Origin of the sequence: Lutimaribacter degradans (assembly GCF_023703375.1) — a bacterium.
Classification (GTDB): domain Bacteria; phylum Pseudomonadota; class Alphaproteobacteria; order Rhodobacterales; family Rhodobacteraceae; genus Lutimaribacter; species Lutimaribacter degradans.
Genome location: NZ_JAMQGO010000017.1, coordinates 1 through 42259, shown reverse-complemented (window position 1 = coordinate 42259; position 42259 = coordinate 1). Strand labels below are relative to the sequence as shown.

48 protein-coding genes and 1 pseudogene are annotated in these 42259 nt (G+C 65.8%); 27 read left to right on the top strand and 22 right to left on the bottom strand.

Annotation, left to right across the window (positions count from 1 at the left end; translation table 11 throughout):
• Positions 1–86, top strand: a pseudogene (locus M8744_RS16805) (IS5/IS1182 family transposase); the annotation flags it as partial.
• A gap of 295 nt (positions 87–381) precedes the next feature.
• On the opposite strand, the gene M8744_RS16800 reads toward M8744_RS16805, so the two are convergent.
• The 3 genes from M8744_RS16800 to M8744_RS16790 all read right to left on the bottom strand — a co-directional run bounded on the left by M8744_RS16800 (position 382) and on the right by M8744_RS16790 (position 1564).
• Positions 382–963, bottom strand: a complete 582-nt coding sequence (locus M8744_RS16800) for a DUF3489 domain-containing protein (protein ID WP_251419905.1) — start codon at positions 961–963, stop codon at positions 382–384.
• Between the two features lie 95 nt (positions 964–1058).
• On the bottom strand, positions 1059–1277 hold the full coding sequence (locus tag M8744_RS16795; RefSeq protein ID WP_251419904.1) for a hypothetical protein: 219 nt from the start codon (positions 1275–1277) through the stop codon (positions 1059–1061).
• A 14-nt stretch (positions 1278–1291) separates the two neighbouring features.
• Positions 1292–1564 carry a hypothetical protein gene (locus M8744_RS16790; RefSeq protein ID WP_251419902.1) on the bottom strand — a complete coding sequence of 91 codons (273 nt, stop codon included), beginning with the start codon at positions 1562–1564 and terminating at the stop codon, positions 1292–1294.
• Between the two features lie 113 nt (positions 1565–1677).
• Between M8744_RS16790 and M8744_RS16785 the strand changes: the two genes are divergently transcribed.
• The 3 genes from M8744_RS16785 to M8744_RS16775 all read left to right on the top strand — a co-directional run bounded on the left by M8744_RS16785 (position 1678) and on the right by M8744_RS16775 (position 4918).
• Complete coding sequence (locus M8744_RS16785) at positions 1678–2274, top strand: hypothetical protein (protein WP_251419900.1); 597 nt, start codon at positions 1678–1680, stop codon at positions 2272–2274.
• A complete protein-coding gene (locus tag M8744_RS16780) occupies positions 2222–4213 on the top strand; it encodes a phage terminase large subunit family protein (protein WP_251419898.1) in 1992 nt (663 codons plus the stop codon). Before M8744_RS16785 ends, M8744_RS16780 begins: the two co-directional genes overlap by 53 nt.
• 87 nt (positions 4214–4300) lie before the next feature.
• The gene (locus M8744_RS16775) at positions 4301–4918 is read left to right on the top strand and encodes a DUF1989 domain-containing protein (protein ID WP_251419896.1); all 618 of its coding nucleotides are present in this window, start codon (positions 4301–4303) and stop codon (positions 4916–4918) included.
• A 40-nt stretch (positions 4919–4958) separates the two neighbouring features.
• Here the strand turns inward: M8744_RS16775 and M8744_RS16770 are convergent, their stop codons facing one another.
• On the bottom strand, positions 4959–5573 hold the full coding sequence (locus tag M8744_RS16770) for a plasmid pRiA4b ORF-3 family protein (RefSeq protein ID WP_251419894.1): 615 nt from the start codon (positions 5571–5573) through the stop codon (positions 4959–4961).
• Between the two features lie 47 nt (positions 5574–5620).
• Between M8744_RS16770 and M8744_RS16765 the strand changes: the two genes are divergently transcribed.
• The 8 genes from M8744_RS16765 to M8744_RS16730 all read left to right on the top strand — a co-directional run bounded on the left by M8744_RS16765 (position 5621) and on the right by M8744_RS16730 (position 12122).
• A complete protein-coding gene (locus tag M8744_RS16765) occupies positions 5621–5836 on the top strand; it encodes a phage head-tail joining protein (RefSeq protein ID WP_251419892.1) in 216 nt (71 codons plus the stop codon).
• A gap of 3 nt (positions 5837–5839) precedes the next feature.
• On the top strand, positions 5840–7363 hold the full coding sequence (locus M8744_RS16760; protein ID WP_251419891.1) for a phage portal protein: 1524 nt from the start codon (positions 5840–5842) through the stop codon (positions 7361–7363).
• Between the two features lie 4 nt (positions 7364–7367).
• The gene (locus M8744_RS16755; protein ID WP_251419889.1) at positions 7368–8381 is read left to right on the top strand and encodes a head maturation protease, ClpP-related; all 1014 of its coding nucleotides are present in this window, start codon (positions 7368–7370) and stop codon (positions 8379–8381) included.
• Positions 8382–8387: 6 nt separating this feature from the next.
• Positions 8388–8753, top strand: a complete 366-nt coding sequence (locus M8744_RS16750) for a head decoration protein (protein ID WP_251419887.1) — start codon at positions 8388–8390, stop codon at positions 8751–8753.
• Positions 8754–8882: 129 nt separating this feature from the next.
• Positions 8883–9905 (top strand): IS110 family RNA-guided transposase, encoded by a 1023-nt coding sequence (locus tag M8744_RS16745; RefSeq protein ID WP_251419886.1) that lies wholly within the window; start codon positions 8883–8885, stop codon positions 9903–9905.
• A 263-nt stretch (positions 9906–10168) separates the two neighbouring features.
• Positions 10169–11182, top strand: a complete 1014-nt coding sequence (locus M8744_RS16740; RefSeq protein WP_251419884.1) for a major capsid protein — start codon at positions 10169–10171, stop codon at positions 11180–11182.
• Positions 11182–11493, top strand: a complete 312-nt coding sequence (locus M8744_RS16735; RefSeq protein ID WP_251419882.1) for a head-tail joining protein — start codon at positions 11182–11184, stop codon at positions 11491–11493. The genes M8744_RS16740 and M8744_RS16735 overlap by 1 nt, the downstream gene beginning before the upstream one ends.
• Positions 11490–12122, top strand: coding sequence for a DUF6441 family protein (locus M8744_RS16730; protein ID WP_251419880.1), 633 nt, complete (start codon positions 11490–11492; stop codon positions 12120–12122). The genes M8744_RS16735 and M8744_RS16730 overlap by 4 nt, the downstream gene beginning before the upstream one ends.
• 110 nt (positions 12123–12232) lie before the next feature.
• Here the strand turns inward: M8744_RS16730 and M8744_RS16725 are convergent, their stop codons facing one another.
• The 3 genes from M8744_RS16725 to M8744_RS16715 form a co-directional block, all read right to left on the bottom strand.
• Positions 12233–12514, bottom strand: a complete 282-nt coding sequence (locus tag M8744_RS16725) for a hypothetical protein (protein ID WP_251419879.1) — start codon at positions 12512–12514, stop codon at positions 12233–12235.
• Positions 12515–12783: 269 nt separating this feature from the next.
• Complete coding sequence (locus tag M8744_RS16720) at positions 12784–13329, bottom strand: GNAT family N-acetyltransferase (protein ID WP_251419878.1); 546 nt, start codon at positions 13327–13329, stop codon at positions 12784–12786.
• A complete protein-coding gene (locus M8744_RS16715) occupies positions 13319–13627 on the bottom strand; it encodes a type II toxin -antitoxin system TacA 1-like antitoxin (RefSeq protein ID WP_132602432.1) in 309 nt (102 codons plus the stop codon). The genes M8744_RS16720 and M8744_RS16715 overlap by 11 nt, the downstream gene beginning before the upstream one ends.
• Before the next feature lie 163 nt (positions 13628–13790).
• Between M8744_RS16715 and M8744_RS16710 the strand changes: the two genes are divergently transcribed.
• Positions 13791–14213 (top strand): acyl-CoA transferase, encoded by a 423-nt coding sequence (locus M8744_RS16710; protein WP_251419875.1) that lies wholly within the window; start codon positions 13791–13793, stop codon positions 14211–14213.
• A gap of 1 nt (position 14214) precedes the next feature.
• Here the strand turns inward: M8744_RS16710 and M8744_RS16705 are convergent, their stop codons facing one another.
• Positions 14215–15102: a GIY-YIG nuclease family protein gene (locus M8744_RS16705; RefSeq protein WP_251419873.1), complete on the bottom strand. Its 888-nt coding sequence runs from the start codon at positions 15100–15102 to the stop codon at positions 14215–14217.
• 105 nt (positions 15103–15207) lie between these two features.
• Here M8744_RS16705 and M8744_RS16700 point away from each other — a divergent pair, with 105 nt between their 5' ends.
• The 4 genes from M8744_RS16700 to M8744_RS16685 all read left to right on the top strand — a co-directional run bounded on the left by M8744_RS16700 (position 15208) and on the right by M8744_RS16685 (position 19250).
• Complete coding sequence (locus M8744_RS16700) at positions 15208–16149, top strand: phage tail tube protein (protein WP_251419872.1); 942 nt, start codon at positions 15208–15210, stop codon at positions 16147–16149.
• A complete protein-coding gene (locus M8744_RS16695) occupies positions 16149–16586 on the top strand; it encodes a phage-derived protein YdaY family protein (protein ID WP_251419870.1) in 438 nt (145 codons plus the stop codon). The genes M8744_RS16700 and M8744_RS16695 overlap by 1 nt, the downstream gene beginning before the upstream one ends.
• An 83-nt stretch (positions 16587–16669) precedes the next feature.
• A complete protein-coding gene (locus tag M8744_RS16690; protein WP_251419869.1) occupies positions 16670–16813 on the top strand; it encodes a DUF7697 family protein in 144 nt (47 codons plus the stop codon).
• A complete protein-coding gene (locus M8744_RS16685; protein ID WP_251419867.1) occupies positions 16806–19250 on the top strand; it encodes a phage tail tape measure C-terminal domain-containing protein in 2445 nt (814 codons plus the stop codon). The genes M8744_RS16690 and M8744_RS16685 overlap by 8 nt, the downstream gene beginning before the upstream one ends.
• A 33-nt stretch (positions 19251–19283) precedes the next feature.
• On the opposite strand, the gene M8744_RS16680 is transcribed toward M8744_RS16685, so the two are convergent.
• Positions 19284–19526 (bottom strand): hypothetical protein, encoded by a 243-nt coding sequence (locus M8744_RS16680; RefSeq protein ID WP_251419865.1) that lies wholly within the window; start codon positions 19524–19526, stop codon positions 19284–19286.
• 144 nt (positions 19527–19670) lie between these two features.
• Between M8744_RS16680 and M8744_RS16675 the strand changes: the two genes are divergently transcribed.
• The 9 genes from M8744_RS16675 to M8744_RS16630 all read left to right on the top strand — a co-directional run bounded on the left by M8744_RS16675 (position 19671) and on the right by M8744_RS16630 (position 28261).
• Positions 19671–20273, top strand: coding sequence for a DUF2460 domain-containing protein (locus tag M8744_RS16675; protein ID WP_251419864.1), 603 nt, complete (start codon positions 19671–19673; stop codon positions 20271–20273).
• The gene (locus tag M8744_RS16670; RefSeq protein WP_251419862.1) at positions 20270–21130 is read left to right on the top strand and encodes a phage/gene transfer agent baseplate hub protein; all 861 of its coding nucleotides are present in this window, start codon (positions 20270–20272) and stop codon (positions 21128–21130) included. Before M8744_RS16675 ends, M8744_RS16670 begins: the two co-directional genes overlap by 4 nt.
• A gap of 43 nt (positions 21131–21173) precedes the next feature.
• The gene (locus M8744_RS16665; RefSeq protein WP_251419860.1) at positions 21174–21701 is read left to right on the top strand and encodes a C40 family peptidase; all 528 of its coding nucleotides are present in this window, start codon (positions 21174–21176) and stop codon (positions 21699–21701) included.
• On the top strand, positions 21701–25162 hold the full coding sequence (locus M8744_RS16660; protein ID WP_251419858.1) for a phage tail protein: 3462 nt from the start codon (positions 21701–21703) through the stop codon (positions 25160–25162). The genes M8744_RS16665 and M8744_RS16660 overlap by 1 nt, the downstream gene beginning before the upstream one ends.
• An 11-nt stretch (positions 25163–25173) precedes the next feature.
• The gene (locus M8744_RS16655; protein ID WP_251419856.1) at positions 25174–25893 is read left to right on the top strand and encodes a hypothetical protein; all 720 of its coding nucleotides are present in this window, start codon (positions 25174–25176) and stop codon (positions 25891–25893) included.
• Positions 25893–26696, top strand: coding sequence for a hypothetical protein (locus tag M8744_RS16650; RefSeq protein ID WP_251419854.1), 804 nt, complete (start codon positions 25893–25895; stop codon positions 26694–26696). The genes M8744_RS16655 and M8744_RS16650 overlap by 1 nt, the downstream gene beginning before the upstream one ends.
• 59 nt (positions 26697–26755) lie before the next feature.
• A complete protein-coding gene (locus M8744_RS16645; RefSeq protein ID WP_251419853.1) occupies positions 26756–27052 on the top strand; it encodes a hypothetical protein in 297 nt (98 codons plus the stop codon).
• 105 nt (positions 27053–27157) lie between these two features.
• Entirely contained in the window at positions 27158–27838 is a 681-nt protein-coding gene (locus M8744_RS16640) for a YcbK family protein (RefSeq protein WP_251419852.1), read from the top strand.
• 162 nt (positions 27839–28000) lie between these two features.
• Positions 28001–28261, top strand: a complete 261-nt coding sequence (locus M8744_RS16630; RefSeq protein ID WP_251419849.1) for a hypothetical protein — start codon at positions 28001–28003, stop codon at positions 28259–28261.
• A gap of 85 nt (positions 28262–28346) precedes the next feature.
• Here the strand turns inward: M8744_RS16630 and M8744_RS16625 are convergent, their stop codons facing one another.
• From M8744_RS16625 to M8744_RS16565, 13 genes are all read right to left on the bottom strand, one after another.
• Positions 28347–28856 (bottom strand): TIGR00645 family protein, encoded by a 510-nt coding sequence (locus M8744_RS16625; protein WP_251419847.1) that lies wholly within the window; start codon positions 28854–28856, stop codon positions 28347–28349.
• Between the two features lie 176 nt (positions 28857–29032).
• Positions 29033–30310, bottom strand: a complete 1278-nt coding sequence (locus tag M8744_RS16620; protein WP_251419845.1) for a hemolysin family protein — start codon at positions 30308–30310, stop codon at positions 29033–29035.
• A 98-nt stretch (positions 30311–30408) separates the two neighbouring features.
• A complete protein-coding gene (locus tag M8744_RS16615; protein WP_251419844.1) occupies positions 30409–30831 on the bottom strand; it encodes a DUF6635 family protein in 423 nt (140 codons plus the stop codon).
• Positions 30832–31006: 175 nt separating this feature from the next.
• Complete coding sequence (locus M8744_RS16610) at positions 31007–31735, bottom strand: class I SAM-dependent methyltransferase (RefSeq protein ID WP_251419842.1); 729 nt, start codon at positions 31733–31735, stop codon at positions 31007–31009.
• A 12-nt stretch (positions 31736–31747) separates the two neighbouring features.
• Entirely contained in the window at positions 31748–32686 is a 939-nt protein-coding gene (locus tag M8744_RS16605) for an NAD-dependent epimerase/dehydratase family protein (protein ID WP_251419841.1), read from the bottom strand.
• A complete protein-coding gene (locus M8744_RS16600) occupies positions 32673–33206 on the bottom strand; it encodes a dTDP-4-dehydrorhamnose 3,5-epimerase family protein (RefSeq protein WP_251419840.1) in 534 nt (177 codons plus the stop codon). Before M8744_RS16600 ends, M8744_RS16605 begins: the two co-directional genes overlap by 14 nt.
• Positions 33206–34438: a class I SAM-dependent methyltransferase gene (locus M8744_RS16595; RefSeq protein ID WP_251419839.1), complete on the bottom strand. Its 1233-nt coding sequence runs from the start codon at positions 34436–34438 to the stop codon at positions 33206–33208. The genes M8744_RS16600 and M8744_RS16595 overlap by 1 nt, the downstream gene beginning before the upstream one ends.
• Positions 34435–35487, bottom strand: coding sequence for a CDP-glucose 4,6-dehydratase (rfbG, locus tag M8744_RS16590; protein ID WP_251419837.1), 1053 nt, complete (start codon positions 35485–35487; stop codon positions 34435–34437). Before rfbG ends, M8744_RS16595 begins: the two co-directional genes overlap by 4 nt.
• Positions 35484–36254 (bottom strand): glucose-1-phosphate cytidylyltransferase, encoded by a 771-nt coding sequence (gene rfbF / locus M8744_RS16585; RefSeq protein ID WP_251419834.1) that lies wholly within the window; start codon positions 36252–36254, stop codon positions 35484–35486. The genes rfbG and rfbF overlap by 4 nt, the downstream gene beginning before the upstream one ends.
• Positions 36251–38545 carry an O-linked N-acetylglucosamine transferase family protein gene (locus M8744_RS16580; protein WP_251419833.1) on the bottom strand — a complete coding sequence of 765 codons (2295 nt, stop codon included), beginning with the start codon at positions 38543–38545 and terminating at the stop codon, positions 36251–36253. Before M8744_RS16580 ends, rfbF begins: the two co-directional genes overlap by 4 nt.
• A gap of 2 nt (positions 38546–38547) precedes the next feature.
• Positions 38548–39315, bottom strand: a complete 768-nt coding sequence (locus M8744_RS16575) for an anti-sigma factor family protein (protein WP_251419831.1) — start codon at positions 39313–39315, stop codon at positions 38548–38550.
• Entirely contained in the window at positions 39299–39841 is a 543-nt protein-coding gene (locus tag M8744_RS16570) for a sigma-70 family RNA polymerase sigma factor (protein WP_251419829.1), read from the bottom strand. Before M8744_RS16570 ends, M8744_RS16575 begins: the two co-directional genes overlap by 17 nt.
• A 29-nt stretch (positions 39842–39870) precedes the next feature.
• Positions 39871–41040, bottom strand: coding sequence for a 2OG-Fe(II) oxygenase (locus M8744_RS16565; RefSeq protein WP_251419827.1), 1170 nt, complete (start codon positions 41038–41040; stop codon positions 39871–39873).
• Positions 41041–41222: 182 nt separating this feature from the next.
• Between M8744_RS16565 and M8744_RS16560 the strand changes: the two genes are divergently transcribed.
• Positions 41223–41873 carry an exopolysaccharide biosynthesis protein gene (locus M8744_RS16560; protein ID WP_251419825.1) on the top strand — a complete coding sequence of 217 codons (651 nt, stop codon included), beginning with the start codon at positions 41223–41225 and terminating at the stop codon, positions 41871–41873.
• Positions 41874–42259 lie beyond the last annotated feature (386 nt).

Genomic DNA, 42259 nt, shown 5'->3' with positions numbered 1-42259 from the left:
GACGTGTGGCGACCCGATACGACAGATGCCCAAAGGTCTTCCTCTCCGCCATCGCACTCGCGGCGCTCGTCATTTATTGGCTATGAGTCCTGAGCCTAAATATGCTAGCCCCCAGCAAACCAAGGCTTTTCCCACTCCCTCAGCGTATGGGCTTTCCAACGGGCCTGGGAAAACAATCGCATTGAGAACCGCAGCGATAACGGCAAACCCCACAAAGAGTAGCGAATTCTTCAGAAGTGGCGACAATCAAAAACCTCATTTCAACAGGTCTTGGGAGCGAGATACGTGAGCAGGTAGCCATCGGCAGTTGTTCGACGTAAACGCATTGCCCAGATCGATTTCACACAGTTGGCTTGGGGTCAAGCAGCCAACCAGTTAACCCTACGCCAGTTTGTAAGTCCTGCCGCGCCCCTCGATCTTCTCGAAGGTGATCGTCAGGCCCAACTTCTTCTTGAGCGCGCCGGACATGGCGCCTCTCACCGTGTGAGCTTGCCATCCCGTGGCTTCGACGATCTCGTCGATGGTCGCGCCGCCCTCGGCGCGGAGCATCTCGATCAGTTTCGCCTGCTTCGTGCCCTCGCGCGGTGTGCGCGCCTTGGGGGCGGGATCGGCCTCGGCGGGAGCGTCCTGCGGGGCCTCCGCACTCGGCGCCTCATCGGCGCCCGTGGACGCGCTGTCGCCGGCTTCTGGCTGGACGCCGATGGCGGCGAGGCCCGCGTCGGTGATGTGCAGGAGGATGGCGCAGCCGTCCTCGTCGTTGCGCCAGATGCGGTTGTAGGCCGCGTCCGCCTTGGTCTGGCTGTCGGTCGTGGTTTCGGCGATCAGCCCGCGCTTCAGCAGCGCGCCAACCACCTTGGCGGCGGCGCCGCCGCGGAGCGAACCGGGAAGCGGCAGGACGTTGTGATCGCCGCGCTGCGCAGCGGCGCTGAGGATGATCGCTTGCGTGTCGGAAGGCTTGGTCATGGGGTCGTCTCCGTGTTCGAACCGCGACCGTCGCGATCTTCTACGACCCCAAGCCGCGCAGGGCGCGCGGCCGGAGTTCGGGCGGTGGCTCGAGGTCAGATCAACCCGAGGTCGCGCAGCGCCGTGGCGGCGGCGGGCAGTCGATCCGTCGCCACGTCGATGGCGATGGTCATGCTGTCGGCGGTAAGGCGCGCGGGAATGTCCGCCTCCTCGCGGAGTGCGGTCTCGATGTCGTCGAGAACGGCGGGGATGCGGCTGACATCCCAAGGGTCGTTCAGGTCGCGGATGGTGATGCGGATGGTGCTGGTTTCCATGATGTGCGCTCCTGTCACTCTGCGTATTCGCCCTCGCCGAAGGCGCTGTCGGTGATGCGCTTCAGCAGGTTGGCGTAGTGCTCGAGGGTGCCGACATGGCCCCAGTTCACTTCGTCGGGGTGGGCGTTGAAGTGGTCGTCGCTGAGCGCCTGCAGGCGGGCGAGCCTCTCGTCGATCTCGGCCTTCTTGCTGATGAAGGCGTTCAGGGCCGCCTCCCGGTTGCGCCGCGCCTTCTCGGCGCGCAGTTGGTGGCGGGGCGTGGTGATCGTGTTCAAGCGACTGGTCATCGCGGTGGCTCCGTATGCTGAGTTGCATCGTTTTCTTGAGACCAGGTTCGCTCTGGCGCGGAGGCTTATCAACAACATAAGCACATGATTTGTAATGATAATCGGAGCGTGTCGTGGAGGGTCTGAGCGAGCGCCAGTATGCCGCCCGCGTCGGGCTATCGCGCGGGGCGGTCCAGAAGGCCAAGGGCACAGGGCGGCTGGTTCTGCATCCCGATGGCAGCATCGACGCGGTGGCCAGCGATGCGCTGCGTGCTGAAGCGACCGACCCGTCGAAAACCCGCAAGGCACCAAAGCCGAAGCTCAAGTCTGTCCCGGAGGCGGCGGTCTCGGCCGTGGGCGACACGTTGAAGGAACAGGGCCTGGCCGCGCCGGCCACGGGCGGCGGCACTACCTTCCTGCAGGCCAAGACCGCGAACGAGGTGCTGAAAGCGCAGGAGCGGCGCATCCGGCTGCAAAAGCTCAAGGGCGAGCTGATCGACCGCGGCCGCACGCTGGCGCTGGTGTTCCGGCTCGCGCGGCAGGAGCGCGATGTCTGGGTGAACTGGCCCGCCCGGGTGGCGGCGCTCATGGCGGCCGATCTCTCGGCCTCATGCAGCGAAGCTTCAGGCCAGGAAATCGTCGTCGAGCCCGCCGCGATGCAAAAGGCTCTGGAGAAGCATGTCCGATCCCAGCTCGACGACCTCGCCGAGATCCAGCCCGATCTCCGCTGAGAACGCGGACGCGCTGGCCTTCGACGGGGCGCAGGATGTTCTGCGGGCGTGGCTCGCCGGGCTGCGGCCCGACCCGGACCTGACGGTGTCGGAATGGGCCGACCGGCACCGCAAGCTGTCGTCGCGCGCCTCGGCCGAACCCGGGCAGTATCGCACGCTGCGCACACCCTACATGGGCGAGATCATGGACCGGCTCTCGCCCGGCGATCCGACCCAGCGGATCGTGTTCATGAAGGCCGCACAGGTCGGCGCGACCGAGGCCGGGAACAACTGGATCGGGTTCGTCATCCATCAGGCGCCGGGGCCGATGCTCGCGGTCCAGCCGACGGTGGAACTGGCCAAGCGCAATTCGCGCCAGCGGATCGACCCGCTGATCGAGGAAAGCCCGGAGCTGCGGGAGCGGATCAAGCCGGCGCGCTCGCGCGATGCCGGCAACACGATGCTGTCCAAGGAGTTCGCGGGCGGCATCCTGATCATGACCGGCGCGAACTCGGCGGTCGGGCTGCGGTCCACCCCGGCGCGGTACATCTTCCTCGACGAGGTCGACGCCTATCCGGCCTCGGCCGACGAGGAAGGCGATCCGGTCACGCTGGCCGAAGCCCGGTCGCTGACCTTCGCGCACCGGCGCAAGGTGTTCCTCGTCTCGACCCCGACGATCCGCGGGCTCAGCCGGATCGAGCGGGAGTTCGAGGCCTCCGACCAGCGGCGCTTCTTCGTGCCGTGCCCGCATTGCGGCGCCATGCAGTGGCTGAAGTTCGACCGGCTGCGCTGGGAAAAGGGCCGCCCCGAGACGGCCGAGTATCTCTGCGAGGGCTGCGAAAAGCCCATCGCGGAGCATCACAAGACGGCGATGCTGGAGACTGGCGAATGGCGCGCGACCGCCACGGCGGCTGATCCCAATACCGTCGGTTATCACCTTTCGGCGTTCTATTCGCCGATCGGCTGGTTCAGTTGGGAGCGGATTGTGCGGGCTTGGGAGGCCGCCCAAGGATCGGACGAGGCGATCAAGGCGTTTCGCAACACGATCCTTGGCGAGACCTGGGTTGAAAGTGGCGACGCGCCGGACTGGCAGCATTTGGCCGACCGGCGCGAGGACTGGCCGGCCGGGACCGTTGCCGCGGGCGGGTTGTTCCTGACCGCCGGGGCCGATGTCCAAAAGGATCGGATCGAGGTCGATGTCTGGGCCTGGGGCCGAGGTCTGGAAAGCTGGCTGGTCGATCATGTCGTCATCGAAGGCGGGCCCGGCGATCCGGCTTGCTGGCAGCAGTTGACCAATTTGCTTGGCCAGACATGGGAGCACGCTTCCGGTCAGCCGATGACATTGGCACGGCTGGCGATCGATACCGGCTATGAGACCAGCGCTGTCTATGCCTGGTCGCGACAGGTCGGCTTCGGGCCAGTGGCTCCGGTCAAAGGCGTCGAGGGGTTCAACCGCACGAGCCCGGTCACCGGCCCGACCTATGTCGACGCGACCATCGCGGGTAGAAGGCTGCGCCGTGGCGCGCGGCTCTGGACGGTTGCCACGTCCACCTTCAAAACCGAGACCTATCGCTTCCTGCGTCAGGTGCGGCCAGCGCCGGAAGAGATCACGGCCGGTGCGTCGTTCCCGCCGGGAACGGTCCATCTGCCTGCCTGGGCCGATACTGAGTGGCTGAAACAGCTGACGGCCGAGCAACTGGTCACGGTGCGCACCAGGCGCGGCTTCGCCCGGCTCGAATGGCAGAAGCTGCGCGAGCGCAACGAGGCACTGGATTGCCGGGTCTATGCGCGCGCCGCCGCCTGGATTCTCGGGGCAGACCGATGGCCGGAGGCTCGGTGGCAGGACCTTGAACGGTCTTTTGCGGTGGAAATGGCGAGGTCAGACGCTGAGGCGTCGGCCAAGCCCGCATCCCGCTCGGCGCCGCGGCGGCGCACGGTGCACTCGCGATACATGAAGTGAGAGGCGCTTGCGCTGTTCGGTCAATCACCTTGCTCAAGCGCTACAAAGCTGATTGGATCAATCTGCCAATTGAATGGGGAGCCGCCAATGTCTGGAGAACCGGAACTGTTCACCATACCTGCCCGCAAGGGGCGGGCCGTGCGCCTCGGCGCTGGTGAGGCCATCCAGATCGTGAACACCCATGGCGCACAGGTTGTCGATACCTGGGCGTTCAGCGCAGAGGATCCGACGGAATTTCTGTCGAACGAACACATGCGGGCCACACTGGGTAAGATGTGGCCCGGTCAAGGCGATCCGCTGGTCACCAACCGTCGTCGCCCGATCATGATCATGGAGAAGGACACGTCGCCCGGTTGGCACGACACGTTGATCGCGGCCTGTGACGATTACCGCTACGGGCTGTTGGGGTGCGAGGACTATCATGACAATTGCACCGACAACCTGTTCGCTGCCATGCGACGGATCGGTATCGAAATCTTCGAATGTCCGAGCCCGCTGAACCTGTGGATGAACATCCCCGTGGCGGAAGACGGAACCACCAGCTGGGGAGAGCCTTTGTCCCGACCCGGCGACTACGTCACCCTGCGGGCGCGAATGGATTGCGTGGTGGCAATGTCGGCCTGTCCGCAGGACATTCTTCCGATCAATGGCGCGGCCTGCCAGCCGACCGAGGCGCACTATCGCATCCTGCCCAGGGAGGGCTGACTAAAGGGCCTGCGCGACCACTGCCTCCGAGCGCGGTTGCTCAGGGTTGCCGCATCGCACGACTCCGCTGGAAGGCCTCGTATGCTGCCTTGCGCCTTGCAGCGATTTCGCGGACGCGTTGTGCGATATCGGCTTCGTCGAAATCGGTCGGATGGAACGGGCCGCCGTACCAGCACACCATGTCCTTATGCTGCGGATGGCTACGCTTCGAGATTGCCTCGACGAACTCCATGAAGCCGGACGGGCCTCCCACGTCCTCGGGCGGGGCGCGGCGTTCACCACCGAGGAAGATCGGATAGTCCAGACCCGACTCGGCATCCGAGACGCCCTCGATCACGATGCGATGGCGCCAGTCGTCGCCGAAATCGTAAGTGTACAGAAACTCCGTGATCCCGCGGTTGATCAGCATCGAGAGCCGAAGGGATTTCGCCTGATAGACCTTGCGATCCCAGAATGCGTCCTCGGGATCGGGCTCGCCGTAGATCCTGTCTCCGACGGCAAATTCGTAAAGGTGATAGCTCTCCCATGGCATGACCGTCTGGATCAGATCATGGAGCGCCCTGAGGTTGGTCGTCAGCCTCACATCCACCCGCCGCCAGATACGTGGGGTGATGTCCTTGAGCTCGATCAGCAGACGGGCGACAGGTTCGGACATGGGGCCTCCGGGCGGTAACGTTGTCCCAAGCATAGAAGGCGTGTGGCATGCCGACAATCACTGACCTTCGCGCGCGCCGCGACGCGCTTGCAGCGCAGCGTGCCTCGGGCGTGGCCCGTGTCAGCTATGACGGCAAGACGGTGGAGTATCGCAGCGTCGCCGAGATCGACCGGGCGATCGAGGCGCTCGATCGCGAGATTGCGGCTTCGGAGGGCCGGCGGATCGTGCGGCAGCTGCGCGTGACGACCGACAAGGGGCTCTGATCCATGGGGCTGTTCGACCGGTTTCGCCGCCAGCCCGCCGGCGGCCCCTCCAGCGTGCGTGCGCGTCTCGAAGGCGCCATGGCGAAACGCAGGCTGCGCGGCTGGAACCCGCCACTGGAAAACATCAACGCGCTGGTCGCCAGGGGCGGGCCGCGACTGCTGGCGCGGTCCCGCGAGCTGGTCGTGACCAACGGCTATGCGGCCAATGCCTGCGAGGCCTTCGCCGCCAACCTCGTGGGTGACGGCATCAAACCGTCCTCGCTCATTACGGATGCGGATCTGCGCGACAGGGTGCAGAAGCTCTGGCTGGCCTGGACGGACGAGGCCGATGCGGACGGCTTGAGTGACTTCTACGGGCTGCAGGCCATGGTCGCGCGGGAGATGTTCGTCGCGGGCGAGTGCTTCGTCCGGCTGCGCCCGCGCCGGGCCGAGGACGGGCTGCTGGTCCCGCTGCAGCTGCAGCTTCTCCAGTCCGAGATGCTGCCCTTCGAGAAGACGGGAAAAGCGGCCAACGGCAACAGCATCCGTTGCGGGATCGAGTTCGACGCGATTGGGCGGCGGGTGGCCTATCACTTCCGCCGCCGCCATCCGGGTGACAGTACAGATCAGCGGGTGGCAGTACCCGAGACGGTCCGCGTGTCGGCCGAGGATATCCTGCACATCTATCGCCCCATAGACGCAGGACAAATCCGGGGCCTGCCGCATATCGCCCCGGCCATGGTGCGGCTGTTTCTGCTCGACCAGTATGACGATGCAGAGCTTGACCGCAAGAAAACCGCGGCGATGTTTGCGGGCTTCATCACCAAGACAGCCCCCGAAGACCCGATGATGGGCGAGGCGGAGGCCGATCTTGACGGGGCAGCCCTGGCGAGCCTCGAGCCCGGCACGATGCAGGTGCTGCTGCCCGGCGAGGATGTGAAGTTCTCGAGCCCTGCCGATGTCGGCAGCAGCTACGAGGCGTTCCAGTACCGGACGCTGCTCGGCGTCTCGGCCTCGCTGGGGCTGCCCTATCACCTGGTCACCGGCGATGTCCGGCAGGCCAACTACTCCAGCCTGCGCGCCGAGCTCGTGGAGTTCCGCCGGCGGGTGCAGCAGCTCCAGCACGGGGTGATCGCCCATCAGCTCTGCCGGCCCGTCTGGGCGCGCTGGCTGGAGACCGCACGGTTGGCCGGCCGGCTGGATCTGCCCGACCCGGCGGCCGCGCGGATGGTGCAGTGGATCCCGCCCCGGTGGGACTGGGTCGACCCGCTCAAGGACATCCAGGCGCAGGTGCTGGCGATGGAGGCGGGCATCACCTCGCGGCGCAAGGTGGTCGAGGCCACCGGCTACGACGTCGAGGAAGTCGACCGGGAGAACGCGGTGGATACCAAACGTGCCGAGGGTCTGGGGCTGCGCTACCGCACCAGCCCCGGCGAAACCCAAGGCGCGCGGGCGACACCTTCGCGGCGGCCGGGCCCCGGCGACGGCAACGATCAGACGATGGGCGAAGATGCGCCGGCACCGGACCGCGCCAACAATCAGGAGTGACATCATGAAGAGCTGGTACACGATCCGCGCCCGCGAGGGCGGCGCGGAGGTGCTGATCTATGACGAGGTCGGCGCCTATGGCGTCTCGGCCAAGGGGTTCCTCGCCGAACTTGGCGCGCTGCCCGACGAGACGGCCATCGACCTGCGGGTCAACAGCCCCGGCGGCTCGGTCTTCGATGCCGTCGCGATCCACAATGCGCTGAGCCGTCATGCCGGCACGGTCACCGTCTGGATCGACGGCATCGCCGCCTCGGCCGCCTCCTACATCGCCATGGCCGGCGACGAGATCGTCATGCCCGAGAACGCCTTCCTGATGATCCACGACCCGGCCGGCCTCGTGATGGGCACGGCGGCGGACATGCGCGACATGGCCGGGACGCTGGACAAGATCGCCGCAGGCATGACGCGCGGCTACGCGGCACGCTCCGGCAAGACTGAGGACGAGATCGCGGCGCTGATGGCCGCGGAGACCTGGTTCTCGGCCGTCGAGGCGCTGGACGCAGGGCTCGCCACGCAGCTGGCGGAGCCCGTGCGCATCGCCGCCAGCTTCGATATCGGGCGTTTCCGGAACGCGCCGCCCGAGCTTGTGGAGGCGGTCGAGATCGTCGAGCCGGAGAGCGCAGAGACGCGACCCGACATCGTTGAAGACGCCAACGATGTCGCGCCGGCGCCCGATCCCGCACCGCAGCCCGCAGCCGACGATCCTGGTGGTGATGAAACCGGTGCAGAAGCGGCGACGGCCTCCATCAAACCGACTTCGGACCCCACGGCCATCCGCGCCGAGGCCATCGCCCATGCGAGGGCCGTCGTCGATCTCTGCCGCCTCGCGGCTCTGCCGCAGATGGCCGGGCGGTTCCTCGAGGAGGACGCCAGCCTCGACGCGGTGCGCGCCGCGCTGCTGGACGCGCGCGCCGAGACGGCGCCGGAGATCACGCCCCATCACCCGCAACCCGGGCGGAGCGCCACGACCCGCCCCTGGGGCGACGTCATCGCCCGCACCTTCAAGCTGAAAGGATAAGACACCATGACCACGCTTTCCGAGTCCACGCATCCCGGCGGCTTCCTCGTCTGGGAAGCCCATCGCGACTACACCCGCGAGACGATTACCGTCGCCTCCGGCACGCTCATTCCCGGAACCGTGTTGGGCCAAATAACGGCCTCGGGCAAATACGCCGCCCACGACCCGGCGGCCGTCGACGGGACAGAGACCGCGGTCGCCGTGCTCTGGGGCAAGGCCGATGCGAGCGGCGGCGATGCGCCGGCCGTCGCCGTCCTCCGCGGCCCCGCCATCGTCAACCGCCACGACCTCGTCTTTGCCGGCACGCCCAGCGAGGGCGAGATCACGGCCGCCCACACGGCGCTCCTCGCCGCGGGCATCCTCGTCCGCTGATTGCGGGCACCCCTACGCAATTCTGAACCGGAGGCATTCCCATGATGGTGTGGATGGCTCCACCCGACGGCAGCGCGATCTGCCATGTTGTCGTTGTGGCAAGCCAACAGAGGGAAGGAGCAATCCACAATGGAAATTACCACACTCGGGATCGATCTGGCCAAATCCGTTTTCCAGGTCCACGGCGTCGATGCAGAAGGCCGTACTGTTCTGAAGAAGAAACTTCGGCGCAATGCGGTGATCGAGTTTCTGCAAGGTCTGCCGCATTGTCTGGTCGGAATGGAGGCCTGCGTCACCGCGCACTATTGGGCTCGTGAGATCGCCGCACTCGGCCATGACGTGCGACTGATCCCGCCGGCTTACGTCAAACCGTACGTGAAGAGGCAGAAGAACGACGCCGCGGACGCTGAGGCGATCTGCGAGGCCGTGACCCGGCCCAACATGCGCTTTGTCCCGGTCAAGACGCCAGAGCAACAAGGCGTCATGGTCATGCATCGGACCCGTGAACTCTTGATCCGTCAGCGAACCATGATGCTGAACGCCCTGAGAAGCCATCTGGCCGAGTTCGGCATCATCGCGGCGAAAGGGCCGCAAAATCTCAAGCAACTCATCGCGGACCTGAGAGCGGGTGATCACGCCGATCTTCCGGAGATTGCGCGAACGACGTTGCTCGGCTTTGCCGACCAGCTCGAGGCGCTGAAGGCGGAAATCCGCGCGATCGATCGCCAGCTGCTTGCCTGGTTCCGAGAAAACGAAGTCTGCCAGAGGCTTTCAACGATACCTGGGGTCGGAGTCATTACCGCCACGGCCATGGTGGCCACGGTACCCGATCCGAATGCATTCGCCTCGGGTCGCCAGTTCGCGGCCTTCCTCGGCCTGGTTCCACGGCAGAACTCTTCGGGCGGCAAGGATCGTCTCGGCCGCATCTCGAAGATGGGCGACGGCTATTTGCGTCGCCTGCTCGTGAATGGCGCCACCTCGGTCATCAGACGGATCGGACAGGATACCAGCCTGACCGGCATCTGGGTGCGTAAGCTGCTGGAGAGGAAGCCTGCGCGAGTGGTCACCGTCGCCATCGCCAACAAGACAGCGCGCATCGTCTGGGCGGTGCTGCTGCGCGGCGACGTCTACCGCCGTCCCGCTATGGGATGATCCCATCGAAACAGCGGCAGCTACACCTGCCGCTCTGAGCTGCGAGGGCAGAGATGAATGATGATGATCAAGGAGAACCGCCGTTGGGACACCCCGCATTGGTGGCCTGGGCGTCATAGCTCATTCTCATGATTGGGACCCGGCACGCGGACTTCATCAGGGCCAGCGGTCAGACGCACCGCGCCGACAGGCCGAACACATGACCGCAACCCGCTCGATCATGATCACCACAAAAACCCTTGCAGGAAAGGAGCCATCCACACATGGCCACCATGGACATCTTCGAAGGCGATGCCTTCACCATTGTCGAGCTCACCCGCGCGCTCGAGAACATCCCCTACAAGCCCGCGATCCTGTCGGGCGCGAACCTCTTCGGAGCCCGCGGCGTGCGTTCGCGCACCGTGATGATCGAGAGCCGCGACGGCACGCTGTCGCTGATCCCGTTCTCCGAACGCGGCTCGGCCTATGAGAGCCAGATCCCCGAACGCCGCGAGATGCGCGCCTTCGTCTGCCGCCAGTTCAAGAAGCAGGACGTGCTCTGGGCCTCGGAAATCCAGGCGATCCGCGACTTCGGCTCCGAGACCGCGGTGCAGCAGGTGCAGGCCGAGGTCGCGCGCAAGCTCGGCCGGCTCAGGAACGACGCCGAGGCCACCTTCGAGTTCCACCTCTTCAACGGCATCCAGGGCGTGGTGAAGGACCCGAAGGACGGCGCGACGGTGATCGACTACCACGCGGAGTTCGGCATCACGCCCGCGGCGGAGGTTGACTTCGATCTCGACAACACGAGCCCCGCCTCGGGCGCGCTGCGCAAGCGCTGCCAGGCGCTGATCGAGAGCGTCGAGGACTCCTTGGGCGGGCTCGCCGCCGGTCAGGTGCAGCTGCGCGCCGAATGTGGGTCGGCCTTCTTCGCCGATCTGGTGGCGCACAAGGAGGTGCGTGAGACCTACCTCAACACCGCCGCGGCCGCCGATCTGCGGGGCAGGGTAGGGGAGGAGGTCAGCTTCGGCGGCATCACCTTCCGGCGCTATCGCGGGGGGCTTGGTTTTGGCGTGCCGACCGACAAGGCGTATTTCTACCCCGAGGGCGTCGAGGGCCTGTTCGAGATCTACTACGCCCCCGCCGACACCTTCGAGACGGTCAACACCGTGGGCCTGCCGCTCTATGCGCGGATGATCCTGGACAGGGACCGCGACGAATGGGTGCGCCTCGAGATCGAGAGCAACCCGCTGCCGATCTGCACGCGGCCGCAGGTGCTGCGCAGCGCGCGGCGGACCTGATGACGGCCGCCGCCATGGCCCTCGACGTGCTCTTCGCGGATGTCAACGTCGCCCGCGATGCGGTGTACGCGCCCGAGGGAGGTACGCCCGTCCTCGTGCGCGTTGTCACCCGCCGCGCGGACGAGACCACCGGTTTCGGCGAGGCGCGCATCTGGTCGGAGACCACGCGCATGGATCTTCGCGTGTCCGAGGTACCCAATCCCCGGCCCGGCGACCGCATCGAGATCGATGGCGAAGCCTTCCTCATCCAGGCCGAGCCCGTCCGCGACCGCGAAAGGCTCGTCTGGACCGTGGATCTGCGCCCGGCATGAAGCTGAAGCTCGACATCACGCCGGACCTCGTCGCCGCCATGGCTGCCGAGGTGAAGGCCGGCGAGAAGGCCGTCACCGCCGCCATGCGCGAGGCCGGAACCGGGCTGAAGACCGCCTGGCGCGGCCAGATCACGGGGGCGGGGCTCGGTCGGCGCCTCGCGAACTCGATCCGGAGCCAGACCTACCCGAAGGCCGGCGAGAGCCTGAACGCCGCGGCGCTCGTCTGGTCCAAGGCCCCGGTCATCGTCGGCGCCCACGACACCGGTCCGCTGATCCGCTCGAAGGAGGGGTTCTGGCTCGCGATCCCGACCGAAGCCGCTGGGCGGGGCTTGCGCGGCGGAAAGATCACCCCCGGCGAATGGGAGCGCCGGCGGGGGCTGCGCCTCCGCTTCGTCTACCGCCGGAGAAGGCCGAGCCTTCTCGTTGCCGACCGCGCCCGGATCAACAAACGCGGCCAGGCGGTCGCCTCGCGCTCGAAGACAGGCCGCAACCAGGTCAGCGCGCCGATCTTCCTGCTCGTCCCGCAGGTCAAGCTGCCGAAGCGGCTCGACCTCGACCGGGATACAGAGCGGGCACATGATAGCCTGCCCGCGATGATCGTGGCGAACTGGGTGGACGCAAGGCTCTGAGGTGCGCTCAGCGGACAAAGCTGCCAATTTCCTGTGCCACAGAACAGCACACCCACGCACCATATCGGACTATCGTGGGGGGTATTGCATATGTCGAATTCGGTTCGGGGCTAGCCCGCGTTCTCCTTTTCTAAGGCAATCTGCAACTCCACTTCGGCAACCCGTAAAAGAGACTTGATGTGAACCAAAGCTTCCTTGCCCTCGTTTAAGGTCTCAGTGGCTTTCCGAATCTTTCTATCCCGCAATTTTCCCGCAAGAAATGTGGTAGGTCTATTCTCCATCAGACCCATTATACCTTGTTGCAACGCCGAGAGATCGGCGTACAGTGCCGTTTCCCTGCTAGTAAGATCATCGATTTTCTCTCTTAACTTCTCAACTTTAGACAAATCCAACTACCCAACTCTACTGTCATGATCGGTTTCACGGTATGCTGTTTTCCGCCTCTAGATCAAGCTTAGACCCTGTCTGGAAACTCCTTGAATCATTGGAATCGATTGTGATTCTGTGTCAGACGCCAGCGAGAGAGAGGGGGGCGTCGGATGTGGAGCCAACCAGATCGGAAGAAGTACGAGCGGGGTGACCTGTATCGGGCCCACGACAGCGTGCCGGGGCTGATCGTCGCGAACTGGGTGGAGGGGCGGATTTGATGCCGAGCGGCTCTTCAGCCCAGCGTCGCACGGACGTTCGCCATCGGAATGAACACGCGCTGCTTGTTTTCGGGGTCGCCGAGCGGCTGGAAGCCAAGCTCTTCGTAGAAGTTCCAGCGGCGTTCGAAGTGATCGTCCTTGAGCACATCGAGGACGATGGCCGCAGCGCCCATCTGATCGGCGATCCCGAGGCAGCGCCGCATGGCGTCCACGACGAGGGCGGTTCCAAGCCCTTTGCCCTGCATGTCATCGCGCACGGCAACCGCGCGGATGTAGATAACAGGGATGTCCGGCACACCGGCGCGCTGCCATTTCCCGGGGCCGAGATCCGCTCGGACGGCCATTGCGCCGAGAGTGTAAAAGCCCAGCACGGCAGGATCGTCGCCAGCTGTGGCAATCCACGCAGCGACCATTCCGGTCTTGATCTGGTCCGTGAGCGACGACTTCAGGAAGTTGTCGATGGGGGCAAAGCCACAAGAGAAGGCGCTGCGGTCATGCAGCGCCTTGTCGAATTTCGCGATCGTCAGAGCGGGCGCGTCCGCCGCGGTCTCAGCCGGCATCCTTCAGGAGGCCCTTCGACGCTTCCGCGGCACGAGCCAACCCGGGCACGACCTGACCAGGCGCCTCGACGGCTGCCTTGAATGCATCGAATGCTTGGGCGGGCAAGACAGAGAGGGACACACGTTGTTCGACCTCCTGCGCACGCAGAAGGGCCGCCTGACGAATGAAGTCGGCTTCCTGCAGGCCGGTTGCAGCGGCAGCGGCCTTGATGCGCTCCTCATCCGCGCGGTGCATGCGCAATTCCTTGCGCGCTTCCATCTTGCCCGGGGTCGGGCTCACAGTCTCAATGGCGAACATAGTCGATCTCCTTCAGAGCAATCCATGTACGGTATAACGCCGTACATGTCAATGATCATCATCGGGGTCGTCCTCACCACGGTGAGGCGGATTATCTTGAAACCCATCATGATCGGCATGCCGGTGATCCTTCCGGACCGCTGTCGATCCATACGATAGCACCATGCCCACCTCCCGTGAAACCATCCTCGCCGCGCTGCACGCGCGGATTTCGGCGCTGCCCGCCACCGCCCTGCGCGGCGAGGTGCTGCCTGAGCGCGTGCCGACCGATGGCCTGCTGATCCTGCGGGATGGCGAGCCGGGAGAGCCGGAAGTGACGCTGTCGCCCTTGCGCTATCATTACCAGCACCGTGCCGAAATCGAAGCGGTGGTGCAGGGTGCTGACCGCGACGCCGCCTTCGACACGCTGGCCGCCAGCATCGGCGCGGCGCTCGCGACCGACCGCACGCTGGGCGGGCTCTGCGACTGGGTCGAGGCGGAGGCTCCGCAGCCAGTCGATCTGCCGGTCGAGGGCGCGGCGAGCCTCAAGGCGGCGACCATCGCGGTGGTGCTGCACTACTCGACGGACGATCCTCTCGGTGGGTGACTCAGTTGGCGTTGAGCCCGAACGGTTGCCGGGAATGGAGCCGTAGCTTCCAGCTGTTTTCTCGGGCGATGACGTCCTCTGGCGGCAGGTCCGGCGCGAGGCGTTCGAGAATGCTGAACCGAAAATCGCGTGGGTCACGACCGCGGAGTTCACGGTTTCCACCATGACCATCCCGGGCGTAGGCCTGCCACCGACCGAGGATGTTGTCGCGACCATAGGCGGAGCCGACATAGGTGCGGCGGTCGCTTTCATCAAAGATGAGGTAAATCCCGCGCCATTCGGCCAGCCGCGCCCGCCATGAGCCTGGCAGGGTTGCGAGCTCTGCGAAGGTAAGATCGATGTCACGCCAGTCGGGCGGTGGGGCCGCGAACGCGCTTTCCTCGAGGATCGCGCTCACGGGGAACGTCCCACGGTTCACCCACCGGAACCATGAGCGCTCTGGCGGCGGAAAATCGATGACAAGCCGCCCGCGCCAGTCGCTGTAGAACGGCAGGCGTTCCAGATGGAACTGAAGGCGCGAACCCAACCTTTCGGCCTCTTCAGCGGTGAATCCCTCGTATCCCATGTCCCGGAGGATCAGGTTCTCCGGTATCCGCCAGAAGGCGTCATGGTCGAGCTCGCGCGCCTCACCGATGCGATAAAGCCCGACGAAATGCGCTTTACCCGGCGACAGGCCGAAGAAGCTTGCCACGTATTCCGCCCTGCGCAAGGCCTTTTCCGGCCGGCCTGGGACCGATTGGTAGGTTTCGAAAAGGTCCGGGCGTTCTTCGATAATCCACGGCATCGCCCGGGCGAGTCTGGGCTCAAACGGACGATGGCGTAGCAGGACGATGCGCTCTCTGGCGTCAGCATCGTATCCTTGAATGCGCAGCAGGTCCTTGAAATCCATAGCAGCTTTCCTCCCAGCCCAATGGGTAAAGACTAAACCCGCCGTAATCAGGCAGCAACGCCGCCTTATGCGATCCGTCCAACCAGACGACGAAAGGACACGAACATGGCACGAGCCCAGGGGGCGCGGGCGCAGATGGCGCTTGCGTTCGAGACAGTCTACGGCACGCCGCCCGCGAGCGGCTTCACGAAGATGCCCTTCGCCAGCACCACGCTCGGCGCCGAGCAGCCGCTGCTGAACTCGGAGCTGCTGGGCTACGGCCGCGATCCGCTGGCACCGATCAAGGACGCGGTGACGGCGGACGGCGATGTCGTGGTGCCGCTCGACGCGGAGGCCTTCGGCTTCTGGCTGAAGGCCGCGTTCGGTGCGCCGACAACCACGGGTGCGGAAGCGCCGTACAGCCACGAGTTCCAGTCGGGGTCCTGGACTCTGCCCTCGATGTCGATCGAGACCGGCATGCCGGAGGTTCCGCGCTATGCGATGTATTCCGGCTGCGTGCTCGACCAGATCACCTGGCAGATGCAGCGCTCGGGTCTGCTGACCGCCACCGCACGGCTGGTGGCGCAGGGCGAGACGGTGGGCACGACCACGAGCGCTGGAACACCGGCGGCGCTGGAGCTGAAGCGCTTCGGGCATTTCAACGGGGCGATCACGCGGAATGGCAGCGCCCTCGGCAATGTGGTCTCGGCCGAGATCACCTATGCCAACAACCTCGACCGGATCGAGACGATCCGCTCGGACGGCCGCATCGATGGCGCGGACCCAAGCATCGCGTCGCTCACCGGCCGGATCGAGGTGCGCTTCGCCGACCAGACGCTGGTCACGCAGGCCATCGATGGCGACCCGTGCGAGATGGAGTTCGCCTATGTCCTGCCCTCCGGCGAGAGCTTGCGCCTAACCGTGCACGCCGTCTACCTGCCGCGCCCGCGGATCGAGATTTCCGGGCCGCAGGGCGTGCAAGCGACCTTCGACTGGCAGGCTGCGCGCGACAGCGTGGCTGGCCGGATGTGCACCGCCACCCTCGTGAACGATGTGGAGACGTATTGATGCTCACGCTCGATTTGACCAACGCGCCGCGCTGGCATGACCTCGCGCCCGGCGTCCGGGTGCAACTGCGCCCGCTGACGACCGCACTGATGGTGGCGACCCGCAGCGATCCGGCCGTCGAGGCGGTGCCCGAGGAGGCCTCGGACGAGGAGCGCGCTGTCGCCTTCGCCAAGGCGCTCGCGCGACGGGCGATGCTCGCCTGGGAGGGCATCGGCGATGCGGACGGCAAGCCGATCGACCCGAGCCCGGAAGCCATCGACGCGCTTCTCGATGTCTGGCCGATCTTCGAGGCTTTTCAGCTGACCTATGTCTCGAAGGGCCTGCTGCTGGAACAGGAAAAAAACGCCTCCGCGCTCTCGCCGAATGGTCCTTCGGCGGGGGCGAGCGATACTGCGAAGCTTGCGCGCAAGCCTGCCCGGACTGCCCGGCGCGGCTGAACCGTCCGGAAACGCCGGAGGGTTGGCAGGTCTGGGACCTCGTCGGCCGTCTCGGCGGCCAGCTGCGCGTGCTCCCCGGCGCGGTGATCGGCTGGGACATGTCGGCGGCGCTGGCGCTCGGTGACGCCCTCGGCGTGCCGCCGCTCGCCATGGCCGAACTGCTGCCCGTCACCGAGGCGGTGATGGTCACGAAGCTCAACGAACAGATGGATCACTCCCATGGCTGAGAAGAGGGTCAGCGTCCGCCTCGCGGCCGTGGGCGGACGGCAGGTGCGCGCCGAGCTGGAAGGCGTGGGCGAAGTCGGATCGCGCGGCTTCGGACGGCTGAGCCGGGAGATGGAGGCGGCCAACACGCGGCTCGCGGCGTTCTCGCGACGTGTCGCTGTGGCTGCCGCCGCCGCCGTAGCAGCCGCTGCCGCCGCTGGTGTGGCCATGGTCCGGTCCGGTCTGCAGACGGTGGATGCGCAGGCGAAGCTGGCTCAATCGCTGGGCACGACCGTCGCCTCGATCCAGACACTCGAGCGCGCGGGCGAACTGGCGGGCGTCTCCATGTCCGGCATCGAGCAGGCGACCAAGGACCTGACGCGGCGGCTCAGCCAGGCCGCAGCCGGCGGCGGTCCCGCGGCGCAGGCGCTCGAGCGGCTGGGGCTTTCGGCCGCCGACCTGCTGGCGCTGCCGCTCGACGAACGCGTTGGGGCCATCAACGCGGCCATCCAGGACTTCGTGCCGGCGGCGGAACGCGCGGCAGTCGCGGGCCAGCTTTTCGGCGAGGAAGGCTCCATCGCCATGAGCCGGATCGACACGGCAACGCTGCGCCAGGCGACCGAGGACGTGCGGGCCTTTGGCGTCGTCGTCTCCGAACAGGACGCCGACCAGATCGAGCGCACCAACGACGCCATCTCGCGCCTCGGTCTCATCTGGCGGGGGCTGTCGAACCAATTGGCCGTCGCCGCGGCGCCTGCGCTGGAGGCCGTGGCCGAGGCCATGGCAGCGCTCGCCAGCCGCACCGGCCCGCTCGGCCTCGCGATCCGCGGTCTCTTCGATCATCTCGGCCGCCTCACAACCTATGCCGCCACCTTTGCCGCCTTTCTCGCCGGCCGCTGGGTGGCGGGCATGGCCGCCGCCGCGCTCTCGGTGCGCGGCCTCGCCACCGCGCTCGTTCTCCTGCGCGGCGCGCTCATTCGCACTGGCATCGGCGCGGCTGTAGTCGCCGCGGGCGAGCTGATCTATCAGTTCACGCGTCTTGTCTCGGCCACGGGCAGCATCGGAGAGGCCTTGGGCTTGCTCAAGGATGTGGCCGCAGAGGCCTGGGACCGGATCGGCCTGCGCGCCGGCGCCGCCTGGGCGCGGGTCGAGGCCGGCTGGGCCGCGGCACAAGCCAGTATTCATGATGGCCTGCAATCCGCCACAGGCGCTGTGACGGGCTGGGCCAACACGACCGTCGGCGCCTTCAAAGGCGCCTTCGACGCGGTCACCACCACCTGGGGCGCGCTGCCCGGGACCATCGGCGATTTTGCCTTCCGCGCGGCCAACGGGTTGATCGATGCGATCGAGGCCATGCTGAATGGCGTGGTCCGCCGCATCAACACATTCATTGACGGGCTAAATGCCGCGCTGGCGCTGTTGCCGGACTGGGCCGTGGGCGAGAAGGGCGTGCAGATAGGCACGCTGGCCCCGGTCGATCTCGGCGGCCTCGACAATCCCTTCGCCGGAGCCGCCCAACGCACGGCTGGCGACATGAGGCGGGCCTTTGAGGCCGCGCTCTCGCAAACCTATCTCGAGACGCCCGATCTCTTCAGCGGTGCGGCAGAGGCCGCCCGCGGCCGGGCCGAGGGTTACCGCGAGGCCGCTGGGATACTCTCGGCCGCCGCCAACCGTCCCATGACCGCCTGGCAAGAGCTGCGGAACATGGTGACGGGCGCCGGACGGGAGAGCACAACGGCGCTGACGCAAGCAACGGCGGCCGCCGAGGAGGTCACGACCGGGCTGGACGAGACCGCCGGGGCCGCCCGCAACGCCGGCGCCACCACACAGACCGCCGCCCGACAAGCCGCCTCTGGCTGGCAGGCGGCGTCGGACGTGCTGGCCCGCTATGCACGATCGGCCATGAACACCGGCCAGCAGATCGGCGAGGTTCTCGGCCGCGCCTTCAAGGGGGCCGAAGACGCGTTGGTGGCGTTTGTCGTGAAGGGGCGGCTGGATTTCCGGGGGCTGGCGGATTCGATCCTGGCCGATATCACCCGCATCGCCATCCGCTCGGCAATCCTCGGCCCGCTCGCCAATGCGTTGGGTGGCATGTTTGCAGGCGGTGGCCTATTCGCCGGGATTTTCCACGCAGGCGGCATGGTCGGCGGACCTGCGCCCGCCCGCCTTGCCCCCGCCGCAGCCTTCGCCAGCGCCCCGCGCTATCACAACGGCGGATATGCGGGCCTGCGCCCGGATGAAGTTCCAGCCATCCTTCAACGGGGCGAGATGGTGCTGTCGCGGGCCCAGTTGCGCGCCATAGGCCAGCAGAACCGACCGATGGCGGGCCAACCCTCCGACCGCCCGGTTCAGATCGTGATGAACATCACCACGCCCGATGCCGAGTCCTTCCGCCGCTCCCAAAGCCAGATCCTCGCCGACGCCCGCCGCGCCATGACACGGGCAGCCCGCAATACCTGAGCCCCCCCGGGATGCGCCATGGCCGTGTCGGGCTCAGGACGCCGGTTCAATCGTGATCTTGCGCGCAGCCATTTCACGGTAAAGACCCGCGATGACATTGCGCTCACGCAAAGCCGCGCGCAGGGCCGGGGTAACGCGGTCACTCTGTCCCGCAGGGGCACCCAGATCAAAGATCATCCGGTGACCACCGTTCTCGTCATAGACAACCTGTAGCCCCCCGTCCCGAGCCTGTCGGCAACCAAGGAAGAAAAGACCGTCGACGCTGTGAAACGACACTGTCAAAACCTCTCGAGCTCCTCCCTGGATCAGCGCATGGCACGATAGCAAATCCGGGTCGGGCTTCCATGTACCGCGCTCCCCCGACCGGATCACCGACCCGATTGTGACGCGAATGCAACAGCAACCAGCATGGAGATTGCCATGACCGGTTTCCACGAGATCCGCTTCCCCGATGCGATCGCCCGCGGGGCGACGGGCGGACCCGTCCATGACACCACCGTCATCACCACCGTTGCCGGCTTCGAGCGGCGCAATGCCAACTGGTCGATCCCCCGCGGCCGATGGGATGTCGGCAGCGGCATCCGCAACCGCGCCGATCTCGAGACTCTGATCGCCTTCTTTCGCGCGCGGCAAGGCCGCGCCCATGGGTTCCGGTTCAAGGACTGGACGGACTATCGCGCGACAGACATCACGCTGGGCTCCGGCGATGGCACGCTGAAGACCTTTCAGCTCGTCAAACGCTACGCCTCGGGGCCAACCGATGTGGCCCGCCCGATCAGCAAGCCCGTGGCAGGCAGCATCACCATCCGCCGCGCAGGCGCGATCGTGAGCGCGGGCATGACGGTCAGCACCACGACCGGGGTCGTGACCTTTTCCACGGCCCCGCCCGCGAGAGCGGCAATCACCGCCGATTTCGAATTCGACGTGCCGGTGCGCTTTGACACCGACCAGATGATGCTCTCGCTCGAGGCTTACGAACGCGGCAGTTGGCAACAGATCCCCCTGATCGAGATCCGGACATGAAGCAGATCCCCACCGCCCTCGCGAGCCATCTCGCAGGCCCCGTCACCACGATTGCCACCTGCTGGGATATCCTGCCCCGCGATGGTCGGGGATTTTATTTCACCGACCACGACCGGGACCTCGTGGTTGACGGCACCACCTATCTCTCGCGCCACGGCTATTCGCGCAGCGCGCTGTCCTCCGAGACAGCCCTGTCGGTCGACAGCCTCGACGTCGAGGGCCTGTTCGAGGCCGAGGCCATTACCGCGGCCGACATGCGGGCCGGCCTTTTCGATCATGCCGAGGTCCGCCTCTTCCTCGTGAACTGGGCCGATCCCGCCATGGGCCGCCTGCGCCTGCGGCGGGGCTGGCTCGGGGAAGTCATCGTGACCGAGGCTGGGCAGTTCCGCACGGAACTCAGGGGCCTGACGCAGGTGCTGCAACAGCAGATCGGCGGTCTCTTCAGCCCCGAATGTCGCGCGGATCTCGGCGATGCGCGCTGCAAGGTCGACCTCGGCCCCCTGACGCAGGAGGGCACGGTGACAACACTCGAGGATCGCAGGCGGTTCATCTGTGTCCTGACCACAGGCCCCACACGTGACGACGACTGGTTCGCAGGCGGGGTGCTGACCTGGACCAGCGGGCCAAATGCAGGTCGCGCGGGCGAGATACGGACATGGGCCTCTGCGGCCAACCGGCTCACCCTCTATCTGCCCCCGGGTCTTGCCATCTCACCAGGGGACGGGTTCCGCGTGACGCCGGGCTGCGACAAGCGCCTTGTCACCTGTCGCACGCGCTTTGCCAATGCGCTGAACTTCCGCGGCGAGCCCTATCTGCCGGGGCTCGACGCCGTCCTGCGCTATCCCGATGCGACTTGAGGGGCGTGCGGTCCCGCCGCCGCCAAAACCGGGTGCCTTTGCCATGACCAAAAAGATCCACCCTGCCACCCCCGCGCAGGCCACCTCGCATAGTGACGCCGGGCTCGCAGTCTCCAACGCTCCCCAGATGCCCGTTTCCACTTCGCTGACCCGTGACGCCATCCAGACCGAAGCCCGCCGCTGGCTCGGGTTCCCCTTTCGCCATCAGGGCCGAAGCGCCGAGGGGATCGACTGCGTGGGCCTTCTCGTCATGATCGCCCGCGCGTTCGAGCTGCCGCATGACGATGTGACCGGCTATACGCGTCGCGCCAAGGGCATGGGGTTTCTGGAGCATTTCCACGCCCATCTGACCGAGATCGCCCCGGCCAGGATCGCACCCGGCGACGTGCTGGTCTTCGTCGAGGCGCTCTATCCTTGTCACACCGGCATCCTGAGCGACCGCCTCGGCGTGCCCCATCTGATCCACGCCCATGGCGCGCGCGGCCGGGTGATCGAGGAACCGTATCTGGGCGAATGGCCGGGCAAGCTGCGCTTTGCCTTCCGCTTCCCCCAACTCCTCGAGGCGCGCTGATGGCCGTCCTTGCCGTTGCAGGGCTCGGGGCCTGGGGATCGGCAGCACTCGGCCTTGGCTGGCAAGCGGGTTGGCTTCTGGGCTCAGTCGTTGGCCAGTCGCTCTTCGGTCCAAAGCTGCCCGATCAGCAAGGCCCGCGCCTATCCGATCTCGCCGTCAGCTCCTCGGCCTATGGCGCCCCGATCCCCATCGCCTATGGCACACTGCGCATCGCCGGCAACATGATCTGGTCCACCGGCCTCATCGAGACCACCACCACCACCCGCGTCGGCGGCAAAGGCGGGGGCGGCGGGCAAAAGGTCACGGAATACAGCTATGCTGCCAGCTTTGCGCTCGCCTTCGGTGAAGGCCCCGCAGATCAGGTCCTGCGTCTCTGGGCCGATGGCAAGCTGATCTTCGACCGCACGGGCGCCATCGAGGGCAGTCAGACCGTCGCCCGCGACGGGCTCCGCATGCGCTTTTACCCCGGCGATGAGACCCAACTTCCCGATCCCTTGATCGCCTCTGTCGAAGGCGCGGGCTCTGTGCCCGCCCATCGCGGCCTGTGCTACATCGTCTTCGAGGATTTTGAACTCGCGGATTACGGCAACAGGATCCCCAACATCACCGCCGAGATCACGTGGCGCGCGCAGCCCCGCTATCCGGTCCAACGCCTGCAGTTCATCTCCGGGCCTCTCACGACCTTCACGCGCGACGAACTTGCCGTCGACTGGCGCCGGGGCCGGGCCTTTCTGGTGGCCACGAGCCCCGCTGGCCTGCGGCGCTTCACCCTGCGCAACATGCACGAAGACCGGCAGGTCCTTGCCACGGACGTCATCACCACCGCAGACGGGACAATCGGCTCGGGCTTTGACTGCCTCTTCTGCGGCACCGATGGGGCAGTCTACTGCACGCTGGGCTTCGGCAATGCCCGGCCGATCCTGCGCATCGATCCCGATGCGCTGCGCGAGACCGGCCGGTTTGGCAGTTACAGCATCGCGCTCAGCAACGGCACCACGCGCTTTACCTACACGCGCCGCATGGCGATGATCACCCGCGGCAGTGCGCGCTATCTTCTGACCGCCAATGGCACCGGGCCACGCCATCTCGGCCTCCTGAATGCGGGCAAGATGGCCTATCATTGGCACGAGAACAGCATCGGGCAGAACATCGCCGCCCTGACCGGCGGGGCCGAGGGGGAAGGCTGGGCGCTCACAGGCAATTCCAGCCTCGGCCAGTTGCACCGCATCCGTGTCACCGACGATGGGGCCACCCGCAGCGTGGGGCTGGCCTTCACACCGAGCGATATCGATCCGGAGGCCACCAGCCTCAACAGCGATTACGGCGGGCTGAACTTCGATCCGGCCGATGGCGGCCTTGTCTTCTGGTGCGGGGTCGATGGCCCGGGCTTCAGCGACCGGCAATACATCGTCAAATGGCGCCCCGGTCTTGGCATCCTCTGGCGCACCGCCGTGGCGATCTGGCCGAGCCATTTCGCCAACCGCCAGCCGGTCACCACCGCCCGTCTGACGGGGACGGAATTCGCCATCGCCCGCGATATTGGCGCCGGCGGCAAATGGCGCGTCATCAAGCTCGATCTCAGAACCGGGGCGATCACGCTCGATGCCGATGGCTGGCTCAACGGGGCCTCGGGCCTCGGCGGCGCGCAGGTCTATGATGGGGAGACCGACAGCCTCCTGGCCTATGACCCGGGTGGCCGGTTCAGCCGCCTCTGGCTTGGCAGGGCAGGGGGCGACGGCGCAACGCTGGGCGGTATCCTGTCCGACCTCTGCGCCCGCGGTGGGCTCGCGCCGTCGGACATCGACGTCAGCGAGATGACCGACACGGTGCCGGGCTTTGTCCTCGGCCGACAGGGGACCTTGCGCGGGGCCATCGAGCCCCTGGCACGGGCCTATTTCTTCGACGGCGTCGAAAGCGACGACCGCCTGGCCTTTCGCAAGCGCGGGCGCCCGCCCGCAGCGACCCTCTCGCCCGATCTGCTCATCCCCTTGGATGGCCCCTCCAGCGGTGGCTCCTCTGCAGGCGAGATATGGCGCGAGACGCGCAGCCAGGAGGTCGATCTGCCCGAGCGGGTCAGCGTTCTCTACATGGATGCCAGCGCCGATTATCAGCAGGGCTCCCAGTCGGAGAAACGGGCGACCCATCCGGTGCCCACCATGGGCTCACGCCATCAGGTCTCGGTCGAATTGCCCATGGCCCTCACACCGAGCACCGCACGCACGATTGCGGCCCGCGCGCTCTACGCCGCCTGGTCCGAGCGCTGCCTCTACGAGGCGCGTCTGCCCTCGGACTATCTGCGCCTGGAGCCCACTGATGTGGTGACGATCACCCTTCCGTCCGGTGGCGCAATCCGCGCGCGGCTCGAGCGGGTCGATCTCGGCGCGGATCTGACGCTCGCCCTCCGGGCCGTGGCGCAGGAGGCCGGGGTGCATGACATCACCCGCCAGGCCGATGGCGGTCAGGGACGGGTGCCGGTGCCGCTAGGCGGCGCGCCGGAGACCCGGCTGCATCTGCCGGACCTGCCGCTTCTACGCGACGTCGATGCGCCGGTCGCGGCGGTTTCGCGGGCCTATATCTTCATGGGCGGCTATGGCAGCGGCGCCTGGCCGGGCGCCGCGCTCTTCCGCAGCAGCGACAGCACAAGTTGGGAGTTCGTCGCGCGCAATGCCGCACAGGTGGCCCATGGCGTGACCCAGAGCGCCCTCGGCGCGCCGCCTGCGGTCTTTGCGACCGACGAGATCAATAGCCTGCGCGTCGCCATGACCACGGGCGGGGACCGGCTGGCAAGCGTCAGCCAATCCGCCATGCTTGACGGGTCCAATCCAGCCCTCTTGATCCGGGCCGATGGCGCACCGGAGGTGCTGCAGTTCCGCGAGGTCACACCCCTGGGCGGAGGCAGCTATGAGCTGAGAGGCTTTCTGCGGGGGCGGCGTGGCACGGATATCTTTGTCTCCGGCCACACGGTCGGGGAGACCTTCCTCCTGCTTGAGCCCGGTGCCATCACCTCGACGCTGCTGTCCTTGGGGGATCTCGGGCTCATGCGCTATTGGCGCGCGGTGGGGCTGGGCGAAAGCCTTGATCGTACGCCCATTGAGGCCCGTGTGCATCGCGGGCGTGATCTGATGCCCTATGCGCCGGTGCATCCAAGGGCCGTGAAGGTCGGCTCCGACATCCAGATCACCTGGACCCGGCGCACCCGCCTGGGAGGGGATCTGCGCGATGGCACCGGCACCGTGCCCCTGAGCGAGACGGTTGAAGCCTATGAGGTCGATATCCTCGCAAGCCCCGGCGGTGCGGTTCTACGCACGCTGACAACATCGACACCCAGCGTGACCTATCCGGCGGCGGCCATCGCCGCCGACTTCACAAGCCCGCCCGCCACGCTCGCGGTCCGGATCTGCCAGATGAGCGGCTCCATCGGGCGGGGCGTCCCGCGCCTGGCCACGCTGACACTTGCCTGAGGAGCCCCCCGATGACCAGCCCGAACCTGGCCGCGCCCCATGTCGCCGCCGCCCAGAACCAGAAAGAGGTCACCATCAATGACGCGATCAACGCCCTTGATCTCGCCATGGTGGCCACCCTCTCCGTCGATTGCACCGCGGGCGGCACGATCAGCCCGACGCTGGCACAAGTTCAGCGCGCGGCACGGCTTGCCCTGACCGGCACCCCGGCTGCGGCCTTCACGCTGCAACTCCCCGCAATCTCACGGCTGCTGGCCGTGCAGAATGGCACGGGCCAGAGCGTGTCGCTACGTCAGGCCTCCGGGCCGATGGTCGATCTCGCCGCAGGCCGTCAGGATCTGATCCATGTCGGCGGCAATGCCGTTTCTCGCGTCGGCGCGCGGCAGGAGGAAGCCTGGGATTTCGGGATGACGGCTTTTGCCACCCCCGAGGCCAGCGCCGTGCTGGGCAAGGTGGTTGTGCCAAGGGCGGTGCTTCTGCCTGTCGATTTTGCGGGCGCGCGCGGCCATGCCGATGTCGCGCCCACCGCCGCCTTCGAGATTGCGCTCACGCGCAACGGCGCCCCGGCAGGGACCATCACCATCGATGCGACAGGGGCCTTCGCCTTTGCCACCGCGGGCGGCCTGGCGCTTTCCCTCGTGCCGGGAGATGTGCTGCGCTTCGTGGCGCCTGCAACAGCCGATGCCACCATCGCGGGGATGTCCGTCACGCTGACCGGGAGCCTGCTCTGATGCCGCTTCTCTTCACGAGCCTCCTCGCGGCCGGGGCCGGGGTGGTTCCGCCTGATCCACCCTTTGTCTGGACGACGAACCTTCTCTACCGCTTCTCGGCCAGCGAAGCGGTCTTTGCCGACAATGCGGGCCTCGTCCCCGTGGCCGATCTCGATCCTGTTGCCCGCTGGGGCAATCTGGGCAGCGCCGAGGATGCGCAGCAATCCGATCCCGCCCATCGCCCCCTCTGGCGCAGCGACGGTCTTGGTGGCCACCCCTATATCGCCTGTGATTGCAGCCTGGCGCAGTGTTTCGAGGACCTGGACTTTGCCCAACCCGCAGGCTCGACGGGAAGCGCCCCCTTCACGGTCTTTGCCGTGACCGATGCCGTGGCAGAGTTGAGCCTCCTGCCGGCCCTCCTCGGTGCCCCGGTCTCCAGCGGTGGCAAGGTCTCGCTGCATTTCCGCGACACGGCCGGGGCGCAAATCCATTGGATCAAGTCGCAGATGCGCGCCGGCAATGTCACCAACCCGCAGCTCCTCATGGCGGCCGCCGGCCGCAATGCCAGTGGCGACACCAATCTGCCCTATGCAAATTTCTGGTTGCGGCAAAACCGCATCGGCCTGTGGATCGAGGATCGCCAACTCAGCAATCTCTCCAGCACGGCCCTGGCCAGCACCCAATTCCTGCGCAGCTCGGGCTTTTCCAGCGGCGGCTATTTCCACGGCCATCTCTACGAAGTCCTGCTCTACGAGGGAACCCTCGATGATACCACCACCTTCGCCATCGAGGATTGGCTGGCGCAGCGCTACGGCCTGCTCTGAATTGGGGCGCTGCGGTGCAATCGACCTCTTCGCACGCTCCTGAACACAAGGAATTCCTCATGTCCCTTGTCACCGATGTGGCGCAGGCCCTGCGCGAGCATGGGCTGACGGCCGCGATCACTGGCCTCATAGCGGGTCTTTTTGCCCTCGCCGCAGGTGTCACCCGGCGCGCCTTTACCAACGAGGCGATGCTGCAGCGCCTCGATCACGAACTGACCGAGGAACGCGACCGCGTCGACAAACAGCGCGCGGAGGACCGAAAGATCGATGCCGATCGCCTCTCCAGCATCGAAACCGACATTCGCGATATCCGAGATTTGCTGTTTCAGGCGTTTCAGCGCGGAAAGGGCGAATGAGGCAGCACGCAACTGTGGCCGTTATCCTCGCCAGCCCCAGCAGCCTTTCCCGACATATCCCATAGCCCGCCAATGGCGGGTGTTTCCATTCCCAAGGAGGTCATCATGCCTGAAGCGATCCGAACCTTTCGGCATTTCCGCAACGTGCCAGAGCGCGATTGGCGCTGGCCGAACTTCTCGCCCGCCGAAATCGCCTGCAGGGGCACCGGGGCGATCAAGATCAACATCGAGGCGCTCGACAAGCTGCAAGCCCTGCGCGACCGGCTGGGCAAGCCGCTGATCCTCCGCTCCGCCTATCGCAGCCCCGAGCACAACCGCGCCGTCGGTGGTGCGACCCGGTCCAAGCACCTCGACGGCGCCGCCTTTGACATCGCCATGGCGAACCACGATCCCGTTGCCTTCGAGACAGCGGCGCGGGCGGTGGGGTTCCTCGGATTTGGCTACTATCCGCGGTCCGGCTTCATGCATATCGACCTTGGACCAGCGCGGAGTTGGGGCGAGAAGTTCCCGGTCCGCGCGGTGCCCTTTGCGCCAGAGGCCCCGCCCGCGCGCGAATTACTGGCCGACAGCCGCATCATGAGGGGCGGCGGGGCTGCCGGAGCGGCGACGCTGGGTGCCGCGGGTGTCGAGGTGGCGCAGAGCGTCCTCGCCGAGACCCAGACCGCGATCCTGCCGCTCGTGCCGTATCTCGACACCCTGCGTTGGGTGTTCATCGCCGTCGCGCTCGGCGGCATCGCAGTCACGATCTATGCGCGGCTCGATGACTGGCGCCGGGGCCGGAGATGACTGGTGGGCCCCTCACAGTGATCGCCGGATCGGCATGGGCGTGCACGGCGATACGCTATGGCGCTATTGTCCTCGCCGTGCTCTTATTCCTGCTTTCGCTTCGGCGGTCCGGCGAGCGAGCGGGACGCTTCGCGGAACGTCTCAAAACCACTGAGGAGGCAAATGATGTGCAACGCCGGATGCTGGAAGCGGCGGCTCGCCGCCCTCGCAATCGCGACGAGCTTGCTGAGCGGCTGCGCAACGGTCGCTTCTGAACCCCGCGTCGCGACCGTCTGCCCACCGCAGGTCCAGTATCGCCGCGAGTTCCAGGCTCGGGCGGCCGAGGAACTGGCCCTGCTGCCGGAGGGATCGGTGATCCCCGAAATGCTGAACGACTACGCCGTGATGCGAGGGCAGATCCGCGTGAATCAGAACCGTCGGTGAATCCTGGCACAGAGCATCGGCTGCGATTGGTCAACGCACCATGGTCGCAGAAGACCGCAGTGCGGCGACATTCCTGCCAAAGGGCCTACTTTCGCTTGCTACTTTCGGCGATGTAGTCGGTGACTGCGAAGAGCACGCCGGAGAGCACGAAGGTGAAGTGAATGCCGACCTTCCAGGCGAGCTGGCTGTCGGTGTAATTCTGGCTAACGAGGAATGCCTTCAAAAGCTCGACCGCCGATATGGCGACAATTGCACCGATAAGCTTGAGCTTGAGATCTGAGAACCCAACCTTGCCCATCCAGGCCGGCCGATCTTCGTGATCGTTGGTATTGATCCTGGAGACGAAACTTTCGTAGCCGCTGAAGACGATGATCAGCAGCAGTACGGCTATAAGCGCTGTGTCTACCAGCGTCAGGATCGAGATCACGACGTCGTAATCCGTGGTCGTCCAGATATTGAGGATGAGGTCCAGAAGCTCCTTCAGGAACTTGAAAAGCAACACCACCATCGCCACCAGCAGTCCGATGAAGAATGGAGCGAGGATCCATCGGCTCGCAAAGATCAGCTTTTCCATTGCACGTTCCAATTCCGGCATTACGCTCCTCCTATCCAAGCCGACATTTTCAAGCAGCGCACCGGTGGCGCTGAGGGTCGCGTTGATCCATGTCCGTATCAAGCAGTTCGCGTCCCCGTAATTTGAAGCCTTGCTGCAGACGAGCTGAGCGCATCGGCAGTAAGGTGTGCAGTCTGTATCGCAGCCGGTCTCATTGTCTAGCCTGACCGGCCGACCAGAAGCTTGTCGATCCGCCGCCCGTCCAGATCGACAACCTCGACCGTCCAGCCCTGCAGCTCCATCCGCTGGCCGACCTCCGGCAGGTGTCCGATCTCGTCGAGAACAAGTCCCGCGACAGTCTCATAATCGCGATCCTTATCGATCTCCAGCGACAGCAGGTCGGCGAACTCGTCGACCGGCATCCAGCCTGCGATCAGGTAGGAGCCATCCGCGCGCGTTACGATCTTGGGCTCGTCCGCAGCACTGTCTGGAAACTCGCCAGCAATGGCCTCCAACACGTCCATTGGCGTGATGATTCCCTCGAAGTGCCCGTACTCGTCATAGACCAGCACCATGTGCGCCGGTGCCGTCCGCAGACGATCCACCACTTCCAGCGCGCTTTGCGCGTCCCGAACCACCGGGGCCTCGCGTAGCAAGGCGCGCAGATCGAACGGCTCGTTCATCAGGGCGGGGACCAGGATGTCACGGGTTGTCAGAACGCCGATGATGTTGTCGACCTCCCCCTCCCAGACCGGCAACCTAGATCGGCTGAGATCATGCAGGCGCTGCAAAAGTTCCGCCTTGTCGCTGCTGGCATCGAGCGTCTCGACCTCATGCCGTGCCGTCATCAGCCCCCTTGCTGTTCGGTCGGCGACCCGCATCACGCCGGCAATCATCTGGCTCTCGGCCTGTTCCATGGCGCCGGAGCTTTCCGCCTCGGCAACGATCAGCCGGACCTCTTCGTCGCTCACCCCGCGTGATTGGCCGCCCGACTGCCCGAGCAGCGCCAGCACCAGCTTGCCCGATCGGTCGAGGACCCAGACCAGCGGGGCTGCGACGCGAGCGATGATCCGCATCATCGGGGCCACGCGCGCAGCGACCTGTTCGGGCGCGCGCAGGGCGATCTGCTTGGGCACCAGTTCGCCCACGATCAACGACAGGTAGGTGATCGCCACAACCACCGACCCGACACCGACCGGCTGCGCAAAGGCCGACGGCGTGCCGGCGTCGATCAGGCTCGCCGCCAGCCGCGCGCCGAGCGTCGCGCCCGAAAAGGCGCCCGCGAGGATGCCGACCAATGTGATGCCGATCTGCACGCTGGACAGGAACCGGCCCGGATCCTCTGCGAGACGGATTGCCGTCGCAGCCCCCTTGCTTCCCTTGTCGGCCAGAAGCTTTAGCCGCGCGGGCCGGGCCGAGACGATGGCCAGTTCGGACATCGCCAGAAGGCCGTTGATCAGCGTCAGCAGAATGACGATCGCAATCTCGAGGTACATTTTCTCCAACTCTTGCCGAACGTTCCGGCCCTTTATCGTGATGATGGTGTATACTGTTGGGGCGCTCGTGGCCACGGGCCAGGCGTGGCGACGCCTTGTCAGTTCCTGAACATGCTGAAAGCGCTTGCGACTGCGTCCCACAGATCGAGCAGGCGTGCATAGAAATGCTCGCGCGCGACGAAAGGTCTGTCGCCGCGCCCAAGGACATCTTCCTCCACCGTAGCCAGAAGCCGTCCGAGGCGGCGGCGGTGGATTCCGAAACGGCTTTGCACCGGGTCGGCAAGCACACCCGCGAAGGCGGCGACAACCGAGCCGACCATCATCAGCCCAGCGACGGTCGCTCCCACCAGCCAAGTGGAAGCATCCGCCGCGAACACGCCGTACCACATCCCGCCGAGCGTTTGACCGAGCGGAAAGGCGGCGATGCGTCGCCCTCGGTCTGGCTGTGCGGCTGTGCTGCCGGGCAGTTCTGACGGCGGCGAGATCGGGGCATGTCCACCGGTCGTGGTGTATAGCCACAAGTACCAAGCGCGGGCGGCTGAGGAATTGGCCTTTCTGTCGGAGGGGGCGGCAGTCGTGGAGATGTTGAGTGACTACCGCTACACGTGATGCGGGAGCAGGCGCGGATGTCCAGCCAGTTCCAGCCAAGTCGACGCAAAGTGGTTCACCCTCCTGGAAATAAGAATAATCCTATCGTCACGAGCCATCCTTGCCAGCAAAGGCCGAGCGACGGCCGCGGATTTTCAACGGACGAGTCGTTTCCTCGATCCGACCGTTTTCGATGATGTAGAGCGTTGGTGGGCCCGTCTTGATCCGTTTTTCGATCATGGTGATCGAGTCGAAGAAGCGGACCGACTCCAGCTCCTTTGCGATCGGGTCGAACGGGAACATCTCGTCCTGATCGGTATACCAGCTGTGCATCCGGTCGATCAGTCGCTTTGCGAATTCGATGAAGCTTGCCTCGTTGCGATAGCCGCCCCCGAAGCCCGGCCAGTAGCTTGTGTGGCAATCCTCGACGACATAAACACCACCGTCTGCGATATGCGGCCAGAGCAATTCGAAGCTCTTGATTTGGTGAGCGTTCACGTGGCTGCCATCGTCCACGATAATATCGAAAGGTCCATAGGTCCTCGCAATCTTTTCGATGAAGTCCGGATCGGCTTGGTTTCCAATCTCGATCGTGGTTCCCGGTTCGGCATGGTTCGCGCAGGCCGGATCAATGTCGATAAAGGTGAGGCGCGACCCATCGGCTAGAAACGCCTTCCACATCGGGACCGAACCGCCCTTGAACACGCCGATCTCCAGAAAGGAAACCGGCCTGTCCCGGGATTGGGCAAGCTCGCGCTCGTAGATGTCGTAATAATGCGCCCATTTCATGAGAACGCGATCATCCGTGCCCTCGAAGTACTTCCGGAAAAAGCTCATGATTGCGTCCTTTCAGTTTCGTGAGGCAGCGTCGGCCGCGCGGGTCTGTGCCGCCACCTGGTCGTTGGCGAAGCGCGAGAGACCCTCGTCGACATCTTCGGGGGTCAAGCCGGTTGTCGCGAACAGGCGGGACAGGTCGGGGATCATCACGGGCGGATCTCCCGGTCCGGGTGCATGCTTCAGGCTGAGGCCTGCGTCCGCGCCAACCGCCTCGGCCATGATCCGGGCCAGGGCGCCGAGGCTACGCGGGGCGCCCGATCCGATGTTGAATGCGCCGTTCGCATCGGTTTTCAGCAAGGCCACGATGCAGCGCGCCACATGAGCGGTCGAGGCGAAATCGCGCACGAGGTCGGCGGCGCGCACCTCTGCCGGCCGACCCTCGGCCAGGGCGGCCAGCAGCGCGGGCACGAAGCGGGCGGGATGCTCGCCCGGGCCATAAAGATGAAAGAGACGGGCCCAGACCAAGGACGCGCCGGCCTCCCGGCTGAGCTCTTCCATCTGGCTATGCAGTAGGGCCTTTGCCATGCCGTAGGGCGTTGTCGGAGCGATCGCGCGCATCTCGGGCCAGGGTGCCAAGCCGTGAGGCTCTGTCAAGTATTCGGCGCAGGTGCCGATGCCGACGATCCGTCGCCCGCCGCCGGCGAGAAACAGCGTCGCCAGATCGAGCGAGGCCGCGCGCCAGTCGGCATTGAGCGCGTCATACCAGAAGGCGCCGTGTTCGACATACCACGCGGCATGGATCAGGCGGGTCGCGCGCGACAGGCCGATAAGGCGCGTGCGATCCTCCGGGTCAAGAAGATCCGCGCGATGCCATCGCACGCCCGCGCTGTCAGGCCTGTCGTGGCGAGAAACGGCTTCGACAGGGATGCCCCGCGCCGCAAGCTCGGCAAGGATCGCGCGACCGACGAAGCCGGTTGCGCCGGTCAGGAGGACGGGCTCAGGCACAGCCATGATCGGGCCATGACCGATCCTTGTCGGAGATGACCGCAGGCTCGGACGGCCAGGTTATCGCAAAGGCAGGGTCGTTCCAGCGCGCCCCGCGCGCGCCGTCGGGCGCGTGTGCGGTGTCGATCAGGTATTCGACTTCGGCCCCATCTGTCAGGGTAAGGAATCCGTGCGCCACGCCGCGAGGCAGGAACAGGGCGCGGTCGCCTTCCGCGTCGAGCCGTTCGGCGTGCCAGTGCAGGTAGGTCGGCTGGTCGGGGCGCAGGTCGACCGCGACATCCCAGACCGCCCCCCGCGCGCAGCGGACGAGTTTCTGTTCCTCGTGTGGTGGTGCCTGCCAATGCAGCCCGCGAAGCGTGTGGCGGCGATGGTTGGTCGACAGGCTCGACTGGACGGGCAAGAATTCCAGCCCTGCCCGAGAGAAGCTTTCGCGGCACCACAGGCGGCGGAAGCTGCCGCGCGCGTCTCTGTGCGGTTCGGCGCTGACGGCGAAGACGCCGGCGATTGGTGTGGGATCGAAGCGCATCAGAGCCGCCGCATCTCGGGAACGGCCGTCCACAGACCGCCACGGTAGCCGGCGTTGCGCAGCGAAGCCACGATCTCGGGGGCGATGTTCCACGGCAGGATCAGGATATCGTCCGGCGCCATCGCGAGGAGCTCCGCGGGATGCACGATGGGCACGCGGGTGCCAGGCAGCCGTCGCCCCTGTTTCGAGGGCGCCATGTCGGCGACGGCCAAGAGGTGACCGGCGCGAACCCGCGCTGCGTTCAGGAAGGTGTTGCCCTTTGCCGCAGCACCATAGGCGCCGATGCGCCGCCCCATGTCGGTCTTCGCAGCAAGCCAGCCACGAAAGCCCTGCAAGGTCTCTTCGACTCGCGGCTGGAAGCTCTCGTAGAAGGCATCGTCCTCCAGCCCGCGCTCGGCCTCTTCGGCGCGGAGGGCGCTCAGCCAGGCCGAGGCGGGACGGGGCGCATGCCCGGCCAGTATCCGCAGCGATCCGCCATGGGTCTTCAGGCGTTCGACGTTGAAGACGGTCAGCCCCGCCCGGGCCAGCAAGTTCTCGACCGACAAGAGCGACCAGTAACCGTAATGTTCGTGATAGATCGTGTCGAATTGCACGCCGTCCACCAGAGCCAGCAGGTGCGGTGCCTCGATCGACAGGACGCCCTCGGGGGCCAGCAGCCGCGCCAGCGCATTCGCGAAACCCGTGACATCGGGCACGTGGGCCAGCACGTTGTTGGCCACGACCAGATCCGCCGGTCTGCCCGTGCGCGACAGGATCGCCTCGGCGCTGGCCTCGGTCAGGAAGGCGGTTTCCGTGGGCACGCTTGCGGCACGGGCGACCTCGGCCACGTTCGCGGCAGGCTCGACGCCGAGGCAAGGGATGCCCGCGGTCACGAAATGCTTCAGCAGGTAGCCGTCGTTCGATGCCGCCTCGATCACGAGCGAGTCGGCCCCCAGGCCCAGCCGCGCGGTCATCTCCTTCGCGAAGCGGGCTGCGTGTTCGACCCATGACGACGAAACCGACGAGAAATAGGCGTAGTCGCTGAAGACCTCCTCGGGATCGACGATGTGATCGAGTTGGACCATCCGGCAGTCGCGGCAGACAACGGCGCGCAGTGGGTGGCGCGGCTCGGCCTGCGGGTCTGATCCATGCGCGGGATAGGCGTTGGCGACTGGCATCCGGCCCAGATCACAGAACACCGGTCCCAGGGGACCATCGCAGGCGCGGCAACGCGTGATGGTGCCGACAATCATGCGATCAGGTCTCCGTGCAGGTAGGTTTGGATGGTGTCGCGGCTGATCTTGGCCATATCGCGGCCTGCAAGCCGGTCCCGATACCAGCACGCCGTTTCGGCAGCTGCCATGCCGACGGACATTAACGGCGCCCAGCCAAGCGCCGTGCAGGCCAGGGAGCTGTCAAGCGCGAGGCGTGGCTGTTCGGGATAGGCCGGGGCAGCGTCCTGCGCCCAGTCGATCGCGGTGCCGGTCGCGCGCGCCCAGAGATCGAGCAGGTCGCGCACACGGGTCTCCGCTTCCGCCGGGCCGAAATTGACCGCTTCGGGCGCCGGGCCCGAGGCAAGGGTTTCGGCCAGCAGAAGATAGCCACAGATCACGTCCAGAACATGCTGGAACGGGCGCGTCGCATCAGGGTGGCGCAGGCGCAGCGACTGCCCGGCAGCCATGGCGCGCACAAGGTCCGGGATAAGGCGATCTTCTCCAAGGTCACCTCCGCCGATCACGTTGCCAGCCCGCGCCGTGGCGATCGGCACAGTGATCCGGCCCGCCTTGCGATAGGAGGCGACCAGCAACTCGCACGCCGCCTTGGACGCGCTGTAGGGGTCCTCCCCGCCCAGAGCGTCGGCTTCGACAAAGGGGCGACGGGCGCCGGTCTGGCGATAGACCTTGTCGGAGGTGACGATCACCGCCGCGGCGATGGGCATGCCGGCCGCCGCGTCCAGCAGCGTGCGGGTGCCGTCCAGATTGGCCGACCATGTTCCCGATGGGTCGCGATGGCCCCGACCCACGATCGCCTGCGCGGCGAGGTGCAGCACCACGCCACCCTCTGGAACCGCATCCCCGATCGCGCCGGTCGCCCTGATATCGCGGCGCAGGTCGCGGTCGAGCCTGGCGGCCCCGCCAAGCGCGTCATGGGCCGACAGCCCCGGTTCGGGATCGAGCGCCAGCCCTGTCACCCGCGCGCCGAGCGCATCGAGCATCAGCGCAGTCCAGCCGCCCTTGAACCCGGTGTGGCCGGTCAGAAGCACGGGCCGGCCGCGCCAGAAGGATGGATCGGGTCGCCTCACCAGATCTTCCAGGGTGCATGCCCCGCCTCCCAGAGCACTCGCAGGTAGTCCCGATCCCGCAATGTGTCCATCGGCTGCCAGAAACCGCGATGTTCCCACGCCATCAACTCACCCTCGGCAGCGAGCGATTGCAGCGGCGCGCCTTCCCAGACGGTGGCGTCGCCTTCAATCCGGTCGAGCACGGCGGGTGACAGCACGAAGAACCCGCCGTTGATCAGTCCGCCATCCCCGGCGGGCTTCTCGGTGAAGGCGCTGACACGGCCATCGACGGTATCAAGCGCGCCGAAACGTCCCGGTGGCACCACGGCAGACACAGTTGCCTGCTGCCCGTGTCTCCGATGAAAGGCAATGGCGCCAGTTACATCCACATCTGCGACCCCGTCCCCGTAGGTCATGCAGAAGGCGTCATCGCCGCGCAGGAGATGGCCGATCCGGGCGAGCCTGCCACCGGTCTGGCTGTTTTCGCCAGTGTCGATCAGCGTGACCCGCCACGGCTCCGTTCCGGGGCGCAGAACGTCGACCGCGCCGGTGGACAGGTCGATCGTCAGGTCAGAGTGCAGCCGCGTGAAGTCGAGGAAGTAATTCCGGATCTGCCAGCCGCGATAACCGAGGCAGATCACGAAATCGGTGATCCCGTGTGCCGCGTAGATCTTGCAGATGTGCCAGAGGATCGGCTGCCCGCCGATCTCGACCATCGGTTTCGGGCGCAGGCCCGTCTCCTCGGACAGTCTTGTGCCGCGTCCGCCCGCCAGGATGACAGCCTTCATTCCGAAGCCACCCTTTGCGCCAGATCATAGAATGCCTTGGTGAACCGCTCGGGCTGGCCGAGAGGGTTGGCGCGGATCGCGGCCCGAGCCCCTTTGCGCATCGCCGCGCGGCGGGCCGGATCGGCGGCCAGTTCCGCCGCCTTGGCCACGTAGTCCGCAACGGAAAACACCGCGAGATCGCCCAGCCCCGCGTTCGACAAGTTGGAATAGGACAGCCGCTCGGGGAAGCCGCGGCCCGCCAGGCTGACAGTCGGCACCCCCATCCACAGCGCCTCGCAGGTCGTGGTGCCGCCGACATGCGGCAGCGTGTCGAGCGCGATGTCTATTTCGTTGTAATGGGGCAGGTGCCCGCCGCGGATGCCGATGAACTCCAGCCTGTCGGGGTCGACGTCGCGCCGGGCAAAGGCGGCCCGCGCGTTGCGCACAAAGCTCTCGGCACCCGCCTCGGGCCGCAGGAACAGGAACCGCGAACCTGGCATGGTCCTCAATACCGCTGCCCAAGCATCGAGGCAGGCGGGCGTGTACTTGTAAGGGTTATTGGCCGTCCCGAAGGTCAGATGCCCCTTGCGGGCCTCTGGCGTTCCTTCAGATATGTCGATCTCGGCGAACATGCGCGAGATAGCGACCCAGGTTTCGGGCATCTCGAAGGGCCGTTCGATCAGCAGGCGCGGATCGTCCGGGCGGATGTAGGGATCGGTCAGGATCAGATCGATCTGCTCCAGCCCCGAAGAATGCGGATAACCCAGCCAGCTCGCGCCCAGCCGCGCGGGGCGATAAGCCATAACCTCCAGCTTGTTCATGGCGGTGGAGCCGCCAAGCTCAAACAGAATGTCGAGGCCGTCCTGCGCGATTCCTTCCGCGACCTGAGCGTCGGGACGCCTCGGCCAATGCCGGAACGCCGTTACGCTCCGCGCGATCAGCGCCTGCACGCTGTCTTCGGGCTTTTCACTGAACGAATAGCAATAGACATCAACCCTGTCGCGGTCGTAGCCCTCCAACAGAGGCAGCGCGAAGTAGGTGACGGGGTGCTGCCGCAGATCCGAGGACATGAACCCGATCCGAAGCTTGCGCCCCGTCGCCAGCGCCGGTGTCGCGATCGGTTCGACGGGAGAGATGTCACGGCTCGCCTTGCGGCCCCACTGCCGATGCCAGTCGACCAGTTGCAGCCTTTCATCCAGCGTCGTCACCTGTCCAAGCTCGTAATGGACGTTGGAATGGCGTCCGTCCGCCAACCAGACCGGCAGTAGCGACGCCAGCGTTCCGGTGCGCGCCATGGTATCCTCGTCGAGTACACGCATGAAGACCGTTCGTAGCGTGCGCGCTGCGTCCGGCGCTCGAGACGGAAAGCGATCGAGCAGCCGAATTCCGAGCTCATATGCGCGTTCGAGATGGGCGACCTCGCTGCCGTAACGGCTGCGGGCGAGGCTATCCACAAGGCCGTCCAGCGCCTCGAACGACCCTGGATTCGCTTCGACGGCACGCGCATATGCAGCGTTCGCTGCCTCACGGTCGGAGTCGCCGTAGGTCACGGCCAGCAACATGTTGGCACCCAGATGTCCAGGACTGGATGCAATGATCTTCGACAGGAGTTCCCTCGCCTTGTCTGGTTGGCCTTCCCGATGATGCAGGCGGGCCATGGCGACGGCGATCTCGGGCTCACCCGGGCGTTGCGCCGCAAGCCGATCGAGAAGCGCCCATGCTTCCGCGGCCCGCCCGACCTCGCGCAGGGTCGTGGTCAGCATGCCGACGGCCGCCATGTCCCAAGGGGCGAGCATCACGGCCTTGCGCAGGCTCTCCAACGCTTCCTTCGAACGCCCGAGACCGAGAATGGCTCGGCCATGCAACCGCCAGAGTTCCGCCGACTTCGGGTCTGCCCGAAGCCCTCCCCGGAAGGCTTTCGCAGCGGCTTCGAGGTCGCCCATGGCCTCGTGCACATTGCCAAGGTTCTGCCAGGCAGACACAACGCCGGGTTTCAGCTTTCGCGCCTGCTCGAGCACCTGCACGGCCTTGGTGAAACGGCCCGCCCGTTTCAAAAGCACACCCATCAGGTTCGTGACCGGATAAGACTTACGGTTCTTGGCGAACCAGGGCTTGAGCACCTCGATCGCTTCGGCGTGCTGGCCCAATTCAGACAGAGCGATGGCGTGCCGCTCGGCGGTCTGACGCAGCGACGCTCCGGCCTTTCGCGCTTCTGCGAAGGCCGAGACAGCCTCGGTCAGGTTGTTTTCAACCAGTGCAGCTTGAGCCCGCGACAGAGCTTCCTCGACAGGGGTAAGTTTAAATCGGTCCAATTTCAGTTCAACCTGTTCAAGAGTTCATGCGCCCCTGCTGCCAACTGCGCGGGATGTCCGGATTCATCGACGAGGACGAACGACGATCGACCACGCTCGAACAGCGCAATGGTGCGTCCCTGAAACTCGAAGGCTCTGGGCGGATCCTCAGTATCGTCAGTGCCTCGGGCGATCGCAAAGAGCATCAGTCGACCGAGATCAGGGGCGTCTATTACAATGGCAATGGCGGGGCGATCAGGTGTTGCAACGATTTGCACATCGCGCACTGTCCAATCCTCGGGCAGGGACGGCAGGTCTACCCCGAGTGCTGCGACGATTTCCTGCGCGTTCAGCTCCGCGCTTTCGGGCTGCGATACCATCCAGTGCCGAAGCTCCAGCGCCGACTGCGCGTCGAGCGCCGCCTCCACCAGCGGTGGGGCGCTTGCGGGCCCGGTCATTTGCCACGTCGCATGGACAACCCAACCTGTAGCGAACAGAACCACGGCTGCCGCGAAGGGAACTGCGCGACGCAACACGCGCTGCCCGCGCAAACGGCCCTGCAAACGATGCGCCCCGGCCACGAGTCGTGGCGGCGCCGGATCGTCTGCAGATGAAAGCGCCATACGCAGTGCTGCAGTGTTGCCTGCATCGGCAAGCAGGTCTGCCGTCCGCTCCGGCCTTTCCTTAAGAAAATCGGCGACGGCTATGATGCGATCGGGGTCCAGACGCCCCTCCAGAAGCGCCAGAAGATCGGCCTCAATCTGTGGATCGATCTCAGTCCTGTCGCTCATCGCGTCCTCCCACAATCCTGAATGGTTTCGCCGACGCTGCCTCGCCCCGACCGTCCTCGAAGGCGCGGAGTGCCGCGCGCGCGCGGCCGACGCGGGACATCACCGTGCCCGGCGGCACACCCAAAATCTGCGCCGCTTCGATCGGCCCAAGCCCCTCTACCGCCACCAGGTGAAGGGCTTCACGCTGTTCGGCACTCAGCGACAGGAACGCGGCGCGTAGCTGTGCCAGCCGTGCCGCCATTTCACCGGACGCCTCCACAAAGGACGGTCGTGTCTCGGCCCAAGCCTGTTCTCGGGCTTGGGACGCCTGCGCACTGCGCCGGGTGTCGATGAAGAGATTGTGCAGGATCGCCATCAACCAGACCCGCACATCCGCACCATCCCGGAAGGTTGCGCGCCGCTCCTGCGCCCGCACGAAAGTCGCCTGCACCAGGTCGTCGGCCGCTTCGGCGTCGCGTGTCAGGACCCGCGCATAGCGGCGCAGGGCCTCGAGTTGTCCAACGATGTCGAGGTCGTCATGGGCCATGGAGGCTCATATCTCCTGTCGGGCGCGTCTCATGCGCTCTGTTCTGCCGATGTCTGGTCGCTCGCGCGATAGTTCGAGCCGGTCTCGCCAATGAAGCGGGCATTCTCTTCGCGTATACGGGCCGCTGCATCGTCATACAGAAAGGGCAGGAAGGCAAAGCGCCTGCCTTTGGTCACCTTGCTGACTTTGTGTAGAAGCGAGCAAGAGAACACGACGGCACCACCCGGTGGAGCCTTGAAGCTGCGTGGGCCGTATTCCGGAAAGCTGACCTCGCCGCCCTCGAAATCGTCATTGAGATTGACCGATACGGCAAAGCGGCGATGCACCGTGCCTTTTGTCGTGTTGTCGCGGTGCGCAGAGAAGTGGCCACCATCCTCGGCCGCGTAGCAGGAGACGATGTAGCGTTCCATCCGCGTCACCTTGAACTGGTGCACCTTGGCAATCTCAGGCACGACACGGCGCAGGAACCGCGCCTGCAGGGCCGAGATCAGGTCGCCGTCCTCGATGTTGTAATCCTTGCGGCGTTTGAAACCTGGGTCGGTGATCGCCATCGTCCTGCCGCCGATTTCGCGCATGAAGCCGCTTTCTTCCCCGCCTTGCGCCTCATAGAGCCCGATCAGATGCTGGCAGAGCTCGGGCTCGAACACGCGTGGCAGAAACAGGACCGGAGCCATGAGTTCGACCCCGGCAAAACGCTCGTGCGGCGGCAGGCTGTCCATGAGCGCCATGATCTCACAAACGTCACCACGATCCTGCCGGAACGGGATGGCTGCCAGCACGCGCATCGTGGGGTCGATGACGATCCACTGCCGCGCCAGCGCGACCGGCCCGCTTGCGGGGTCCGCCTCCTTGTCGGCAACGCCATAGCGCCGTGACGCGGTCAGGTCGAAATCCCAGAAGTGGCGATAGCCGGGGATGCGGTTCGCCACGCGGCCTGCTGCCTCGTCCTCCCGGTCGACGCTTACCCCGAAGAAGCAGGCCCGGTCGTCGTCGAAGATGTCCGTCCGGGCGTGGGCGGCCTCGAGCGCTGCCTGCGCATGGGGATCGCCGGCGCTGCCGTAGAAGCACAGCACGAGGTACCGCCCCGCCGCGCTGTCGAAGGCGTAGCGCGGGTTCGAGACGCTTCTCTGGATAAAGCCCGGCGCCGGGTCGCCGGGCGTCAGTAGCGTCTTCGCGTCGATCTGCAACGGTGAATCCATTCCGGCCCTCGTTTTTGTGTTCAACATCCATACGGAGGCGTCGGCCGATCCCATCCCGCACGTCGAAAATTTTTTGGCCGCTCTTCTTTCGGCGGACGGGAGTGCCTGGTGGCTCCGTAAGTCAGTCGAACGCAGCGCCGTGCAGGCCAATCCGCCACACCCTACACTCTCCGAGGATCGCGATGACCGACCAGACCACGAGATGGTCAGCCGACAACACCGAAGTCTCCAGCCCACCGCGCCTGACCGAGATGCTTTCTCAAGTGTCGGACCAGACCCGCGGCGACCGTGTTTCGGTGCGCACGCTCGTCGAGGCATTCCGCTACCGTGCTTCGGGCGCGCTTCTGTTCCTGTTCGCTGTCCCCAACGTACTGCCAATGCCACCGGGGACCTCCGGCATCCTTGGCCTGCCGTTGGTCATCATCGCGTCTCAGTTGATGGGCGGCCGACCCTTGATCCTCCCCGACGTCGTCCTCAAGCGATCCATTTCCAGCGAGGGCTTCGGTCGGATGGTCGACCAGACGGTGCCCCGACTGAAACGGATCGAGCGACTGTTGCGCCCGAGGATGCCCGGGCTGACGGGAGATACGGCCGAGCGGGTGATCGGTGCCTTCTGCCTTGTGCTGGCGGTCATCCTGACCCTGCCCATCCCGTTGGGAAACGTGCTGCCGGCGCTGGCGATCTCGATCATCGCACTCGGAATGATCGAACGCGACGGCGCCTGGATCCTTTCGGGCTTCGCGGTCGGCGTCGCGGCGATGATCGTGGTCGGCGGCGTGCTATGGGCCTTGGTACTTGCAGCCCTGTTCTTCTTTGCGAGCATCGCAGGCTAGGAACCACCTAAGGCATTGAAAACATTTCTGGTTGCTTGGAGAACGTTGGATCCCGGTCCCATCCCCTCCGCCACTTGCCCTCGCGAAAGCGTTCTCTTGATCCGGCTGCGGCCGGATTTTTTCGTTGTTTTCGAGGGTTATGCGGGAGGGGCTGGGCACCGCCCCTGCTGTCAGGAGGCCCGGAAGCGGTCTCTCAGGGCCGATATTCTCCGGACCTGATGACTACGCGAATTTGGTGAATAGCTTGCAATTATCGGACATTGCTATGTTTTTCCAAAGTTGCCCTTTGGACCTGTCGCGGTTTGGTGCCGCTCCTTTGATAGCATATTGTGCAGCAAAGGAGACGAGCTATGGGAACAGGACGAACGGAAGAATTTCGCAAGGAT

Bases quoted from the DNA above. Each gene is read 5' to 3' on its own strand.
- M8744_RS16800 (WP_251419905.1), bottom strand. From the start codon at position 963: ATGACCAAGCCTTCCGACACGCAAGCGATCATCCTCAGCGCCGCTGCG.
- M8744_RS16795 (WP_251419904.1), bottom strand. From the start codon at position 1,277: ATGGAAACCAGCACCATCCGCATCACCATCCGCGACCTGAACGACCCT.
- M8744_RS16790 (WP_251419902.1), bottom strand. From the start codon at position 1,564: ATGACCAGTCGCTTGAACACGATCACCACGCCCCGCCACCAACTGCGC.
- M8744_RS16780 (WP_251419898.1), top strand. From the start codon at position 2,222: ATGTCCGATCCCAGCTCGACGACCTCGCCGAGATCCAGCCCGATCTCC.
- M8744_RS16775 (WP_251419896.1), top strand. From the start codon at position 4,301: ATGTCTGGAGAACCGGAACTGTTCACCATACCTGCCCGCAAGGGGCGG.
- M8744_RS16770 (WP_251419894.1), bottom strand. From the start codon at position 5,573: ATGTCCGAACCTGTCGCCCGTCTGCTGATCGAGCTCAAGGACATCACC.
- M8744_RS16765 (WP_251419892.1), top strand. From the start codon at position 5,621: ATGCCGACAATCACTGACCTTCGCGCGCGCCGCGACGCGCTTGCAGCG.
- M8744_RS16760 (WP_251419891.1), top strand. From the start codon at position 5,840: ATGGGGCTGTTCGACCGGTTTCGCCGCCAGCCCGCCGGCGGCCCCTCC.
- M8744_RS16755 (WP_251419889.1), top strand. From the start codon at position 7,368: ATGAAGAGCTGGTACACGATCCGCGCCCGCGAGGGCGGCGCGGAGGTG.
- M8744_RS16750 (WP_251419887.1), top strand. From the start codon at position 8,388: ATGACCACGCTTTCCGAGTCCACGCATCCCGGCGGCTTCCTCGTCTGG.
- M8744_RS16745 (WP_251419886.1), top strand. From the start codon at position 8,883: ATGGAAATTACCACACTCGGGATCGATCTGGCCAAATCCGTTTTCCAG.
- M8744_RS16740 (WP_251419884.1), top strand. From the start codon at position 10,169: ATGGCCACCATGGACATCTTCGAAGGCGATGCCTTCACCATTGTCGAG.
- M8744_RS16735 (WP_251419882.1), top strand. From the start codon at position 11,182: ATGACGGCCGCCGCCATGGCCCTCGACGTGCTCTTCGCGGATGTCAAC.
- M8744_RS16730 (WP_251419880.1), top strand. From the start codon at position 11,490: ATGAAGCTGAAGCTCGACATCACGCCGGACCTCGTCGCCGCCATGGCT.
- M8744_RS16720 (WP_251419878.1), bottom strand. From the start codon at position 13,329: ATGCCGGCTGAGACCGCGGCGGACGCGCCCGCTCTGACGATCGCGAAA.
- M8744_RS16715 (WP_132602432.1), bottom strand. From the start codon at position 13,627: ATGTTCGCCATTGAGACTGTGAGCCCGACCCCGGGCAAGATGGAAGCG.
- M8744_RS16710 (WP_251419875.1), top strand. From the start codon at position 13,791: ATGCCCACCTCCCGTGAAACCATCCTCGCCGCGCTGCACGCGCGGATT.
- M8744_RS16705 (WP_251419873.1), bottom strand. From the start codon at position 15,102: ATGGATTTCAAGGACCTGCTGCGCATTCAAGGATACGATGCTGACGCC.
- M8744_RS16700 (WP_251419872.1), top strand. From the start codon at position 15,208: ATGGCACGAGCCCAGGGGGCGCGGGCGCAGATGGCGCTTGCGTTCGAG.
- M8744_RS16695 (WP_251419870.1), top strand. From the start codon at position 16,149: ATGCTCACGCTCGATTTGACCAACGCGCCGCGCTGGCATGACCTCGCG.
- M8744_RS16685 (WP_251419867.1), top strand. From the start codon at position 16,806: ATGGCTGAGAAGAGGGTCAGCGTCCGCCTCGCGGCCGTGGGCGGACGG.
- M8744_RS16675 (WP_251419864.1), top strand. From the start codon at position 19,671: ATGACCGGTTTCCACGAGATCCGCTTCCCCGATGCGATCGCCCGCGGG.
- M8744_RS16670 (WP_251419862.1), top strand. From the start codon at position 20,270: ATGAAGCAGATCCCCACCGCCCTCGCGAGCCATCTCGCAGGCCCCGTC.
- M8744_RS16665 (WP_251419860.1), top strand. From the start codon at position 21,174: ATGACCAAAAAGATCCACCCTGCCACCCCCGCGCAGGCCACCTCGCAT.
- M8744_RS16660 (WP_251419858.1), top strand. From the start codon at position 21,701: ATGGCCGTCCTTGCCGTTGCAGGGCTCGGGGCCTGGGGATCGGCAGCA.
- M8744_RS16655 (WP_251419856.1), top strand. From the start codon at position 25,174: ATGACCAGCCCGAACCTGGCCGCGCCCCATGTCGCCGCCGCCCAGAAC.
- M8744_RS16650 (WP_251419854.1), top strand. From the start codon at position 25,893: ATGCCGCTTCTCTTCACGAGCCTCCTCGCGGCCGGGGCCGGGGTGGTT.
- M8744_RS16645 (WP_251419853.1), top strand. From the start codon at position 26,756: ATGTCCCTTGTCACCGATGTGGCGCAGGCCCTGCGCGAGCATGGGCTG.
- M8744_RS16640 (WP_251419852.1), top strand. From the start codon at position 27,158: ATGCCTGAAGCGATCCGAACCTTTCGGCATTTCCGCAACGTGCCAGAG.
- M8744_RS16630 (WP_251419849.1), top strand. From the start codon at position 28,001: ATGATGTGCAACGCCGGATGCTGGAAGCGGCGGCTCGCCGCCCTCGCA.
- M8744_RS16625 (WP_251419847.1), bottom strand. From the start codon at position 28,856: ATGCCGGAATTGGAACGTGCAATGGAAAAGCTGATCTTTGCGAGCCGA.
- M8744_RS16620 (WP_251419845.1), bottom strand. From the start codon at position 30,310: ATGTACCTCGAGATTGCGATCGTCATTCTGCTGACGCTGATCAACGGC.
- M8744_RS16610 (WP_251419842.1), bottom strand. From the start codon at position 31,735: ATGAGCTTTTTCCGGAAGTACTTCGAGGGCACGGATGATCGCGTTCTC.
- M8744_RS16605 (WP_251419841.1), bottom strand. From the start codon at position 32,686: ATGGCTGTGCCTGAGCCCGTCCTCCTGACCGGCGCAACCGGCTTCGTC.
- M8744_RS16600 (WP_251419840.1), bottom strand. From the start codon at position 33,206: ATGCGCTTCGATCCCACACCAATCGCCGGCGTCTTCGCCGTCAGCGCC.
- M8744_RS16595 (WP_251419839.1), bottom strand. From the start codon at position 34,438: ATGATTGTCGGCACCATCACGCGTTGCCGCGCCTGCGATGGTCCCCTG.
- rfbF (WP_251419834.1), bottom strand. From the start codon at position 36,254: ATGAAGGCTGTCATCCTGGCGGGCGGACGCGGCACAAGACTGTCCGAG.
- M8744_RS16575 (WP_251419831.1), bottom strand. From the start codon at position 39,315: ATGAGCGACAGGACTGAGATCGATCCACAGATTGAGGCCGATCTTCTG.
- M8744_RS16570 (WP_251419829.1), bottom strand. From the start codon at position 39,841: ATGGCCCATGACGACCTCGACATCGTTGGACAACTCGAGGCCCTGCGC.
- M8744_RS16565 (WP_251419827.1), bottom strand. From the start codon at position 41,040: ATGGATTCACCGTTGCAGATCGACGCGAAGACGCTACTGACGCCCGGC.
- M8744_RS16560 (WP_251419825.1), top strand. From the start codon at position 41,223: ATGACCGACCAGACCACGAGATGGTCAGCCGACAACACCGAAGTCTCC.